This is a genomic window from Bacteroidota bacterium, from assembly GCA_016711505.1.
Taxonomy (GTDB): domain Bacteria; phylum Bacteroidota; class Bacteroidia; order AKYH767-A; family 2013-40CM-41-45; genus JADKIH01.
This window is the reverse complement of record JADJSV010000003.1, coordinates 173,015-230,685: the sequence shown is the minus strand read 5'-3', so window position 1 is coordinate 230,685 and position 57,671 is coordinate 173,015. Positions and strand designations below refer to the sequence as shown.

Sequence of the window (57,671 nt, the reverse complement as noted above, 5' to 3'; positions counted from 1 at the left end):
CATGGATAAAAGATAATGGCTACGAAGGATTCCGTGTAGCATTTTTTCCATTGTTTCCATTTTTCTGGAAATTATTGAATGTCAGTCCGCCTTTAATTTCAATCATAAACGCATCGATCTTTTTTATTTCATTTTATATTCTTGCCAAGCAATTCAAACCAAGCGTTCCGGAATTAATTTTACTCCTAAGTATTCCGGGATGTATGTTTTTCTATCTACCCTATACTGAATCCATCTTCTTTGCTTGTTCAACTTTAATTCTGGTTGGCGTGAAACAACAAAAACTCGGATATATCCTAACGGGTTTGTTTTTCTGTACGCTTGCCCGGCCTGCATTTACAGTCTTTATCCCGGCATTGATCATTGTTGAATGTTTTAGTAATGGCTCAATGAAACAGATTCTTCAAAGAACAGGAATTTACTTATTGGTGTGTGGTGCAGGGATAGTAGTAGTAGGATTTGTTCAATTCAATGACACCGGAGAATGGTTTAAGTTCTTTGCTGCACAGAAAATGTGGGGCAATGAACTTCAGCTTCCTAAATTGCCTTTCACTTCCTGGGCCGGTGGATTAATTGTGCGTTTAGATGGTACTGCCATGTTAGTCGGATTAATTTCAGGTATATTACTATTGTTTTTTATGATCAGAAAAAGAGCCTCCGCAATAAAATTCTTTCCTCCGGAATTAATATTTTCTCTGGCCTATTTGTCAGGAATCACATTGTCTGTCATATTGTTCAGAGGGGGCAGTTTATTTAGTCTGAACAGATTTGTCCTGGCATCTGCTTTTATTTTTGTAGCAGTAGATTATTATCTGAAACAAGATTTTAAATTCAGCGTCAAACAAATTCTGATCTGTCTGCTGATCCTGATGATCTATTGGCTAAGTTTTGGGTCATATGTACATATACTGGCGCTTCTGAAATTTGCTTTGATTTCAATTTACCTGATGTTATTCATTTGTATAAAATCAGATAATAAATGGGCAAGCAACTATTCTTTGTTGCTTTTTTCTGCTATAAACTTCACTTTCCAGGGAATTTTCTTTTTTAGATTTCTGAATGGTGAATGGGTGGGCTAATACTTATAACGATTCATTATTGGTCATAAAAACCAAGGCAGGCTTACAAACAAAATTATTTTAAACTTTAAATTAATTTTCTATTTTTAACTTGGCTAAAAGATAATGATTGTGCATTTTAGTTTGATCATATTCAAAATTCTGTTCCATGAAAAAATATCTCCTTTTATTCTCGCTCTTACTATCGTGTTTTTACCTACAAGCTCAGATTCCGGCCTTTCAGTGGGCAAAGAGAGCCGGTAGCCTTGGACATGATTATCCAAGTTCAGTTACGACCGACAATGATGGGAATATATATGTCACCGGAAATTTTCAGGGCACTGTTGATTTTGATCCCAATGCAGGAGTCTACAATTTGACAGCGCCGGGAATTCCAGCTGACATTTTTGTTTTGAAACTAAATCCAAATGGAAATTTAGTTTGGGCAAGAAATATGGGCGGGATTGGCAATGACAATGGTAATTTTATTGCTGTAGATGCTAATCAAAATGTATATATCACAGGTGAATTTCAGGATATCGCAGACTTTGATCCTGATTCTGCAAACACGTATAATTTAACTTCAGCGAATGGAAGTCATGATGCTTTCGTTTGCAAATTGAATGCACAGGGAAATTTAAGTTGGGCAATTGCTTTAGGAAATACTTCCGACGATGTTGGCTATGGTATTGATCTGGATAAGGTCGGCAATGTATATACTACAGGTTTTTTCGAAGGCACTGTAGATTTTGATCAGGGACCGAATTCTTTTCCATTAACATCAGGAATTTTTGCTGATGCTTTCATTCTGAAAATGGATTCAGCAGGAAATTTTATCTGGGCAAAAAGTGTTGGTGGACTAGCTCTTGAAAGAGGGCGTTCAATCTCATTAAAAGAAGATGGATTTGTAAATGTGATGGGAGTTTTTCAAAACGATGGCGACTTTGATCCGGGACCGAATATTTATACAATGACTTCATTTGGTGTTTATGATATTTTCATGTTAAAGCTTGATACAGCAGGAAATTATATCTGGGCAAAACAGATTGGCGGACCGGACTATGAGGAAGCACACGAGATGGTTGCCGATTCATCAGGCAACACATACATAACAGGAACTTTTCAGGGAACATCTGATTTCGATCCGGGTACTGCAACATATAATCTCAGCGCCTATCAAAACACGGAAGACTTTTTTATAACCAAATTAAATTCAACCGGCGATTTGAATTGGGTAAAAGTGATTGGCGGAAGTGGTTCCGATCATGGTTATGGAATTGCTCTTGATCGTTACGGATATGTGTATTCAACCGGATATTCATTCGATACAACAGATTTCGATCCCGGTCCGAACGTTTACAATTTATTTCCTATCAGTAGTTGCACCTATATTAACATTCTCGATTCAGCAGGCAGCTTTGTATGGAGTGGAATGACAGATGGACAATATGCAGATATCGGTTATGATATTGCACTTGATCCCGGTTCAAATATATTTACGGTTGGAACATTCATGGACACATCTGATTTTGATCCGGGTGCAGGAGTTTTTAATATGGTAGCAAATGGGAATACTCACTTTGACATTTTTATCCAAAAAATGAAATCAATAGGCACAGGAATGAATAATGTCCAGACACATGACGGCATTTCAATTTTTCCAAATCCAAGTACGGGGAATTTAACTGTTGAAATGCCATCAAATCATTCTGAACAATATTCAATCATTGATTTATTGGGACAATGTGTTTTAAAAGGCAATACAACCGGCAAAATTCTAAATTTAAATTTAGAGTTTTTAAATGATGGAATTTACATCCTCCAAATCAGTAATCAATCTTATAAAATTGTAAAAAATTAATTCTTGGATTAAATAATCTATGAGATTAAAAAACACATTTTCATGTAGGTTGAATTATGATGTGTATTTCTAAAAATTCTAATTTTAGTTTATACTTGCAAAAACAATTGTACACCACACAAAAACAAAATTAAAATGAAAATTCTAAAGAAAATATTAATTGTAATAGCAATCATCATTGCAATACCATTAGTTGTTGCATTATTTGTCAAGAAAGATTATGCCGTTGAAAGAGAAATTGTGATAAACAAACCGAAGCAAGATGTATGGGAATATGTAAAGTATATTAAGAATCAGGATTACTACAGTAAATGGAATATGGCTGATCCCAATATGAAAAATCATATTCAGGAACAGACGGTACAGTTGGATTTATTTCTTCATGGGAAAGTACCGATGAAAATGTTGGAGTTGGAGAACAGGAAATATTAAAGATCACAGAAGGAGAGAGAATGGATGTTAAACTTCGCTTTAAAGTTCCATTTGAGGCTGAAGATGACGCCTACATGATCACTGAAAATGTTGACGGTTCTTCTACTAAAGTTAAATGGGGATTCTACGGCGCCTTTCCTTACCCAATGAATATTTTTAATCTGATAATGGATATGGACAAACAAATCGGCGGGGACCTGGAAATGGGGCTTAGGAATTTGAAGACGGTGATGGAGAAACCTTGATAAATAATAATTAGTGTCCGATAAAACATTTTCAATTGAAACTGAGTACTAACTTGAGGCCCATTACTTTCAATTTTTCTTTTTTTGTTTGGCCAAAAAAAGAAACAAAAAAAGGCCACCACGCGCACCAAATCATTTGAAATCTTCGATTATTGGTTACATCCCTGATTCAACTTTTCAAATGATTTCGCGCAGCGCGTGGACTCCTCGCACAAGAACTGCTTTATCTCTGATTCAAAAAGATGTATGTCAACAAAATGTGGGGGCTTGATAGAAATTTATTCTCCGAACAGTTGATTTAATATATAATTCTCAACTAATACTAACATATCAAGAAAGGTCATGGAGTACTTTGTGACCTTCTTTTTTTTGTTTGATTTTGAAGATTCTATTCCGGTCAAAATTCAATTTTCCTGTTTCATCATTGATTTTTCCCTGTTCATCAAGTTTCCTGAATATTCAATAAATGGAAATAGATATATCCTTAACTTGCATACGCAAAATTCAAATACATGAAAAACACTCTACTTTTTCTCTTCTTTGTTGTGACAGCAACATTTACAAAAAGTTCAGATGCTCAAAATTTCGACTGGGCATATACGACGGCTAAGCCATCGCTTACGCAAGCTATATCTATCCGGAAAGATCAGGCCAATAATTTCTATCTGGCGAGTCAAAGGGATTCTTCCGTTAATCACCTCTCTTCTGAAATTGAAAAAAGAGATGACGCTCAGACGCTTTTATGGAACAAAGTTTTTCCCGGCGATGTTATCATATCCGATCTTGAGTTATCGTCAACTGATCATGCTGTAATCATTGGATATTATATGGACAGTTTAGAAATTGACGGTACAACGATCCATTCAGGAATTTTTTCTTACAGTGGTTTCATTTGTGAATTTGATCAAGCCGGAACTTTACTCTGGCTTAATGATGTCAATCCTGTCCAAGACGATTTCCGTCCTTACGATCTTTACATTACACAAAACGGAAACATGTATATCACTTCTGAAATGAATGGAGCAGTAAATGATTTTACATCATTTCATCAACTAGACGCACAAGGTAATATAATCAAGAGTGAATTCAACAACAATACAGAAGCGAGAACAAATACAAACATCATTGCCGATGATGATGGAAATGTTTATTTAAGTGGCACATGCGGCAATTTTGCTGTGTTTGATTCCATACAGGCTAATCTCAATTTTTCATATCAGAATTTCGTAATGAAATACGACAGTACTTTTAAAGCATTGTGGTTTCATTCGAGAAACTATATAACGTTTGATCATAACAACAGTCTTCAACTAAACGGAAACTATGTGTATTGGGCCTTTGATGATTTTACAGATAATAGCGATACAGTCAAGATCATCAAAATTGACCTGAATGGAAATATAGACAGAGAGATAGTTGGTCCGATTGCTCAATCATTCTTCCCTTCCATTCAATTCAACATGGATCCTCAGGGGAACAGTGTAATGGCATTTGAAATTTATTCAAGACTTATTCTATTCAGATACGATCCATCCTTTAATATTACTTCGCAAGACACTATTTTAACAGGTGCTGCAAGTTTCCGGAATAGTTCCGATATAAAATGCTACGATTCGACGATGTACATAGCAGGATTATATTATTCTGACACCATGCAAATTGGAGCTTTCACATTGATCAATGCAAATCAAACAGCAAACTGGCCGACGGATATGTTTGTTTGTAAGTGGAGTCAGTCAGCGATTACATCGGTATCCGATTTAGAGAAATCAGAAAGCTTAGTGACAATTTATCCAAACCCGGCTACAGATAAAATTTCATTTAATTTTGATTTGAAAGAAAGTGAAGATTACAGAGTGAGGATCTTTGACAACCTGGGTAAGAATCTCATCGAGACAAAAGCAACTTCAAAAAGTATTGATGTGAGTTCGCTTTCGAATGGATTGTATTATATAGAATTGATTAGTGGAAAGCAGATGGTTAGAAATAGATTTATTAAACAATAGTAAATGTTGAATGATTACGCTTAAATATTTCCCGCAGATTTCCGCGGAAAAGGCGCAGATAAATTCGCAGATCTATTCGTTTCAATTTTTATGAAAAGTTCATACTCAAAATATAGTGATTCACGCGACAAATAATGTATTTAACCATTTGTTTGATTTCAGATAAAGGATAAAGTGCATCTTTACTTTCTATGAAAAGACATGTACGACTCCTGACAATTTTACTTCTATTATTAATCAACTTTAAAAAGTCTAATGCCGATACTTATGGAGCGTATGGAAATCTTGTTTATCGTGCGGACACTGTGGGAAATACAGTTTGGGTAAAGAACTTTAATGGGGAGATAATACAAACAACACCTACATATGGAAATGCAGTCTATGGATGTGTTTTTGATGGCCATTTTGTTTATGTTCTGAATATTCAACAAACGATACAATCTAGCCCTACACCGAGTTATTATGTGAGTATTGTGGTGTTAGACACAAACGGAAACACAATTACAACGCAAACCAGAATTGAATCTTCTGCAAATGGATATACATTAGGAAAAATGTTACCTTCATTTACGAGTGGGGCTTGGTACTATCAACGTCATGGTCCAGGTTTTACTCATATCCCATCTATTGTTAAGGTAGATAGTCTAGGGCGGGATGTTACTGTTGTAAGTGCATGGTTTACATCTGCGGCTGAAATTAAATGTTTTTTACCTCTAAAAGACTCAACATATTTAGTTGCTGTTAACGGCTATTCTACAAGTGGCCCTTCAACACAAACTGCTGCTTTTATAAAATTTGATGACAATGGAAATATTATCTGGGCATATTGTTACAATATTCCAAGTTTGAGCACCTTGGAATTTAAGTCATGTGTTAGTGATGAAGATGGGAATATTTATGCAATAGGAAAATATTGGGTATCAACTTCCAACTATCCAACTTTTGGATTAAAAGTAAATTCTAGTGGTGTTCCTATAATATTCAACACATGGACTTCAATAAACGGATCCATGGATCACACACTCAATTATCGAAACCGCGAGATCATTGATTTATATTTAGGAACAGAAATACATTTCGACACATTATTTGAAGACTCGTGTTTAATTTCAACACCACTTCAATGTACTTTTTCGGTAACCGCCACTTCGCCTTTATCTACAGGTGGATCTAATATCTCGTCCTTTTTTCCGTCAGATTCTTCATTTTTTTTGAATACAGTTACCTATCCTGAATATTGCTCTACGCTTTTAAATACTAATGAAATTGAACGCGACGAAATTTCTATTTTTCCAAATCCATCATCAGATAGAATTCAAATATTAAATAAAAGCAATAATACTCCACTAAAAGAAATAAAAGTATTTGATACAACAGGAAGGGAAGTTTATAGTAATTTTATATTTAAGGGGGAAACAATTGACATTTCAAAATTCAGCAATGGAATGTACTATCTGATTATGAAACGTGACAATAAATTGAAAACCATTAAATTCATAAAACAATAAATTTACATCGAAGCCTAAAAAATTTCCCGCAGATTTACGCAGATAAGGCGCAGATAAATTCGCAGATTTTTCGTTTCAAATTTCAATTAAATTTTAATATCAAAAAAAAATACAAGCAAAAATTCAACTTCGATCAAGCACAATACTCAACAGTAAGATCTGCGAATTTATCTGCGCCTTATCTGCGTAAATCTGCGGGAAATAAGAATACAAAAAAAAGGCAACCAACTCCCGTTGATTGCCTTTTGTATTTTAAGTCAGAGACTGATTACTCAGCTACAACTTCGAAGTTTACTTTTGCTTTCACATCTTTGTGAAGGTTCACCATTGCAGTGTACACTCCAAGTGTTTTGATGTGATCTGAGTCAAGGTGGATCTTTTACGATCTACTTCTACCCAAGTTTTGAAAGAGCATCAGCTAATTGAAGAGCGTTTACTGATCCGTAGATCTTTCCGCTTTCACCAACTTTAGCACCGATCTTAATGACCATAGCTTCAAGTTTCTTAGCTTGTTCTTCAGCGCCACCTTTGATTTTCTGTGCTTTGTGAGCACGTTGTTTCATAGTTTCAGCTAAAACTTTACGATTTTCTTCGTTAGCGATAATTGCAAGTCCATTTGGGATAAGGAAGTTACGAGCGTAACCCGGGCGCACCTTTACGATTTCGTCAGCATAGCCGAGGTTATCGAGATCTTGTTTTAAGATAATGTCCATGGTTCGTTCTCCTTATTTTAATAGATCAGATACATACGGCATCAAAGCAATGTGACGCGCGCGTTTAATAGCTTGTCCAACCTTACGCTGATATTTCAATGAAGTTCCTGTAAGGCGACGAGGTAAAACTTTACCTTGCTCGTTTACAAAACGTAACAAGAAGTTACCGTCTTTGTAATCGATGTATTTAATGCCGTTCTTTTTGAATCGGCAGTATTTCTTTTTTGACGTGTCAACCGCTGGCGGATTGAGGTAACGTACTTCGTTTGGTGCTGCCATCGTTTTTTCGTTTAAGCGACTTTTTCTTCTTCTTTTTTCAACGCAGCGTTCTTACGCTTTTTCTCGTTGTACGCAATTGCGTGTTTGTCCAACTTAACGGTGAGGAAGCGCATGATGCGTTCATCTCTCCGGAATTCTGTCTCAACTTTGTTGATCAGATCACCTTCAGATTTGAACTCTATCAGATAATAAAATCCCGTGTTTTTTTTCTGGATCGGGTAAGCCAGTTTGCGCAATCCCCAGTTGTTTTCATAAACAATTTCGGAACCGTTGTCGGTGAGGATTTTCTTGAATTTAGTCACAGTATCCATCATCTGTTCCTCCGAAAGAACAGGAGTCATGATAAACACTGTCTCGTACTGATTTGACATGTTTGTTTTTTTTACGGAGTTTTTATTTTGGGCTGCAAATGTAGATAATTTTCAGTCAAATACAAGATTTAAAACGAAAATCGATCAACTATTTTCTGTCAATACAAAATGGCAGATTTTTTCTCTAAGAAAGTGATAATTAATAGGGTAAATAACTTGACTTCAACCGACTTTGGCGTATCTTTACAGTCTCAATTTCCTTCCACATTTATGAACGGTCTTCTTCAGTTAAGTAATTGATTTTGAATAAAAGACCACAAAATCCCCGGAAAACCGCATGGTTAGCCGGATTGGGCCAATAGGCCCTAAACTTTTGTAAAAAACTATGGCTGTAAAGCTTAAAAATTATACTCTCGGACAATGGGTCGAAGGCGAAGGTCTTGGTACTCCTCTGTTTAATGCCATTACCGGCGAAGAACTTTTTACTTCGACCAGCAATGGACTGGACTTCGAAGCCATGCTTGAATATGGCCGAAAAGAAGCCGGCTACAAATTGCGTAAAATGACTTTTCATGAGCGTGCAAGAATGATCAAAGCACTTGCAATGCACTTAAATGAGAAGAAAAAGAACTTTTACGCTCTTTCGGGTGCTACGGGAGCAACAAAAGCTGATTCCTGGGTCGATATCGACGGCGGAATCGGAAATCTTTTTGTCATGGCTAGTAAAGGACGTCGTGAATTACCGGACGAATCTTTCTACGTCGACGGCAACATGGAAATGATTTCTAAGACAGGTTCATTTGTCGGTCATCATATATGCGTACCTTTAGAAGGAGTTGCAGTTCACATCAATGCCTTCAACTTTCCGGTTTGGGGAATGTTGGAGAAAATTGCAGTCAACCTTTTAGCTGGAGTACCGGCAATTGTTAAACCGGCAACTTCTACTTCTTACCTGACTGAATTAGTTGTAAAAGAAATTATCGATTCAAAAATACTTCCCGAAGGTTCACTACAGTTGATCTGTGGTAGCGTTGGGGATCTGTTCAAACATCTGACTTGTCAGGATGTAGTGACCTTCACAGGTTCTGCTAAGACAGGAAGAATGTTAAAGAGTTCACCGGAGATCATCAATAATTCGATCCGGTTCAACATGGAAGCAGATTCATTGAACTGTTCTATTCTTGGACCCGATGCAACTCCGGACACTGAAGAGTTCAAGTTGTTCATCAAAGAGGTAACTCGTGAGATGACTTCGAAAGCCGGACAAAAATGTACTGCAATCCGCAGAACAATTGTTCCGGAAAATATGACTGAAGCTGTTATAAAAGCTTTGTCAGAACGATTGAAAGGAAATGTAATTGGCGATCCTGCTGTTGAAGGTGTACGTATGGGACCATTGGCAAGTAAAGATCAGGTCAAAGACGTGAAAGAAAATGTTCGCCGCTTATTAAATGCCTGTGAAATGGTATACGGTGATTTAGATAAAGTAGATGTTGTAGGCGCAGATTCTGAAAGAGGTTCATTCATTTCATCGATGTTGCTTTATTGCAAAGATCCGATGAAACATTCTGAACCGCATTCAATAGAAGCGTTTGGTCCGGTGAATACTGTTATGCCTTACAGGTCTACTGAGGAAGCGATTGAGCTTGCAAGGATGGGCAAAGGAAGTCTGGTAGGATCGATTGTGACCGGTGATAACAATTTTGCCAAACAAGTCGTACTAGGCTCTGCTTCTATGCATGGGCGGATGGTCATCATCAATCAGGAATGTGCAGCAGAGTCGACCGGACATGGTTCACCACTTGCGCATTTGGTACATGGTGGTCCGGGACGTGCAGGTGGCGGCGAAGAGATGGGTGGAATTCGTGGTGTGCATCATTATATGCAGAGAACAGCTTTGCAGGGCTCCCCTACTACACTCACAAAGATTTTGAATACGTATCTGCCCGGAGCAGCGATGAAAGAAGATGTCATTCATCCGTTCCGCAAATACTTTGAAGAGATACAAGTTGGAGATACATTGATCACGCATAAAAGAACAGTAGGTGAAGCTGACATTGTCAACTTCGCAGGAATAAGTGGAGATTTCTTTTATGCACATATGGATGAAACTTCTCTTGAAGGTTCGATCTTCGAAAAACGTGTTGCTCACGGATACTTTGTGATCTCTGCAGCAGCGGGTTTATTTGTTGATCCGAAAAAAGGTCCGGTATTGGCAAATTACGGATTAGACAACTTACGATTTATACAACCGGTTTACATCGGCGATACTATACAGGTAAAACTGACTTGTCAGAGAAAGACAAAGAAAGACAAACGTGAAGGTCAACTTGATCAGGGCGTAGTTGAATGGTATGTGCAGGTAGTAAATCAAAAACAGGAAATTGTTGCATTGGAAACAGTGCTCACTCTTGTTGCATGCAAAGAACAACAAGCTTAGAAAATATTCAGTATCACAGTACAAAAAAAAATGTCCATGTTACTTTATGACACTCTTGACAGATTCGAAAAGAAATTCGGATACCTGAAGAAAAAAGGCCTTCGCATCAATGGATTGAAAATGATCGATCCAAAGAGAAAGAAGCATGTTATTGATGTAAGCCGTCCGCTTATATTCGATAACCGTTTACTACCGAAATCCTTTGAAGGATTAGAGGTGAAAGCCATTATTCACGGAGATCTGCCTACGGAATTCAAGATCGACAGAACGATTCCTGACTGGCAGAAAAAAGTTTACATCTGGGCACCGGAGCGCTTCGAAACTTTCGTTGATCGTTGTAGTGTTGAGATCAAAAAACAACTCGGTAATGTAAACATGTCGCGTGATGAAATGTTGTCTGCTCTTTGCTTCGGTGATTATGGAGCTCACAAAGAAAAAACGGATACGTTGATCGCTGAGGGGAAATTACCATCGTATACCTCTAATTAAACCTGGATTAAAGGATTAATTTGATTTCTCAGATCGTTGCTTAATAACAACGTAATTCTTTAGTTGAGAATTCCAAAAAAATAAAAAAGCCATCGCCTGATAAGGGGATGGCTTTTTTTGTGACCGCTATAATAAATTTTAAAGTTGAAAAAGCAGATTCTGATTTCGGAGAAAAACCTTTACTTAGCGGCAATAAGACTGGACAAAATTTTCTCATGACCGGATTCAACAGAGTTTATTTTATTGCATGCATACTTTTGCTTCTTCCGCTGCTTTATATAAATGTAAAGCCGTATCACGACTGGGGTGATGATTATGCTCAGTACATTTTGCAGGCAAGGAATATAGTAGAACAAAGACCACAGATCGACAACGGATTGGTTTTCGATAAGGTCGATGGAGATTTTGCTTTGCATGCATATCCGGCAGGATTTCCACTGATAATTTCTCCGGTATATTATTTTTTCAAATTATCAGTCAAGCCTTACCTGATTCTGATCTCCATATTCATGATCGGTCTTGGATTACTGATATTTAATTATTTTAAGAAATATTTTAGTCCGTTTATCTCTCTTACGTTAGTGATTTTCATTTTATATAATCACTATCTCCTTTTACTGAAAGACAGCATTCTCACCGATATTCCCTTCGTATTTTTTCTGTTTCTTCTGATTCAAATTGTCGAGCGAAAAAACAGGTCGGTTTTATTTTATGTTGTTTGTGGGTTACTGGCATCCTGGCTTACTTCTATCCGGTTTGTGGGAATTGCATCCCTAGCTGCACTGATTGCTGACATACTATTACATGGTCCGGATGGAGAACGCAAAGTGAGTTTTACTGTTTTTGAAAGGAAGCGGATCAAATCCGCAGCAATAGTAGTTTTGAGTGCCGGACTTTTCTTTTTTCTTTTCAACACGATTATTTTTCATGTTGAAATGAAATATTTCCTGGGCTTTTACTCTAATTCATTTGGCAAAGAATCGTCCGGCTTATTTATAAATGCAAAATATTATTATGATGTACTGGGCACAGCATTTTTCTTTCCGGGAAACTGGGACACGATGCCTTCGTGGTGGGTATTTTTAGCACTGGCTGGATGGGTTGTAAATCTGAGAAAAAAAGCAGGATTTACTGAATGGTTTTTCCTTTTCTACCTTCTAATGATTCTACTCTTCAACAGAAGCACAGGCGGTTTCAGATTTATTTTCCCGGTGTTTCCATTACTGATAAAATACACATTCGACATTATATTGCTACTTACAAGGTCATACAAAAGAATTTACAGTGATTCAATAACCCTTTCTGTTATTTTTATAACGATGACAGGTTATATTTTGCCATTCAATAGAACACTTGAAAAACAGAATGACATTCCTGACGGGCCATATAGGCCAACGTCACAGGAAATGCTGAATGTTGTAAAAGACAAAATTCCGGAAAACGAAGTCGTTGGTTTTATAAAAGCAATTGCACTCTCTTTGTACACAGATCATCCTGCTACCTATCTCATGACTGGACAATCGCCTGAACAAGTTGAAGCAATGTTTTTAAGGCTGCAAGTGAACTATCTGATTGGAACAAAGATCAAGAGTTATGATACTGATATTTTTGATCCTCGCTTAGATGTTTATCTTGAAAAGTATAGAAATAGTTACAATTTATTCTGGGAAAACGATGAATTTTTTATTCTGCAGAGATCAATCAAATAAAACCCGAATCTATCAGGAAGAAAATTAATTTTCGATTTTAATAAATTTAGCATTTGAAATTACTATTCCCTCTTTTTTGAATTGCAAAAAATATAATCCGGTCTTTAAATCCGATACATCAATCTCGCTCTCAGGATTCAAAATAAATTTTTTCAATGATTTCCCTGTTACATCGCACAAATCAACCCGGCAACCTGCTAAATTCTTATTGCTTAACTTCATGTAATTGGATACAGGATTTGGGTAAATCACTATTACTTCAAGAGGAATCTCATCCTGAGAATTAGTAAGGGAACTAAGTTGAATAATGTTTAACTGTGCTTCTTCCTGAAGGATGAATGCATCATCAAAATCATTTGCATAAAGCAAATTCAAATTATTGCCTGCATCAAAAAATTGTGCTACTGCAAAATCCGGAGTATTTCGAACATCGTCATAAATCAGTGAATCAATTGTATTTCCTGAATTTCTGTCAAGCCTTCTGCAGATAAGATCTTCATTTAAAATTGTATTGTTTAAATAGGAATTAAACAAAATAGGGTTTTCATTCTGATCAAATAAAACCGGAGATTGATTATAAATACCAACTGTTGACTGTCCCAATACTCTAACATATTCAAAAGAATAGTCAGTGCCGAATTGAAATAACTCCTCTTCTGTTTCAACATAATACTTATCTAAGGTGGGAGATTTACATAAATTTCTATAAAAGTAACCAGTCACAACTTCACCTGTGTAGATCAAATCGGAATACTCAAAAGAATTCATGTCAACAGACATAAAAGTTAAATCAGGCCATGGAAGCAGAGGCGTAAAAACTACTATTAAAGAATCGTCTTTCTGCAAACACTCATGAGAATATCCTAGTGATAGTGTACTATCCTTTGACTGTAGTAAATTTCCATTCAGCACTTCAATTCTTTTAAACACCAAAGATGAATGCGACCCATCCGGTTCGAAACCGACAACTGTCAGGTCACCCGAAGAATTAAAAAAGAGGTTTCTGTAAAGTCGATCCATCCGATCCTTGCCATAGCTAAAAACCCTTGCACTATAATCAGTTGTATTAAAATTAAATATCCTTAATGAATCTGAAAGTTGAGCAACATAATATGAAGTATCAGAACCGGGATAATTAAATAATCCCGTCATCTTATTTTGTAAATATGCTGTACCCAGGCGTGTTGAATTAATAAGATTGAAGTTATGATCAATGACATTGAAGATCAAAAATGAAGATCCATTTGCATCTGTAGTTGAAGTAACACTTACATACCCTTCCCTGCATTTTACAAAACTCCCGCCATAGTAAACGGGAGAAAAAACAGTATCGTTGGTAAAATCAAAATTGCTCAGGTCGGCACCTGTATTAGAACTGATGATCTTTACTTTCATTGAATCATCTTCAAAATAACCAACAATTATAGAATCATTTTCAACTACAACTCCCAATGGATATGAAAATGAATGCGGCCCAACTGAATCAAAACAACAAAAGTGGTTGATCCATGAAGGGCTCATTTGACCTGATACAGAAACCGAAAAAAGGAAGAAAAAGAAAAAGATGTTTTTTTTCATAACAGTAATTTTACTCCACAAGTTAAAAATAATTTCCTTTACTTCGCATAAGCAAAATCAAATTATGAGTTCAGGACAAGTAAACACGATAGTTAACGGCAAAATTGCCGAGATCACTTTTCATCATCCTCAAAGCAATTCCCTACCAGGAATGCTATTGATGCAGCTTGCCAGTGAAATTGAAAAAGCAGGCAATGATGAAAATACAACAGTCATCTTATTGAAAAGCGAAGGCGAGAAAACTTTCTGTGCGGGAGCTTCATTTGACGAGTTAGTTGCGATTGAAAATCTTGAACAAGGAAAAAAATTCTTCTCCGGTTTCGCTGCCGTCATTAATGCAATCAGAAAAGCTCCGAAGTTTGTAATAGCAAGAGTACAAGGCAAAGCTGTCGGCGGTGGTGTGGGAATTGCCTGTGCTGCTGATTACACTTTTGCGACAATGGCTGCATCAGTTAAATTAAGTGAGCTTGCAGTCGGTATCGGACCATTTGTGGTGGGTCCTGCAGTAGAAAGAAAGATCGGAAATTCAGCATTTAGTTCAATGTCTATAAATGCAACTGAATGGCAGGACGCTTCGTGGGCGAAAGAAAAAGGAATGTATGCTGAGGTCCATGAATCAATTGAAGGAATGGATCAATCAATTTCAAACCTGACAACAAAATTATCAAACAGCAATCCCGAAGCAATGAAAGAACTTAAAAAAGTTTTCTGGGAAGGCACGGAGAATTGGGATACATTACTTGTTGAACGAGCAGAGATCAGCGGAAAACTTGTATTGTCGGATTTTACCAGACAGTCGATTGCGAAGTTTAAACAGGGAGCGCGGTAGTTCAAGGTTCAAAGTTCAAAGTTCAAAGTTCAAAGTTAGCTTCGTAGCTGACTACGAAGCCAACTTTGAACTTTGAACTTTGAACCTTGAACTAAAAGGAATAAGTAATCCCCGCCAGCATATTAAACCTCTCTGACGGATAATCGTTCCAGTAATAATATCTGGCGAAACCAAGGTTATTGAAGTTAGCAAAGACAGATAATATCTTGGAATAACGATACTCGAGACCAAGATTTCCATCAACATACCCTTTTATACTTTTTTCACTGAAGCCATTTAATTCTTGAATTCTTACGTAGTAACTTCCCCGACCGAATAAAGCGCCATCGATATAGAGCTTGTCCCGAAGATTATACTTTGCACTGAATTTAACTTCAGTATTCGGATGATGCCATGCTTTCTGTGAAAAGTCAAGTGAATATTTATACTGATCAATATGAACAGATGCTTCAAACTTCTCACCGGCACGATAAGTTAATTCACCATGAATGTTTAACACTTTTCCATTTGTATAAAGTGTATTAAATTTATTTGAAGAAATGGAATCGTTGTAATATAATTGAAGTCTGTCAAACGAAGAATACTTTACAAATGCAAGAAACGACACACGCGAAGAGAAACTTCCATTCATCCCACCCTTTAGTTCGATCTTGTTAATTGTATTCATTGGCTGAACTGTTGAATTCACAAAAGGATTTTCCAGCGCCATCGTCAGGAAATTATTCTTAACCACTCCTCCACTTACATTTGCAAAGAGGTAGAAAATATTCTCAGCTATAGGCAAAGAGAAGTCAACTTTAGGAAAAAGATGAATCTCTGATTCCAGATTTTTCTCCAGTGCAAGATCAACTCCAAGATTCAGGCGGGCTTTCTCATTCTTCAACTGGATCATTGGAACAACATTTATGATGTGACGACTCAGATCAGTATTGCTGCTAAACAATTCATAATTTGCGCGTGATTTTTTGAAATAATCGAACGACAAGTCTGTCTTCAGATAGAAGCTTTCCATATCTTTTCCAACAAACCCATGAACCCTCACATCACTTTCATTCACTTCGTATTTATCATTTACCGAATTCCAGTCAATGCCTGCTGAATAATCTATTTTATCCCGTTTCAGGTAATTAGTTGCAAAATTTAATTTCAATCCGAAAATATTGAATCGCTGTGCGATCTGACTTTTATCGAGAATAGAGTCTTCACTATTGTAACCATAATAATGAACTGCATTCCGGTCGAAATTAAATTCGCCGGCGAATGTTTTATTATCCAGCATATACTTTCCATAAACACCACCATGATTCTTGCTGTAAGCAGCAGGACCTACACCTTTGAGCCCCGGTGAACCGGAATGATGTCCCAAAGCAAGTCCTAACGAACCTGTTTTAGATCGCAATGCATTCACATATAATTCACCATTATAGATCGAATAATTTCCAAGACCTAATTTGATATACGAACGATATAGTTTAGTCAGTGGTTCATCCTTGATCTTTACAGCTTTGATCGTACTCGTTTCATAGGATGTTTCAGCTTTCTGAGAACGAATTGAATATTTCATTTCCGGTGGGTTCGTAGAACTTGTATCACCTTCGGGAGAATCAGAGATCTTGGCAGATTCAGCTAAGATTGGACGGTAATCTTTAACAATGATATAAGTTTCATCACCAAGATCTTCTTTTGCATCTGAGGGCTTCTTCGGCTCGTCTGTACTTTGAGAAAACATACTGAAAGGCGAAACACAGAGTGCAGCTATCAAAAAATATTTATTCAATTTTTTCATCTTTATCGTATTACCTTTCATTATTTCTTATTATCAATTTCAGTTGAGTCTTCTACTGATTCATCATCGCGTAGTTTCTGATCCATTTCTTTACTCTTTTCCGGAACTGAAATAGCAGCAAGCTTTTCAGTAGCAATTGCCTTCAGATCGTCAGGATCATTTGCGTCCTTTTCGTAGTTGGCAATTATACTTTTGTAAGTTTCCTTTGCCTGGAAAGTATCGTTCTGTGCAACGTAATTGTCACCTAAAAGGATGAATCCTTTTGCAATCCAATAGTCATACGACGGAACCTGTTTCTGAATTTCAAAAATAAGTTTAGTAGATTCCTTGTAGTTTGCAGTATTGTATTCAATGGCTGCCAGCAGATACTTGCTTTCAGCGGTCATTTCACTGTTTGTACGTTTTGCTACAATTGATAATTCTGTTTTTGCAGAACCAAAATCCTTTTTCTCAAAATAAGAACGACCCATTACAAGATGCGCTTCATTGATGAGGTCTTTATCTGTGGTAGTTGAGTTTAGAATCTTTTGAGCAGCAGACGTTGCTTTTGCATTGTCAAACATCTTAGAAGCAGAACGCATCTGACCTGAATAAGACGCAAGAATATTTTCTTTGACTTCAGCAATTCCTTCCAGGGCTTCAAACTGAACAAAAGACCTTTCATAATTCTTAAGGCGATAGTTGATCACTGCAGCATTCAGCAACGACTTCTCTGTAATATTTGTCTTCGGCTGATCGACTACATATTCAAATCCCGGAAGTGCTTCCTGATATTTTTTTGCTTTGTAAAGGCAATCAGATTTATAATAGCTGGCATTTACTTTGAAAATTGCATTAGGGAATTTGGTCATGTACTTATCAAATTCACGGATGGCGATTTCGCAGTTTCCTTGTGTGTAAACCAATTCAGCAGCTTCATAAGTCAAAGAATCCTCTGCTGCTTCCGATACATCAGCATTCGGAACATTTTTTACATAGTTCAGGTAATCATCAACTTTGTTTTGCGACACGCTGATATTTTTGATCTGAACCAAAGCTTCGTGCGACTCAGAAGTATTTGGATACTTCTGTACGATGCGTTTATATGCAGCCATCGCTTTATCATCCTGTTTAGTGTTGTAATAAACCAATGCAGCACCAAGTTCAGCTTTTCTGAAATAGATTCCGTTTGGATATTCATTTATCACCCGGTTAAAATATTTCAGTGACAATTCAAAATTTCCTTGTGCCATACAAGCTTGTCCTGCTTCATACAATCCATCATCATAGTAAACTGACTTTGGATATTTTTCAAATAATTTCTGAAGTGTGTTTACCTTATCTGCGAACTTTCCCTGTATGCCTTGTATAGCAGCTTTCTGATACAAAGCATAATCGCTGGACTTTGCATTTGCAGCAATTGCCTGATTGTAGTAGTCCATTGCACTTGCCTGATCTTTTTGAATAAAGTAGCAATCCGCAAGACGCAAAGTTGCATCATTAAAACGGGAAACATCAGTACGCATTTTATCCTTCACATATTTCCTGAACGAATTCAATGCTTCAGGAAAGTTTTCCATTTTGTAATATGAGTATCCGATATTATAATTCGCAAGATTGTAGCGCTCGCTTTTCAATGCAGCAGGAGTAAGTAAGAACGCATTGTAAGCTTTGATTGCATCTTCGTAATCTTCCAGCTTATACTGAGCTTCTCCTGTCCAGTAATTCGCTTCAGCGACCAGGTTCTGGTCGTTAGGATATTGTTGAGATGCTTTGAAAAGCTGAATCGCTTCTTTCGTATTATTATCCATGAACAATTCAACTCCGCGATAGTAGCTTACTTTTTGATATGCCGTTTTTATATTCTGTGTTTTGTTTTTCACTCCATCCAGCGCGGTAATTGCATCTTTATAATTTCTGGTATTCATGTAGATCGTAATGAGCATTTCATTTGCCTGATCATTATATGCACTTTGCGGAAAATCTTTCATGAAATTTCTGAATGAGGCTAAAGCTACATCCTGAAAAGACAGTTCGTATGACAGTTTCGCAAAGTTGAATGCCGATTCTTCCTTGATAGCCATATCGAAATTCATTTTGGAAGCTGATTGAAAAGCAGTTCTTGCAGAACGTTTATTGTTCAGCTCCAACTGACAATCGGCAAGATGGTAATATGCATTCTGAGAAAGCGTATCATCAACACCAATCGCTTTCTGGAAATACGTTACTGCTTTTGTAAAGTCTTTAGTGCGATAGTAAGAAAATGCAAGAGCATAATAATCGCTGCGATTTACATTAGAGGAGTTTTTTTCCTAGACCAGTAAATAAGGAATGGCTTCTTTGTAACTTTCTTTCCTGTAGTAAGACTCTCCAACCATCCGGCCGATCTCAATTCCATTTTTTGTTGCAGAAGTATCCAGTACTGAAGGTGCATACTTTACAACTTCATCATATTTTTTCTGACGATAATAGATCTGTGTGATGTAATAAGGAGCAACAGGAGCAAAAGCTTCTGAGTCTTTCAGTTTAAGAAAGCTTTGCAAAGCGGTTTCGTAATTTTCACTCACAAAAGCAATGTGTGCATAGTAATACTGGGCAGCGCTGGCATATTTCGAGTTCCCGTCTTTCATCAGAAAAAAAGCTTTTGATGCTTTATCATATTCTGATGTCATGTAGTATGAATAACCGATCTTAAAATTTACCTCATCTTTTTTCTCTGCAGAAAGATCAGATTGATCAACCTTTGCCAGAAATTCAATTGCATTTTTATAACGCTTTAGCCGGTAGTAATAAATACCAAGATCATAAACTGCAGGCTGATAATTTGAACTTGCCGGATATTTTTCAATAAAGTCAAGCAACAGATACTCTGCATCTTTATTAAAAAGTTCAGAAGCACATTTTGCAGCGTAATAAGCGGAATTTGAAATAACGTCGTACGATAAATGTTCTTTCGACTGAAGTACATTCATGAAGAGCTTTTGTGCAGCGCCATATTTCTGTTTTTCTAACAGATCTAGTCCTTGCCGGTATTCTCTTTCTGGATCCTGATATATGGCTGTTTGCTGAGAAAACGCCTGAAGGGAAAGAAGTGTCAGCAGAACTAAAAAAATTCTTGTCATTGGTTGGAGGTAAATTTCGGTGTAAACGGTAATTCTTTCAAAATTATTGCAAACACCCGTCTACACTGGTTTTTCCATAGTGTAGTTACGAACATAGTTTTAAACACGAGCAACAATTTTAAAAAAGCAAAGTATAAGGTTGCTAACGTCAAATATTCCGAAAGAAACGATCAAATAAATCAAGTGTAGAATTTTCAACTCAAGTACAACGTTGTTCATCAACTACATACTTCATCATGAAAATTAAACTGAAATCCACTTTCAGGAGCAGATGATTACTACTCAGCATCGGACTTTCACAAAAAAACCAAAAAAATGAGACCAGGATTTAGAAACTTCGTACTTGTGATCAGCTTTTTAAGTTTGATCAGCTTCAGTTGTAAGAAGGAAAAAGAACAGGAAGTATTAGAATTTGACACTCAATCGGCACAGGACAATGCTCTGGCAGAAGGTGTTTTCAATGATGTGAACAATATCGCAAACCAGGCGATCAAGAATGGTTCAGGGGGCTTAACAACCTACCGTTTCACTGATCAGTCAGCTACATTTCTCAGTACCTGTGCAACAGTGACGATAACACAAGATTCAACCGTAACAGGTGGCCTGGCAAATGTGGACTTTGGAAGTACAAACTGCCTTTGTCTTGATGGACATTATCGTCGCGGTGTGATCAATTTCACATATACAGGTCAATATGGTGATTCAGGAACTGTCATTACGACCACTTTCGATAATTATTTTGTCGGAAAGGATACAACTCTGATGTTTGAAGTTACAGGATCAAAAACTGTAACTAATTTCGGAACAAACAATGCCGGTCATATCTATTTCGGAATTGATGTAGATGGACATATCATCGATTCACAGGGAAGAACGATGGACTGGACCTCTTCCCGTTTTCGCGAATGGATTGCAGGGGAATCAACATTGACATGGCTCGATGATGAATACCTGATTACAGGAAGTGCCAACGGAACTAATTTCGAAGGAAATTCATATACAATGAATATTACACATGCACTTGACATTGATTTTAGTTGTTACTGGATCAAGGAAGGTACATTTGACCTCACACCAAGTGGGAAAGCAACCAGAACATTTGACTACGGTTCGGGAGTTTGCGATAACCAGGCATCGGTTGCTGTAAACGGACAAACATTTCCGGTAACACTACGTTAATAAAACGGTTAAAGAAATTATGAAAAGGCCTTTCGGAATGCTTCGAAAGGCCTTTTCATTTTGTACTTTTGTGACATGTATATTTTAAAAGTAAAAGGTACAGCGAAAATTCCTGATTATGTTCAACTGCGGGATGACAATTTTACATTGTTAGCTTATTTCCGTGTCGACAGGCCGGAAAAAGCACTGGTAAAAGCAGGGCTTGGTGATCATGAAAAAGAAATCATTGAATTCATAGGAGAACTGCCTTTTGGCAAGATTCAAAAACTTCCATTTTAAAAAAGACAGATGCAGACTGATACAATTCTTGATATTGCAAATGCCAATATTTTTCAATCCAACAATCTTGTTCTTTCGAATGTACAGTTGAAGATAGACAAAGGAGAATTTGTTTATCTGATAGGAAAGACCGGAAGTGGAAAAAGTAGTTTATTGAAAATGATCTATGGTGATGTTGAACTTTTACAAGGTACTGCGGGCGTTGCAGGTTTTCAGTTGAACCATATTAAATCAAGTCAGGTACCTTACTTGCGTCGTAAACTCGGAATAGTATTCCAGGATTTTCAATTGTTGACTGACCGTTCAGTAAATTCAAATTTACTTTTTGTTCTGCAAGCCACTGGCTGGAAAGATAAATTGAAAATGAAAGACCGCATCAACGAAGTTTTGGAAAAAGTAGGTTTGTCTACGAAAGGTTTTAAAATGCCGCATGAGCTTTCAGGAGGTGAACAACAGCGGGTTGTTATTGCAAGAGCGCTTTTGAATCATCCTGAAATGATCCTTGCTGACGAACCTACAGGTAATTTAGATCCTGAAACATCAGAAGGAATTATGAAACTTTTAATTGATATCGGAAAAACCGGTTGTTCTGTTTTAATGGCTACCCACAATTACACATTGATCGAAAAATTTCCGGCGCGGATAATTAAGTGTGAGAATGGAAGATTGTTTGATTCGAAGGGTTGATTAAAAAAAGGTAATCCGGATAGCTATCGCACAGGTGTCAATTTAATTGTTTTTTTTACCTAATTAAAATTAAGTGTAATGCCGTCAACTTTATTGCCGGCAACATTAGTTCATTGTCATCTAGTTAAACTCAAATATTCATAATAAGTATATGGATATAGAAGCTACAGGCCCGTTAGGGCCATACTTTCGGTAACACTAGACTACACGAGACAGTCAAACCCCTTTAGGGGCGCACTCTTTAAACACAATGTGTGTGCCCCTTAATTTAACGGCATAAAAGTTCCAGCATATATTGGTTGCATTCGGCTTATTACTGATGTATAATCGTGCTTTCGGTGCCGAAAAAAGCTGTGTGTTTAAAGAGTGCTTAGCGTTCTAGTGTGGTCTAGTATTACCAAAAGTATGGCCCTAACGGGCCTAATAATATAGAAATTAACAACGAATACATTATTCGCTTTAACCAAATGACATTAAGTTTTAACTGACGGCTATAAAATATAATTTGCTGAAAAAATCTATAAATAACCTCATATCAACAGAACGAAATACAATTCATTTGTTTTTTATCTTAAGTTCTCGCCTATACGATGGCTATCGGGATAAAAATCAAAATTTAGGAGGTACACTCATCAGGAAATAAACCACCGGAAAAAGAACAATTATAATTGAAAGCCACCTTAGAATTATTACCTGCGTTTGGTTTGAAATTTTTCCTTTTTGTGAACAGTAGATAACAAGGTTCAGAACAAATGAAAATATTAAATTCGCACTTAAAATATAGATAAGGCAAGGAAGAATTAACAATTTCCATTCTACAGAAGGATAAATTAATTTCAAAAAAAGGGAAATTAAAACTAATCCGATCAACAAAGAAACGTTTAATCTAAGAAAGTAATGCGTGTTGATTCTGAAATCCATTCTTATAAATAATAAAGCAATTTAATAAAATTTATTTAACAAAAATTGCGCTTATTAATTTCTTCGCACCACTTTGATTGGAGAAATTTTGTTCCAGGATTTTTTTACGTTGCGCTATCAATTCTTCAGGAAAATTTTTCTGCTTATATATCTCAGAAATTCTCTTTTTCATTTCAATGGCAGTATCAGCGATCTCACAAAGGGATTCTAAACCTGTATTTACGACCATAGGTGTATTTACCAAACAAAATTTGCCAAGAAAAAGTGCGGCAAGTAACTTCAGTTTTATTCCTGTTGACTGGAAAGTCGGAAGGATATTGCATTTGGCATTTGCAATCAGTTCATAGATCTTCTCAGGCGAACAATTTTGTATTAACTCCACATTCTTACTTTCAGAAACGGCATTCTGTAATTCAGCAGAAGGCTTACTTCCGGCTATGATGAGTTTATATGGAATATCGTTAAAGACTTCTTTTATCAGGAATTGTGCTGCTTCATTGTTTTCTCCAACGGAAAGATTTCCGTGATAGAGAAAAAAATCTTCATTCCCTTCTTTTACCGAAACGGAATTGAATGGATGGAAAGCAGGAAGGTATTGCACCTTTTTCGAAAGCAATTTGAAATGCTCTTTGTCTGAAGGGGAAATAGCAAATACTCCGGCTGCTTTTTTTAAAATACTCTCATATTTTAATAATTTACCTGCTTCATTATAGAAATAATATCTTTTAAAAATATTTCGTTCAACTTTTGCAAGATTGGTGTAATAATCATGCTCAACATTATGTGTCCGTACAAAAAAATGTTTGTCAGCAAGGTCTTTGTCATTCATTAAAAAAGTTGAATGCAATCCTTCCATTAGGATTGGCGAGTTGTCTTTCAGTAATCTTTTTTTCAGCTGATCTGAACTTCTTGTAAGAACAATATAAGGGAGTGTATTGAAAAGCAATGACCGTGAATTCTTCCTCGGGTAATAGTAAACCTTTTTACAATATTTCTCCAGTTCCTTCTGTTCAGTCCTGCCGTATTCAAAGCAATGTAAAGTGATCTTGATACCGGCTTCATGCAATGCTTTCAATTTAAAAAACATCGATAACTCCACCATAATCTGCCGGATAGGGTACATCAAATGAAATGATATGTAAATGGTCAGATGACATCTTTAAAAATATCGAACAATTTTTTCTCTTCGTTTTCCCAGCATAATTCTGATGCTGCAAATTTCAGATTTTCTTTCCATAAAGCCAACTGGGTATCATCCGAAACCATTGATTTCATTGACTTTCTAAGGTCATCAATTGAATGTGACGGAGTTATTTTACCAATACCATAATGCTCTACAATTTTCCGCACTTCCGGAAGATTAGATGCAAGAACGGGCAATTGCGCCTGGATATAATCGAAGAGTTTATTTGGAAGTGAATATTTATAATTCAAATTAGAATCCTTATCGAGAGAAAGACCGAAATCAGCAAGTGATGTATACTGATAAAGAACTTCCATAGGCTGTTTTGGAAGAAAGAAAACTTTTTGTTGCAGATTCAATAATTCAACATTTCGTTTCATGTCATCAAGCACATCACCGCCACCAATAAAAAGCAAGACAGCACTATCAACTCCGGAAATTGCTTCGATTGCTTCTTCCGCGCCTCTGTCAACATTAATTCCTGCGCCTTGAAATAAAAAAATCTTTTTATCAGTTGGCAATCCAAGTTGTGCTCGTGTAATTGGAGATGTTTTCATATGTGAGCGAAAAGGCATATTCCGGATTACTTTTACATCCACATTGTATTTGGAATTGTAAATTGAAGCAATCGAATCATTGACAGTAAAGACATTCTTCAATTTCGGGAAAATATATTTTTCAATTGCCAGCCAGAAACTTTGAATCCGAGGTCTGTTGACCAACTCCGGAACTTCGGTGAAATATTCATGACTATCGTAAAAAAGCACGGAACTTTTCAGCGTAGAAACAATGTAATTCGGCAACAAAGTATCAAGATCATTTGTTACCAATACATCTGCTTTATTGAATAAAAGGTAAAAGAAGAGCCGGATATTATAGAGTGCGTAGAAAAGTGGGCCGGTTTCAATACCTAAATTAAACCGTTTAATTTCATAAGGACGGTCGGGCATTTTCAGAGATTTTCGCATTCTGCGCCCTACAAGCGTGACCTTCAATCCTTTAGCGTGTAGAGCCAAAGCTGTCCGGTGAACTCTTTGGTCGGTGACCAGATCACTGACAACAGAAATTATTACTCTACGAGGCACAGACATTTGAGAAGCAAGTAAATCAAAAAAACGGACTTTTCCATTTTGCAGAAAAACGCAAAAAGAGTAGCTTTGTTTACCTACAATTGATCATGAAAAAACAGTCATATTCAAACCACAGAAAGTTCAACTTCCTGTTTCATGGAATCCTCTTTTTGTTTGTTTTCCTTGTTTTTATTGGTTCTTTGATCAATTTAATAGACAATCTGGATGAAGCAGAAAAGGTTTTACCATCACTTTTAATACTCGGTATTTCCACATCTCTGATAATGATTACCTATTTCCTGCGTTTGTTTGCGGTGAGGTTACAAGACCGGATTATCAGAACGGAAGAAAATCTGCGCCATTTTCAATTAACAGGAAGTCCGCTTGACAGCCGTTTGAACATGAAACAAATCATTGCCCTGCGCTTTTCACCGGACAGTGAATTTGTAGAAATGTGCAAAGAGGCCGTTGAAAAACATTTAACATCAACAGAAATAAAAAAATCCGTTTCCAGATGGAAAGGTGATTATCACCGGATCTGATGACAATGATCATTTCAAGATTGAAGTGATTAATTTAATTTTAAAAAATAAAATATATGCAAATAAAGTCACAGGAAGAATTGGAGCAAAAATTTCAGGAGCGAATTGATCGCGGTGAAATAATCGAGCCGAAAGACTGGATGCCGGAACGTTACAGAAAGCAGTTGATCCGAATGATGAGTCAGCATGCACATTCGGAAGTTGTTGGAATGCTCCCTGAAGGAAACTGGATCACACGTGCACCGAGTTTAAGACGGAAAGCAGTTCTACTTGCAAAAGTTCAGGATGAAGCCGGACATGGTTTATATATCTACAGCGGAACAGAAACGTTAGGAATAAGTCGTGACGAAGTGATGGCGGATTTTCTAACAGGCAAAGCAAAATATTCCAGCATCTTCAACTACCCTACTCTTACATGGGCAGACATTGGTGCTATTGGCTGGCTTGTTGACGGAGCTGCAATTGTAAATCAGACAGCATTGGCAAAAGGTTCTTACGGTCCTTATGCACGAGCGATGGTGAGAATTTGTAAGGAAGAAAATTTTCATCATAAGCAGGGTTATGAAATTCTTGCAACATTGATGAATGGTTCACAGGAACAAAAAGATATGGCGCAAGATGCAATGAATCGTTTCTGGTGGCCGTCGTTAATGATGTTTGGTCCATCAGACAATAATTCTCCAAACAGTGCTGAATTGATTCGTTGGAAAGTAAAAAAATACAGTAACGATGAATTGCGTCAGCGGTTTATCGACAGAACAGTTCCTCAGGCCGAGAATATTGGTCTTGTTGTACCCGACAAAGATCTTAAGTGGGATGAAGAGACTCGTCATTATTCACACGGAGAAATAAACTGGGAAGAATTCTACAATGTAATCAACGGTCGTGGGATTTGTAATAAAGAAAGAATGAAAGCTCGTCGTGAGGCGCATAACAATGGCTCATGGGTTCGTGAAGCAGCAAGTGCATACGCAAGAAAAAAGGCAGCAAAAACGATTGCAGCATAATTAAAAAATAAAAATTATATGAGTACATCAGAATGGCCATTATGGGAAGTCTTCACTCAAAAGCGCGCAGGTTTACCGTTTGAACATGCAGGAAGCGTACACGCTCCTGATAAAGAATTAGCATTGCAGAATGCACGTGATGTCTATTCGCGAAGAGGTGAAGCAACTTGTTTGTGGGTTGTACCTGCAGAAGATATTGTCAGTTCTACTCCTGAAGATGTCGGATCATTTTTTGAACCAAGTAATGATAAGATCTACCGTCACCCGAATTTCTACAAAACTCCGGGTGCCAGTTTCGAATAAAAATCAGAATCAATTTCCACCACTATGTCTGAATTAAATAAAAACATTGCCGAATACTCATTAAGAATTGGAGATACCAGTTTGATACTTGGTCAGCGTCTTGCTGAATGGTGTGGACATGGGCCAATACTGGAGGAAGATATTGCACTTACGAATGTTTCATTAGATCTGATCGGACAAGCACGCGCATTTCTGACTTATGCAGGCGAGAATGAAGGTTTGAATCGTAGCGAAGATGATCTTGCTTTTTTACGTGAAGCGCGCGAATACAAAAATAGATTAATGGCAGAGCAGCCTAACGGCGATTATGCACAAACGATGATCCGCCAGTTTTTCCTGAGCGTATATCAATATTATTTCTTTACTGAACTCATGAAAAGCAAAGATGCTACTTTAGCTGCTCTTGCTGAAAAATCACTGAAGGAAGTTACTTATCATGTCAGACATAGTAGCGAATGGGTTATTCGTTTTGGTGATGGCACTGAAGAAAGTCACGTCAGAACACTTGAAGCTATTGATACGCTCTGGAAATATACAGGTGATCTTTTTGAAACGGATCAGGTAGATATCGATCTTGTCAAAGCAGGTATTGCAGTTGACATGAATGTAGTTCGTGGTAATTGGGATAAAAAAATAAACGAAGTCTTTGAAAAAGCTACATTGACTGTTCCTGAAGATAGCTTTATGATTGGTGGAAGCATCAAAGGATTACACAGTGAACATTTAGGACATTTATTGTCTGAAATGCAGGTATTACCAAGGTCCTTCCCGGGCGTAGAATGGTGATCAGGAAACAAAAATGTTAAGTACAAAATTTTCCGAAAAAGAAATTTACGATCTGATAGCAGGTATTCCGGATCCTGAAATTCCTGTGATCACAATTGAAGATCTCGGAATTTTACGTGAAGTAAAAATCGAAGATGGAAAAGTAAAAGTATTTATCACTCCGACATATAGTGGTTGTCCTGCGATGAAAGCAATCGAGAACGACATTGCAGACATTTTAAGAAAAAATGAAATCAATTCTTTTGAAGTAAAAACTGTTTTCGCTCCTGTATGGACAACCGATTGGATCTCTGACGAAGCGAAAGAAAAACTTCGCAAGTATGGCATTTCACCTCCTGAAAAAAGTTCTTCCGATAAAAATATTTTATTGAACAAACATGTGCGTTGTCCGCAATGTAATAGTGAGAATACTGTTCTGATCAGTCAGTTTGGATCAACCGCTTGTAAAGCACTTTATAAATGCCAGGATTGTCTGGAGCCGTTTGATCATTTTAAGTGTCATTGAATGGTTGGATTTGGGTGGAACTGCTTAGGTCAAAGGTCAAAGGTCAAAGGTCAAAATCAAAGGTCAAAGGTATCTGGATACTACTTACAAGTTTCAGCAGTATTACATTTTATTTTTTAAACACAAGTTCACTAAAAATTTGTCACAAGAACACTGTGGGATCATTCAATGTATCAATGTGTTCTTGTGCTAAATTTTTAGTGATCTAAGTGTTAAATTTTTCACCCAAATTTCTTTCACTTACCTTTAAACACCGCTTTCCGCTTTTCCAGAAACGCTTTCACTCCTTCATTGTAATCATGAGTTTGCCCGGCTTCGGCTTGGGTGATTTGTTCTTGTTGCAATTGGTTTTCGAAAGTATTACTGAATGATTTATTTAATAAGCGTTTAGTAAGTCCTAAACCTTTGGTTGGCATTTCAGAAAGCGTCTTTGCTGTTTGAAAAGCGACAGTTTGCAATTCTGCATCATCAACTGCTTTAAAGATCATTCCCATTTTCTCTGCATCTTCTGCAAGAACTTTATCGCCAAGCATCATTAATGCGGTTGCTTTCTGGAAACCGATCAATCGTGGTAAAGTATATGTTCCGCCGCTATCAGGCACTAAACCAATTTTACTGAATGCCTGAATGAAACTTGCAGATTTTCCTGCATACGTAATATCACATGCAAAAGCAATGTTTGCTCCTGCTCCTGCTGCTACTCCATTCACCGCACAGATGATTGGCTTTTCAATCATGCGCAGAAGAATAACAATTGGATTGTAGTGCTCTGCTACAATTTTTTCAATTCCCGGTCCACTAGGATCCATTGCTTCAGTGAGATCTTGTCCTGCACAAAACGCTTTTCCTTCAGCAGTAATATAAATGGCACGGACGTTCTCATCTTTCTGTGCATTTTTCAGTGCACCTTGAAGTTCAAGAGCCATTTCACGGTTGAAACTATTAAATTTGTCGGGACGGTTAAGAGTGATGCGGGCAACACTGCCATCAATTGTGTAGTTAATTAACATAAGACAAAACTATAAATTATTTCGATATTCCATTTTGAAATTCGAAATTTACCAAGATCCGGGATTGAAGTACAGGCAACTATTTATAATCATTCCGTAATATTATAAAGCTAACTATAATTAATTTGTAAAAATCATAACCTGTCCTGTTCTCTCACTTACTCTTAAGATATATAACTTTAAAAAAAATATAAATGAATTCATATTCCTTCTCTGTGCGCCTGTTGACCATAATTATATTCCTGTTTATTACCAACAATTCTTTAGCACAACAGCTATGTGTAAAGTGTTATCGACAGAACACATCAATTGAAGCAGGTACAATAAATCTTATTCAGAACGGTAGTTTTGAAAATACAACATGCTCACCGGGAAGCTTTCAAAGTTTCTGTAATGCGTCTGTAAATTCTAATTGTTCTGTTAGCAACTGGACCTGCACTGGTGGTGGAACTTTAACTTACAGTTCGATCGTTGACAGTAATGAGGCAACAATTAGTGACGGTAATTTTGCGGCATACTTCGGTAACATGTGGGCATATGTGTGTTCATCTACTCAATGGGACACTACTTGCCTGAATTCGCTTTCCTGCGAATACACTGGAATTTCATCCGGCTATCCATACAGTGAAGCCTTATATGGAAATGATACAGGCGTTTCTCTTGAACAAACAGTTTATGGAATAATTCCCGGCAATAGATATATTCTTGAATTCTGGGCAGGCGGAGAAATTGATATTGGTCAATTTACTGATCCTGGAATTTTTGCTGTTGATGTCGGATATGGAAAACACTATCTAAACTGTACGCCCACCTTTGGTGCCGATACAGGTACAGTTTATCTGATTGAATTTATAGCCAGTGCTCCATCACATACAATTAAATTCACCAACTGGGGACATATGTGTTACAATTGCACCGAACTTGTACTTGATAATGTAAAACTCTATCCTGCAGAATATCTTCCTAAAAATATCCCTGGTTGTTTGATTGGCATAGAGGATTACGGAAGAAATATTATTGCAGAAATATATCCATCTCCATTTCAGAATGTACTATCAGTTAATGTAGATATTTCCAAAGAAATTAATTTATTTTTATATGATGTTACAGGAAGATTGGTAATATATAACAGATTTATTTATTCAACAGAAATTAATACTACACAACTTTCATCAGGTATTTACTTTATATAAATAAGAGAAGGCGAAAATTCACTTTTAAGAAGAAAATTGATAAAAGTATAACCGATTCTAGAAATGCAAATACTCTTAAGTTGCAGGTGCTTAGAATTATGAATCCCATAAAAATGTAAAGACATAAAAAAACCCGCTCACATGTAGCGGGTCTTTTTATCTTTTTGAAAAAGCATTATTTCACCTTTGCAGATAATTCAGCTCCGGCTTTGAATTTAGCCACACGTTTAGCAGCGATCTTGATCGGCTTGCCAGTTTGTGGGTTACGACCATTGCGGGCAGAACGTTTAGCAACTGTGAAAGTTCCGAAGCCGATAAGAGCTACGCGCTCTCCTTTTTTCAATGTTTTAGAAGTAACATTCATAAACGCTTCTAAAGCACGAGATGCATCAGCTTTGGTAATTTTTGCTTCAGATGCCATGGCATCCACCAATTCAGCTTTGTTCATTTTACGCTAGTTTTTTTAGTGATTAATTATTCAATTAGTGATTGATGAGTTAAAAGTATGTCGCACAGGAGGTTTCTACAATATTTTGAGGCATAAATGTTAATAAAAAGTGGGTATTGTTGAAAACTAGTTGGTCTTTTGTTTTTTGTCTTTCGTTTTTCGTCTTTTGGATACGCAAATGAAGGCGGTGCATTCAAATTATTTCGGATGTGGTTTTAACCTGAAGTATTTCACTTTATTGAACATATAAAACGAAAGACAAAAGACGAAAAACGAAAAACAAATCACAGATTTCACTATCTTAGCATCCCTCATAAAACGAGCGTTTACCCAATGGAAAAATTTGTTGTCAGTGCAAGAAAATATCGTCCGATCACATTCAGCACTGTTGTCGGGCAACCGAACATTACCAATACGCTAAAGAATGCAATTCGAAACAATCACCTTGCACAGGCTTTTTTGTTTACCGGACCACGTGGTGTTGGTAAGACAACTACTGCAAGGATCCTTGCTAAAACGATCAATTGTGTAAATGTTACTCCTGAAGTTGAAGCGTGTAATACATGCGAGATGTGTGTAGCTTTCAATGAAGGACAATCACTGAATATTTATGAATTAGATGCTGCGAGTAATAACTCAGTAGATGATATCAGGGCTTTGGTCGATCAGGTTCGGTATGCACCGCAGATGGGGAAATACAAAGTGTATATCATCGATGAGGTTCACATGCTTTCTGTTCAAGCCTTCAATGCATTTTTGAAAACACTCGAAGAGCCGCCATCATATGCAATTTTCATTCTTGCAACAACGGAAAAACATAAGATCATACCTACGATCTTGTCGCGTTGTCAGATCTTTGATTTCAGCAGAATCTCAGTAGAAAATATTGTAAGTCATCTTCAACACGTAGCTCAAAGCGAAGGTGTCACTGCTGAGATTGATGCACTTCACATCATTGCACAAAAAGCAGAAGGCGCTTTGCGGGATTCATTGAGTATTTTTGATCAGCTGGTTTCTTTTGCGGGAAATAACCTTACCTACAAAGATGTTATTCAGAATCTCAATATTCTTGATTACGATTATTATTTCCGGATAACAGACGATTTACTTACAGGAAAAATTCCGGAAGTCCTGATGGCATTTAATGAGATCCTGAATCATGGATTCGATGCGCACAATTTTATAACCGGGCTTGCATCACATTTCCGTGATCTTTTGGTATGTAAAGATGAGATCACACTTTCACTTCTTGAAGTGAGTCCTTCTGTCAAAGAGAAATACCGGGTTCAGGCCATTTCATGTACTGCAAACTGGTTACTTTATCAACTTGATCTTGCAAGTAAAGCAGATTATCAATATCGCTCAGCAAAAAATCAACGGCTACACATTGAACTCACACTGATGAAAATGTGTACTAGTCAACAAATCATTTCAGCACCTGCAGAGGGTGCTAAAAAAAAAATTGAGTTAGCGATAAACAGTGTTGCTGCATCGCCTGCTGTTACACAACCCGTTTCAAGTCCTGTCTCAGTACCCGTTGCAGCTGCTGCAGTAGTTACTCCTCAAATCAATCCTGCTGTAATTTCTGAACCGGTAGCAAAACCGATTGTTGCAGAAACAAAAAAAGCCGAGAATCCTGTCTCAACTCCATCTCGTCCTTCTGCTCCATCCTACAAAAAATCAATTTCTATTAAAGAAGATCGTGTTGTAGAAAAGAAAGCCGTTGTAAATACCGAAGAAGTATTACCGGATCTATCAGCACCTTTCGATCAACCGATGCTTGAAGGATTGTGGAGAATTTATTCAGAGAAACTGGAAAAACATGGTCGTATGACTTTGTCTGCAGCAATGAAAAAAAGAAATCCGACCGTAGGAAAAAACTTTGAATTGAATTTTATCGTTGATAGTGCTGCAGCAGAAAAAGATCTGAACGAAGAAAAACTTGAATTACTTATTTACCTGCGAAAAGAGCTTTCAAATTATAAGATCAGTCTGACGGTCATAGTAAATGTAAATGAAACATCTGATGGCCCCGCTTACACTCCATCAGAAAAATTCAAAAGATTAGCAGAGATAAATCCGGCGATGAATGAATTGAAGAAGTCGTTTGATCTGGAGATTGAATATTAAATTGAAAATAATTCATTCATTTTAAATGTGTTCTTGCTGATAAAATTATAATTTGACAGTGCATTACGTAATCATGTGCGACCTCTTCGAGGTCGGGGTTCGTTGGATTTGTTTTTTTTCTACAAATGTGTGACCCTTTCAGGGTCAGTTGTCGAAATAGATTAGCGACGATCATTCAATTCTAAATTTCCACTTTTTGATCAGGTGCAAATTTTTAGTTGAAGTAACACTCCAACTTTAAACATTAAACAATTTTTGCAAGTAACATACAACATCCAATTAATAGCACTTTATTAAGCTGCACTCTATGGTTCTGATTTTTTGACTTTTGCCTTGCTTATATTGACCTTTGACCCTTGACCTTTGACCTTCATTTTATCAACATTTCCCTCTGAAAAAAGCAGTAAAATATCCTCAAAAAAGTAGCAATTTCTCTTGTTAAATTGAGGTGATTTTTGTAGATTTACAATCCATGGAAAAGGCGCAAAAACATTGAGTTTTAGCCTAAAAAGTTCCATTATTTTTCAAAATTATCCGGGGGATTTTAAGGGGGGAAAAGAGTACTAAAAATGGGTGAATTGATAAACGACCAAGTGAAACCAACCGACGGCGTCGGTGACGGCAAAGAAGTGAAAAAAAACAACCAAAGTTATTCGGCAGATTCCATCCAGGTATTGGAAGGACTTGAAGCAGTCCGGAAGCGTCCTTCAATGTACATTGGGGATACCGGAATGAAAGGACTGCATCATTTGGTTTATGAAGTGGTAGATAACTCTATCGATGAGGCTCTTGCGGGTTATTGCAAGAACATTGATGTGTCTATCCTTCCGGGTAACATAATTCGTGTTACAGACGATGGACGGGGAATTCCGACCGATTATCATGCGAAAGAGAAAAAAAGCGCTCTGGAGGTCGTTATGACTGTTCTACACGCCGGGGGTAAATTTGATAAGGACTCTTATAAAGTTTCCGGTGGATTGCATGGTGTGGGTGTATCATGTGTAAATGCTCTTTCATCACATTTAAAAACAGAAGTTCATCGCGAAGGAAAAATTTTCGTTCAGGAATATTCTTGCGGTAAACCGCTTTATGATGTTAAGGTTGTTGGCGAAACAAATCGTACAGGTACAACACAAACATTCACTCCGGATTCCACAATTTTCAATACAACAGATTATCATTATGATATTCTTGCAACACGTTTGCGTGAATTGTCATTTTTAAATAAAGGTATCACATTAAGGATCGAAGATCTTCGTACTCCTGATGCCGATGGAAATCATGCGAAAGATTCTTATCTGAGTTTAGGTGGACTACGTGAATTCGTAGAATACCTCGATGAGAACAGAGAGAAACTGACACCGGAGCCAATCTATATGGAAGGTGAACGTGCAGGAATTCCTGTTGAAGTTGCCATGCAGTACAATACTACATTCACAGAGAATATTTATTCGTATGTGAACAACATCAATACGCATGAAGGTGGAACACATCTTTCCGGTTTCAGAAGAGCGTTGACGCGTACTTTGAAATCGTATGCAGATAAATCAGGATATTTTGACAAACTGAAATTTGAGATCAATGGTGATGACTTCCGTGAAGGACTTACTGCAATTGTTTCTGTAAAAGTTCAGGAGCCGCAATTTGAAGGACAGACAAAGACAAAACTTGGTAATAACGAAGTGATGGGCGCTGTTGATCAGGCTGTGAGTGATATGTTAAGTGCATATCTTGAAGAACATCCGCGTGAAGCAAGAACGATTGTCGACAAAGTTATACTCGCTGCTACTGCACGTCATGCTGCCCGCAAGGCGCGTGAAATGGTTCAGCGTAAAAATGTACTTCAGGGAACAGGATTACCGGGAAAACTTTCAGATTGCAGTGATAGTGATCCATCTATTTGTGAATTGTACTTAGTCGAGGGAGATTCTGCCGGCGGTACTGCAAAGCAAGGTCGTAACCGTGCATATCAGGCTATTTTACCTTTGAGAGGTAAAATTCTGAACGTTGAAAAAGCGATGGAATACCGTATCTATGAAAACGAAGAGATCCGGAATATTTTTACTGCACTCGGAGTATTCCGTGACGACAGTAAAGAAGGCCGTCCGCTGAACATGGATAAACTGCGTTACCACAAAGTTGTGATCATGACCGATGCCGACGTTGATGGATCTCACATTACAACATTGATCTTAACATTCTTCTTCCGTCACATGCGTGAATTGGTAGAACATGGATATTTATACATTGCTACTCCTCCACTTTACTTAGTGAAAAAAGGAAAAGAGCAAACTTACGCATGGACTGACGAGCAACGACTTGCGGCTATAAAAATTTTAGCCGGTGATGGTAAAGAAGAGAATGTAAACACTCAACGATACAAGGGTCTTGGAGAGATGAATGCAGAGCAACTTTGGGAAACAACTATGAATCCGGAAACTCGCACTCTGCGTCAGGTTACAATTGACAGTGTTGTTGAAGCTGATCGCGTATTCTCAATGTTGATGGGCGATGATGTTCCACCACGCAGAGAATTTATAGAGAAAAATGCGAAGTATGCGAAGATTGATGCTTAAGAGAAATTAAAAAGTAATAAGAAAATAGAAAAGGAAAGCTCATTAGAGAGCGGCTTTCCTTTTTCCCTATATGCTTTGTTTTTATTTTCGATGAAGGCAGCCAGTTCCCTAATTGCCATATACGCCATCAACCCTGCTCCTGTTTCCAAAGCAGTTTCATCAATATCAAAAGTACTAGTATGAACCGATGAAGTAATCCCTCGTTCTTCATTACGAACACCAAGCCGATAAAAACATGCTGAAGCTTGCTGAGAATAAAATGCAAAATCTTCCGCAGCCATCCAGATTTCAAGGTCTTCAATGTTTTCAGTGCCTACATATTCTGTTGCAAACTTACGTGCTCGATCAGTCAGTTCTTCATCGTTGATTAAAAATGGATATCCTTTTACAATATTGAATTCAACTTTTCCGCCCATACTTTCTACAAGTCCTTCGGCCATTTTTTTCATACGCATATGTGCTTCTGCGCGCCATTCTTCGTTAAGAGTTCTGAAAGTTCCTTCAAGATACACTTCATCCGGAATTACATTCGTAGCGCCGTTAGCGATAACTTTTCCAAATGTCAGCACTGATGGGACCGATGGTTTTGCATTCCTGCTGACAATCTGTTGCAAGGCAACGATCATGTGAGAAGTGATCAGTACAGGATCAATTGTCAAATGCGGCATTGCGCCATGTCCACCTTTACCTTTTACTTTTACATAGATCTCATCGGTGCTTGCCATATAAAGACCTTTTCTGAAACCGATCTTTCCGGCTTTTATCTGAGGCATTACGTGCTGACCAATAACAGAATTCGGTTTCGGATTTTCCAAAACACCTTCTTTGATCATCATCGATGCACCGCCCGGCAATTTTTCTTCACCGGGCTGAAAAATAAATTTTACTGTTCCTTCAAATTCATTTTTTAATTCATTCAAAATTCTCACAACGCCAAGTAGAGAAGATGTATGTACATCATGTCCGCAGGCATGCATAACTCCTGTATTTTTTGATTTATAATCGACGTTATTTGTTTCAACGATTGGTAATGCATCCATATCTGCACGCAATGCCACTACTTTCTTTCCCGGATTTTTACCTTCGATCAATGCAACAACACCGGTATTTGCTAACCGATGCTGATTCGTAATTCCATACTCTTTCAACTTTTCCTCAACAAACTTCTGAGTATTGAATTCCTGAAAAGACAACTCCGGATTCATATGCAGATGACGACGACAAGCGACGATGTCGGGGTGGAATTTGGATGCGAGGGACTTTATTTTATCTTTAAGCATGGGCCTAAGGTAAGAAAAGCAGTAAACGAATCGAAAAATTTTATAATTTAGGAAATTGGCCCACAGGAAGCATTCCGATTACTTCGGTCAAAAAGGACCAGTAACATTTTCTGCAATTAATTTGCATTTTCATTTTTTTAGCTTAATTTCAATAAATTGTGATCGCTTAAATCAAATCATATGAAAAACATACTTCCGATTCTATTTTTATTTATTTCCCTTTTTTCTCATGCACAACAGTTTGAAACGGCCATCGATTGTGGACAAAACTATATTACATTTAAATCCCTCTGTAAAACGAATGACAGAACAATCATTACTTCTACTTCAGGCATTATTAATCTGGATTCATCCGGTAATGTGATGTGGATAAAAGAAGCCGAAATAAGTTGCGGAACAAGAATTGGTGCTGAGAATTATGCTTGTTACAGTAATCACGATTCAATTACAATCTGGCCCGGTTATACTGTAAGATCTGATTTTTCTGTAATCGACAAGAATGGAATAGTTTTAAATACGACTACCATCCCTGAATCTCTAATCGTAGACATTATTCATCCGACAATGGATGGGGGCACTATGTCGATCGCTGAAAATCAGGATTTAGGGAGTTCATCAATGATTCTTAAATCAGACTCCTTAGGCAATTTTGAATGGATAAAATTTATCGATTCAACAAATAGTCAGTTAGTTTTGAATGACATCATCCAGACAAATGACGGCGGATATTTTGGAATAGCTGACTGTTGGATTCCAAATTCAGTACCTGTTTCTTTTTTTAATTTATTGATCCGTCTTAATAGTTCCGGCGATACGATCTGGACAAAATCTTTCGAACAATTCTGTTCCTATAATTCAAAAGTAATTAAAGCTCCTGACAATGGATTTTTGGTTTTAACATTTGATCGATTTGTTCTTCTGGATTCAAATGCAAATATTAAATGGAGCAAACAATTCGATGTATTTTCAATGTTGATTTCAGATTGTGTTGTCACATCTGATAGCAATTTTGTCTTTTCCGGATCACAATGGAATTCTCCTTTATCTCAGCCTTTTTTAATGAAATTTGATACTGCCGGAACATTTCAATGGATGCGAAAATATCCTTCACCATTTACCGGGCATAATTCCAATTTATTGATTAGAACAAACGATGGAGGATTTTGTTGACAGGCAATACTGATACTTTAAATACAAACACAAAATTTTTATCACTTATTAAAACTGATTCCGCAGGTTTTTCTATTTGTGACTCAGCAGGTTCAAGTCCTGCTTTTATTTCAGATACAATAGAAACTTCTCCATACAATCATCCGATCCACGTAATGGACTTTATGGAAAGTCCGTATTTTTATGATACACTCAGATTGTTTGACACACCTTTCAGACAAACTAATTATTGTATTTCAACAAATGATCCGGAAATCACCAAAGACGAATCAGAGATACAAATCTATCCTAATCCTTCCAATGGCACATTTTCAATTAATGGTTTTCAGTTGGGTTCAAAGATCAATATTGAAATTTTAAATTCCGTAGGCCAAAGTATTTCACAATCGAAAAGTATAAATAGCCATGAAAATCTGAACTGCCAATTTCACCCGGGACTTTATTATATAAAAATAAGCGACGAAAAAAATAATTATGTAAAGAAGCTTATAATTGAATAGAAGGAATATCTTTTTTTATTTTTCCGTTCGGGTGCGTTTTAATAATAATTAAAAATCCAGCCCAAACGAAAAATAAAATTTATACGGCTGCAGATCTCTGTTTTCAATTCCCCAGGCCCAGTCGGCACGTATAAAGTAGCCTAGAAGTCTTGTCCGTAATCCAAATCCATATCCGCCAACGATAGGTTCATTCTGCTTAACAACTGTTACAACAAATGGAGTATTAGAAATTACAGTACGATTAAAGACATTGGTTGAATCATATGGTGAAAGCCCATTCCATGCAGTTCCGATATCGCCAAAACCGATGATCTGAAAGTTTCTTACGAAGTCAGATTTAATTGGTCGATTGAGCAAATATTTAAAAACGGGCCAACGGATTTCACTGTTGATCAATGCAAATGTATTTCCGTTTCTGATATTCTGGTCAAAGCCTCTTAAGTTGGAAGCCAGAGCCTGGAAATAATAATTTTGTGAATAGTCTATCTGAGTTTCATAATTGAATCCCGGTGAGATCCAGTTATCTGTACCGCCCAGATAATAGATCAGTTTTTCCTTTCCGAAAGATGTACTTGTTGCTATACGATTTGCCCAGATCAATTCACGGTGAATTTTCAGATAATGTCTGAAGTCTGCACCTACGATGACCATTCCTGATTCTTTTCTGTCAACCTGTTTATAATACTCACCAAAGATCTTGAAGCGTGTACCATTATAAAGGTTCAATCCCATGTTAATGGTATTATCCAAAACATATTCCAGGCGAGCTGTTGCCCAATGCAAAAGAACATCCGGCGATTCTAAAGATGGTTGATTCAATGAAAGAGTTACGATCTTATCATTTCTGTATGCGATAGAACCACGGAGAGACGACACATCACTAAAAGGATATTTGCTTGCATATCTTAACTCATGCGAGAATTGCTTTGCACCATATTCAGGAAGTAATGTTGCCTGTCTGTAGAATGTAAGTTGTCTGTCCATTCTTTTCTTCAGATACTCATAGCTCAGAAAATATTCATTGCTATTGAGATCAGCAGCAAGTTTGAATCCGCCTGTGATCCGGTAATCTTCAAGAAGATCACTTATTCCAAGTTTAAAGAAACCATTCAGTCCCGGATTATAATAGATTGCACTTCCACCATTAAAGATCTGATAACTTTGATTAAGCAATGAATTATCAAGCTGACTTACAAAGTATGTAGATGAAAATGCTGTTTCATAATTTCTTTGTTTTGGCAACTGAAAACCTAGTGAGTCCTTCTTTGCTTCTTCAATTTTTATAACCACTGAATCCTGCGGGACAATAAATGATGATTGAGGTGGTGAATCTTTTTTCTTGTCCTTCTTTTTCGATTTTGGAAAATCAGACTGGAAAACATAATTATCAATATTTACAACATTTGAATCTGCAGGGATAACAGTGGTGTTTCCATTATTATCTGTTATTTCAATTGTCGTAACATTAGGTTTAGTCGGAGCAGGCGGCGGTGCATTCAGAGCACGTTCCTGTTCATTCTTGAACAATGTTTTAGGAAGTGGATTGTCGGTATGAAGATTTGTTTTTGGCTGGCCAACATACAATTGATATTTTCCATTTCTAAAAACAATTTCACTTACGCGATCATAATTATGGTTGACGTTATATGAAATGATATTTCTAGCATAGTTAGTCAAAGGTGCATTATCAACTATCATCCGGTAATGCTCAGTTGTATCAACATAACTCAAAGCACTGTCAAGATGCGCAATGTACCTGTTCACTATTCCGTTTTCATCACTCAGATAACTTATTGCAGATGAATCAAACTGCATTGGCTGCAATTCATTTGAATGCATTGTGCTTGTAATCCTGCGAAGAATTGCCGACTGGCCTCTGTAATCGTAATAGAAAATGTCATAATTCGAATTCTCCGGCATAAGTGTACTCTTATCTACTCCAAGAGTATCATTTACACGGTTAGAAGAAAATACAATTGCACGAGACTTATCTATGAAATGCGGATCAAGATCATCGAAGAAATCTTTGGTGATCTGTTCAGCTACGCGTGTGCGAAGATTATAAACGAAGATATCGCTTTGTCCTTTCTGTATTGCAGACATTACAATCGACTGACCATCGTCAGCATAACTGAAATTCAGTACTTTTTCAAAATTAAATAATGGGCTTTCGACATACTCTTTATTTGACAAGGTATAAGTGCCCATTACCAACTTACCTTTTCTTTCACGAATGATTGCAAATAGTTGTCCGGTTGGATGCCATGCGAGCACAGGAAACGAAATATCAGTTTCGTGTGCATAGCTTCGGTAACCACTTTTCTGAATCCGTTTACGGCTTTTCTTTTCGTGATCGTAGAGATAGACCTTATACTTTCCAAGATTATTTGCAACATAAATACTGTAACGTCCGTCAGCACTCGTTTTCAATTGCGAATAAAGTGTTTCCGGTTTTGAACGCTTCAGGATGTTTTTACTTTCGATTGAATCACGCTTAGAATCAGAATTAAGATATCTTGACTTCATTGATTCGCGCCAGTTGAAAGACAACTCCTTTATATTCTGACCGAGCACATACATCAGTCCGCTTTCAATGTTCCGGTTTACGCGGGTCATATAAAGCAGATTTGCAACCGATGATTCACTGTATGTATCGATGATAAATTTCCAGATAGAATGTCCGGCATAAACAGCATCGATACCTGTAAGGTGATTGAACTTCAAATATTTTTTTGAATTAACTCCATCACGAACACGATTATCAATTTCTGTATTCCACGGCGAAGAGACATAAGATACCAGACCGTTGATATACCAGTCAGGCAAAGAGAGTAAAGCAGAATTCTGCAACCTGTCTTTTATATCACCACCATACATTATCTGATCGATAAGTACCCGCGCAATTCCACCACGGATCTGTTTATGGAATGCAATGTGATCACCTGTAAAATATAAAAAAACCTTATTGCCAACAATACGTGTAATTCCTCCGGTATTGTTAGAACCAATTTCTTCCGTTTCTAATCCAATGTTCGATTGCTTAGCATCGCCAAGTTTATTATAAATTACAAACTGAATTCTTCCATCGAGTTTGTAATCAAACAGTTTTTCGATTTCTTCAAGATCCTTCTGTGCAGTTCTTCCGGTAAAAGTAGCAAGTTCCAATCCACCGAGATAGTAATACGTATCATAATTTTTAAAACGCATGAATGACCAGAAGCGTTCTTCATATTGAACACGATTCTTTCCGAATTGCATAGAATATCCATTGTAAAACTGTGCAACAATCCTTTCAGGCAAAATGCTTGTAAGAATAAAAAGTATAATAAGAATGCAAAATTGTTTTTTCATAAAAATCGATTCCCTGGGAGAAGAAATGGTTTTCAATTCAGAACAGGAAGGTACGGAAAGAAAACTCCTGATACAATCTCCGACTACATGTTCACATACTGCGAATGTAGCTAAATTTGCCCAATAAATAGTCCCCGGAAAACCGTTTCTTTGCACTTCCATGACCAAAAAAGACAACTTTAACAATGCTTAAAATAAACAGCTTTACTTTCAATCCTTTTCAGGAAAATACATATGTCCTGAGCGACGAAACAAACCAATGCGTGATCGTAGATCCCGGTTGTTATACTCCGGAAGAAAAATCAGAATTAGCCAACTTTATTGAATCTAACAAACTGAAACCGGTAAAGATCTTACTTACACATGCGCATATTGACCACGTTTTGGGTATCAATTTTTTAGCAGGAAAATATAATTTACCAATAGTAATGAATGCAATTGAAATTGAATTGCTGAAATCAGCCGGTGTTTATGGACAAATGTGGGGCGTGCAGGTAGAGCCTTCACCAGACCCTACAGAATTTTTAGAAGATGGCGACGTATTCAAATTCGGAAGCATAGAACTGGAAGTCTTGTTTACTCCTGGTCATAGTCCAGGAAGTCTATCTTATTTTCACCGCTCATCCGGACAATTACTAGCTGGAGATGTCCTTTTTAATGGAAGTATAGGGCGAACAGATCTACCCGGAGGTAATTTTGAAATACTTGAGAAAAGTATCCGGACAAAATTATATACACTCCCCGACAATGTAATTGTTTTTTCCGGCCATGGACCTACAACGACGATTGGCAGGGAGAAAAGAGGGAATCCTTTTGTTAGCGAATAGTGAAAAATGAAGGGAATGAAGGGGAATGAAGTAGAATGAAATGGAAAGAAGTAGAATGAAGTAGAATGAAGTGGAATGAAGTGGAATGAAGTGGAATGAAGTGAAATAAAGTGAAATAAATTATTCGTTATTTTATGCTTCCGACAAGGAACTTCTTGCAAAATTTATAAACCAACCACGTCGCCGGAAGTGCCGCTATAACATCAACTGTATAATGAACGTGTTGCACCAATAACAATACACACATTGCAACAACACAAACAAAGAGAACTGATTTTGTTTTTGGTAAATGTGTGCCCAGGTAAACAGAAAGCACAGTAGAAACGTGTCCGGAAAAGAAAAGATCTTTGGATATTATTTTACCGCCGTTTGTAAAAAACTGTACTACCGGTTCTCTTAATGGTAAATATCCAACAGGAGGTTCCAATGGGAGCAATGTGATCGTCACCATTCTAACGAATGTGACAATTATATAGGTTTGTAAAATTATCAGGACTGTTTTGGGATGTGCACGATGCGTGTACATACCTATAACAATTGCAGAATAGAGAATAAAGAATACACCCCAGGAAACATTGTAAGCAGGAATATTGTCAAGTAAAAAATCTCCCAGCTGGGTGCCTGTACGACTTTCGATGTAGTCGAAGAAGTGTTTAAAAATAAAAGTAAACGTAGAAAGCACAAGCAATGTAATAATGAACTGCCATCTGAACTGCCGATTGTTCATTGCACCTTTCCATGCCTGTGTAGCTGTAGGTTGTTGAGCTGAAATATTCACAAATAAATTTTCTGGTTATGAATTTATAGCTCCAAGGATCATTGTCTCAACTTCTGAACTATCCCATTTTTCTTCAATACCTGAAAGATTCATCACCTTACGCATAATCTCATCCTGCTTTTTTCCATTTGCAAGAGCAACAGAATATGGTATGTCACTGAATGTTACCTGCGAATAAAGTGGCAGCCATTTATCCGGAAATTTATCATGGATCCTTGCTTCTATTTTCTTGCGAAGCAAAAATTCTTTGCTTCCTACAAGATCTCTCATTTCAACAAAGTTCATTACCGCCAATTCTGCTATTGCATCTGAATTAGGTTTTCTTGATTCCTGAAATTCATTCAATATTTTTTCCCAGTTATCACCATGCTTTTCCATCAGTTGATCAAGCACAGTACAATCCTCAAAGCCACAATTCATCCCTTGTCCATAAAACGGAACGATAGCATGAGCTGCATCACCGATCAGACAAAGTTTATCTTTCACAGTCCAGGGAAAACATTTTACTGTAACAAGTGAACCGGTAGGATTATGAAAAAATTGTTTAGCAACATCAGGCATTAATTTAATGGCATCAGGAAAGACCCGGTTGAAGAATTCTTCACAGTCACTTTCACTTTTTATTGAAGCAAAGGAATCCGTTCCTTCAAATGGGAAGAACAATGTACATGTAAAACTTCCATCCAGATTTGGCAAGGCAATCAACATATAACCTCCGCGAGGCCAGATGTGCAAAGCATTTTTTTCCATGAGAAATTTCTCTCCATCACCTGCGGGAATCAGTAATTCTTTATAGCCGTGCTTAAGATAATTCTGAGAATATTCAAAACGATCGGTGCTTAACTGCATTTGCAAACGACCTGCAGAAAAGGCTCCGTCAGCACTGAATATCAGTCGACTTTTTACTTCAACTTCAACTCCATTATAATCGAACTTTGAAATATTATTTTCAATATCTATACCTGTACACCGATGATTGAAATGGATCTTCACGCCGCTTTTTTCAGCTTCATCCATCATCACACAATTCAAAACACCTCTTGATGTTGCATAGATAGATTGTCCGCTTTCACCGTATTGTTGTGATGTCAATTCGCCTTTCACATTATGCATGATACGGCGATCCATTGGAATAGCAACCTTACGGATTGCTTCTTCAATTCCTACACCTTTTAACCCACGCCAGCCTCTGTCTGATAAGGCAAGATTGATCGATCTTCCCGCCACAATAGTTGCTTTGCGCATATCAACTCTTCTTTCATAGATAGAAACGTTATATCCACGGCGAGACAAGTAAATTGAAAGGAGAGAGCCAACTAAACCTGCTCCAAGAATTGTAATATTTTTATTTTCTGTACTCATTGATTAAAATATAAGTGTGCGAAATTATTGCAATGCATCGGCAAGTTGTTTTCCAAACTCAAACACATCACTGAAAGAATTGTAAAGAGGAACAGGTGCCGCTCTGATCACATCCGGCTCACGCCAGTCGACGATCACTCCATTATCTGTTAATTTCCTGTGAACTTCTTTTCCATTTTCATTAATAATAATTGAGATCTGGCAACCTCTTTCTTCCGGAGAAGATGGAGTAATTATTTTCAATGCATCCTTACCGGAAGCCGATTTGTAATTTTTGTTTACTTCTTCCAGAACAAATTGAAGATAAGATGTAAGTTGAACACTCTTCTTTCTTAATTCATCGAAGCCGGCATCTTCGAAAATGTCGAGTGAGGCTTTGAGGGCAGCCATAGGAAGTACGGGTGCATTTGATAATTGCCAGCTTCTTGCACCGCGTGCAGGAACAAATGTTCTTGGAATGGTGAAGCGCGTTTCAGGATCATTTCCCCACCAGCCTGCAAACCGGGGAATAGTTTTATCATCAGCAAATTTCTCGTGAATAAAAATACCTGATACACCTCCGGGTCCGGCATTAAGATACTTGTAGCTGCAGAAACATGCATAGTCAACATCCCAATCGTGAAGTTTCAGCATTACATTTCCGGTAGCATGTGCAAGATTAAAACCGACAGTCGCACCAACTTTGTGTGCAGCATCGGCAATCCGTTTAAGATCCAGAAATTGTCCGGTATAATAATTAACGGCGCCCAACATCACAGTTGCAAGTGATGCACCTTCTTTTTCAATAGCAGAAATAATATCTTCTGTTCGCAATAAATATTCGCCTTCACGAGCTTTAAGCATGACAACTGTTTTGTCAGGATCAAATCCATGGTACGCGGCTTGCGACTGAACAGCATATAAGTCGGAAGGAAAAGCATCATATTCACAAATGATCTTATTACGTGAAGCAGTTGGCCGGTAAAAAGAGACCATCAGCAAATGCAAATTCGTTGTCAGTGAATTCATGGCAACAACTTCAACGGGCAATGCACCTAATAAGGTAGCCAACTGATCTGTCAGAATTTCCTGATAAGAATACCATGGATTTCTTCCATGGAAATGTCCTTCAACTCCGAATGTTGCCCAGTCTTCCAATTCTGATAGCACATAATCCTGCGTAGATTTAGGTTGTAAGCCTAGTGAATTCCCCGTCAGATAGATAACTTTCTTTCCATCCATGATTGGAAAATAGAATTCATCAGCAAAAGAAATCAATGGGTCATTTTTATCCATTGATGCTGCAAATTCAGCGGTGTTTTTAAATTCAAACATGGGTGCAAATATGCTATAAAAAGTTCAGATTTCTGATTAAATTCGTGCCATAAAACAGATGAACTTATGAAACGCGAAAAATCAGAATCCCTCTTCGAAAAGGCTAAACAATATTTTCCCGGCGGAGTAAATTCACCTGTCAGAGCATTTAGATCTGTTGGCGGCACACCTCTGTTTATTGAAAAGGGTGATGGATGTCATATCTGGGATGCTGATGGTAATAAGTTCATTGATTTTTGCGGATCATGGGGCCCGTTGATCAACGGTCATAACAACTCCGCTGTACGAGAGGCAATAATTGATGCAGTAAGTTCAGGAACAACATTCGGCGCTCCGACCAGAAAAGAAAATGAACTTGCGGAATTGATCCTTTCTAATAACCGGTTCATTGAAAAGATTCGTTTCGTATCGTCAGGAACAGAAGCTGTAATGTCTGCATTAAGATTAGCGCGTGGTGTAACAGGTAAATCGGTGATAATAAAATTTGATGGCTGTTATCATGGCCATGTTGATTCACTTTTGGTGAATGCCGGCAGCGGACTTTCTACTTTTGGAATTTCATCTTCGGCCGGAGTAACGGAAGCTGTTTCTAAAGACACTATGGTTTTGCCTTTGAACGATCGCAGAGCAGTGGAGATTGCAATTTCAGATTACAAAGAAGATATAGCAGCTATTATTATTGAACCAATACCTGCTAACAATGGATTGATCTTACAGGACAAAGAATATCTTCAATTCCTCAGAGACATTACAAAGAAAAATGATATTCTTCTGATCTTTGACGAAGTGATCTCCGGATTCAGAGTTGGTTTTGAAGGTGCTGCGGGTTATTATGGAATTCAGCCTGACATTATCACCTATGGAAAAATCATTGGCGGCGGTATGCCTGTTGGTGCTTATGGTGCAAGTAAAGAAATCATGTCACATATTTCTCCCGATGGGAATGTATATCAGGCAGGAACACTTTCAGGAAATCCTGTTGCAATGAATGCTGGTATAGCTCAGTTGAAAATCTGTCTTCAACCGGATTTCTACAAAAACCTGAATTCAAAAACAGAAAAATTTGTTCAATCTATCAATGATTTTGCAAGTAAAAATAATTACTTGTTTAAGATCTTCAGGATTGGTTCAATTTTCTGGTTTGCATTTACAGACAAAGAATTTGTACGGACTTCCACAGATATTGAAAGTGAGAGCATGAAATTTTTCCGTGAAATGCACAGTGACCTTCTTGAAAGCGGAGTTTATCTGGGGCCATCAGGCTATGAAGTCGGATTCGTTTCCTCCGCACATAGCGAAGAGATTTTAGATGCTGCAGCAAAAAAGATCTGTAATTCACTTACAAAGATCTTTACAACATCAACGGAACGGGTTTCCTAAATTGAACAGAGTACTCCAGATTCCTTTCTTTTCCTTCTTTGCTTCTTTGTCAAAAATTTCTTTTGCAAGTAGAAGCCAGCCTTTATGATCAGTCTTTGAAAGATATGCGATTGCAGATTGATTGCCATCGCATGCAGATATAAAAGCAGCAAGTTCTCTGTTACCACTTTTTATCAGGAAAAGTTTTGCTTTATCATTTCCATTATATGCATCTACTGTTGCAGCAAGTTGTCTGAAATCATTTTTCAACAACCATTTAAAAGAATTTTCCATTCCATCAATTGCATCCCAGAATTCTACTAATTCCCGATGGTCATTATTTAACAACCATTCACGATCCATATCGTCATCCTTTCTGACGAGAAGAACCAAATGCTCAAATGTTTCGTGGCTATAATTTTTCATATCATTGAATAAGCAAAATAAAGAAAAATAAAGCGTAATATCATAGTACCGTCTACAAATAATTTGTAGAAATAACTTTCTCTGTCCTGCACTCTGACAAAAATATATGCAAGAGCAATAAGCGAAGACAGATCTAAGGCATAGATGGCAAGAGTACTGACAGGCATTAAATGGTGAATTATAATTTCGAGAGCGACCAGAAGTGCTCCTGATATTTTTGTTTTTCCAACACCAAAAACGGATGGAATTGTTTTAATATTTTCACTTTTATCAATTTCCATATCTCTTATTTCAAAGGGAATATATAAGATAAAGACAAAAATAAAACGACAGACCGTTTGTTGAATTACAAACGGAGATGCAGGGTCAATATTCTGGTCAACCAGCGGAATAATGACAGTAGTTACCGACCAGACCGCTGCAAGCAAAGGCATTTTAACAAAAAGAGATTCTCTTATCCTGAATTTTCTTTTGATTCCCCACAACGGAATTGAAAATAAAAGTGACAGTACTCCAAAAGGAAATAGCCATAGAACGACTTTCTCAGAAAGAAAGAAAACATTGACAATAGCAATGATTGTTATAAGGGTAAATAAAATTTGTTCCGAAATAGAAATCTTCAATTTCAGATATGAATGATAGAGATTTCCAAAATTAGAATAGTCAAGTTTGAATGAGTAAGTGTGGAAATTGTACAACAAAAAAGTAGTACATGTTATGAAAATATTGTAGTGTGTAAATCGGACCGGACTATTATTCAGAACATCCGTTGCAAATATCATTGCAGATGCACAAATAGCAATAAAATAATTCCGGAAAACCAGTATCTGAAGAAATCGTTTAAATATTTCTTTCACCTGTGTAAACTCAATTATTGAATATCACCGTCAGTGTAATTCCGCCAACAACATATCCGATCAATCCCCCGATGAGGGCGTTACGGATCTTGTAATCTCTCGAACGTTTTTCAAATCCTTCACGATAAATTTCATCATCAAGGTTTCTGTCATCACTTGAACGGAAAAGCTTCAGTTGATTATTCTGATTTATGGCATGAACACGATGTTTTTTGAAATCAGAATTTATCATTGATACTGCAGAATCGAGTGTAGTATTTTCAGCGAAAATAAATTTCTTTCTTTCAATTTTGAGTTCTGAATTTTTTTCAAAAACAGGATTCTGAACATTTCCCGTAGAACTATTAAGAATTTTCCTGAAGATAATCCTGCTTTTTCAAGAGCATTTCCGCTTAGATCAAAGCTTAGTCGCTTTTTCAGATTTGGCGAATATCCACCAATCACAGTTGCATATAACAATGGACCCGGTAAGCCATAGATTGCACCAAGAGAAGAAACTCCTCCGACCAATAAACTGGTATAACGCACAGTATTGTTTCTGTAAAATTCGCGTGCATCTTGTTCTCCTTTGATAAACCGGCGCATTTCATCTTCACTAAAATCAATCGGGTCAAGAGAGTCTGTTTGGAAAATTACTCTCTCAGCACCATTTGCATATTTAATGGAGAAGACCCGGGCAGGATCTATCGTTTTTAATTTAGTACCGTCTATGGTTCTATAGGTAATAGTATAATCGCTTAAGTCGACAGATTTCACAGGAATGATCTTTCCCGTGATCAATACCAGAGTATCCTGAGCGTTACAAAATGTTGAAATAAGGAGAAAGAAAACTATACTGAATCTGAACATTAGCATTTTTATTAGTTTCAAAAATACAATAAAAGTCTTAATTACTTTCGATTTTTTGGCAAAGGAAGTAGGTGAAGACTCAAGTTATTGCATCTGAATGACAAGTAACAAATCTGCTCAACAAGATTGATGAATTGGCAAGGCCTTCGGTTTTTTTTTCAACAGCAAACATTCGTCGTTTTTTTTATGTTAAATCATCGTACCTTTGCGCCTCAAACATAATTACCCCAAACTATGTCAAATTCAGAGTTTTCTAATCGTCATATCGGTCCCAATGGTGATGATACAATTCAGATGTTGAAAGACATCGGTGTGAACAATCTTGATGAACTGATTTCGCAGACTGTTCCACAAAGTATTCGCCTGAAAAACAATTTAAATCTGCCGGAAGGACAGGAAGAATACCGTTTTTTAAAAGAATTGAGAAATGTAGCTTCTAAAAATCAAGTGTTTGGCTCACACATTGGTTTGGGTTATTATAATACTATCACTCCGGGAGTTGTTTTAAGAAACGTTTTTGAAAATCCGGGATGGTATACTGCCTATACACCTTATCAGGCAGAGATCTCTCAGGGCCGGTTAGAAGCATTGTTGAATTATCAGACAATGGTTCTTGACCTTACCGGAATGGAAATTACAAATGCATCACTACTTGATGAAGCAACTGCAGCTGCTGAGGCCATGCACATGTTTTATGCAGGACGAACAAAAGAACAGGTTCAAAGCGGAGCAAACAAACTGTTTGTATCAGCGAATTGTTTTCCGCAGACAATTGATGTACTCAAGACCCGCTCTGCTCCATTGGGAATTGAGCTGGTCATTGCTAAAAGTGATACAATAAATTCAGATAGTGGATTCTTTGGTGCAATCATTCAATATCCGGATGCAGAAGGAAACATTACTGATTACAAAGAATGGACAGCTAAGGCAAAATCATATGGAATCCAGATTGCAGTGGCTTCTGATCTGATGGCTTTAACATTATTAACACCTCCGGGTGAATGGGGAGCTGATGTTGTATTTGGAAATTCACAAAGATTCGGAGTTCCACTTGGATTTGGCGGCCCACATGCGGCATTTTTTGCAGCCAAGGATTCGTATAAAAGAGAAATGCCAGGAAGGATCATTGGTGTTTCTATCGATGCACAGGGAAATCGTGCTTTGAGAATGGCTTTACAAACCCGCGAACAACATATTCGTCGTGATAAAGCAACATCAAATATCTGTACAGCCCAGGTATTGTTAGCTGTAATGGCCAGTATGTATGCTGTATATCATGGCCCGCAAGGATTGAAATCAATTGCAGAAAGTATTCATTCCAATGCAAGCAGATTAGCAGAGAGTGCTATGAAAGCCGGCTATACTTTATCACACAAAACTTTTTTCGATACAATTGTTTTGAATGCCGGATCAGACCTTGAGAAAGTAAGAACAAATGCAATTGCTGCGAAGATCAATTTCAGATACATTGACAACACTACTTTTTCAATCAGCATTGATGAAACTACAGGCGATGAAGAATTGAACACAATTTTTTCAGTACTGACAAAATCAAAGAATAGTAATGAAAAACTTGTAAGCAATTCATCATCTCATATTCCGGCTTCACTTCAACGAGCAAGTTCTTATCTGACACATCCGGTTTTTAATACGCATCATTCTGAAACAGAAATGTTACGTTATATAACTTCATTGGAGAATAAAGATCTTTCATTGAATCATTCGATGATTGCACTTGGAAGTTGCACAATGAAATTAAATGCAACGAGTGAAATGATTCCTGTCAGCTGGCCGGAATGGAATTCCATTCATCCCTTTGCACCGGAAGATCAGACTGCCGGTTATAAAGAAATCATAACTACACTTGAAAATTATCTTTGCGAGATCACAGGATTTGCTGCAATGTCTTTGCAGCCAAATTCAGGAGCACAGGGAGAATATGCAGGATTGATGGTGATCAGAGCGTATCATCAGAGTCGTGGCGATCATCACCGGAACATTTCATTGATCCCTCAATCGGCTCACGGAACAAATCCTGCGAGTGCAGTCATGGCAGGAATGAAAGTGATCGTTGTAAAAACGGATGATCATGGAAATATAGACTTGCTTGATCTCAGACAAAAAGCTGAAGCAAATAAAGCAAATCTATCTTGTCTGATGGTTACCTATCCATCGACTCATGGAGTATTTGAAGAAGGCATTAAAGAGATCACAAAGATCATTCATGATAATGGCGGACAGGTTTACATGGATGGTGCAAATATGAATGCACAGGTTGGATTGACTAATCCGGCGACAATTGGTGCCGATGTTTGTCATTTGAATTTACATAAGACATTTGCTATTCCACACGGCGGCGGCGGTCCGGGAATGGGCCCGATCGGAGTTGCGAAACATTTGATCCCTTTCCTTCCTTCGCATCCATTAGTTAAAATGGGTGGAAGTACGCATGCTGTTTCTGCAGCACCATGGGGAAGTGCGAGTATATTGTTGATCTCCTACGCTTACATTAAAATGCTGGGCGGAAAAGGTGTTACAGATGCAACAAAATATGCCATTCTGAATGCGAATTATATTAAAGCAAAATTAGAACCCTACTACCCTGTTCTATATGTAGGTTCAGCGAATCGGATTGCACATGAAATGATCATTGACTGCAGACCATTCAAATTATCTGCAGGAATTGAAGTGGAAGATATCGCCAAAAGGCTGATGGATTACGGCTTCCATGCTCCTACTATGTCCTTCCCTGTTCCCGGAACGATCATGATAGAACCAACCGAAAGTGAACCAAAAAGTGAGTTGGATCGTTTTTGTGAGGCCATGATTCAGATCCGAACAGAAATTGAAGAGATAGAAAAAGGCATATCAGATAAGAAAGACAATGTATTGAAAAATGCACCGCATACGATGCATGTGATCTGTTCAGACGCCTGGAACCACGCTTATTCACGCAAAAAAGCAGCTTTTCCATTGCCTTACGTGGGTCATCACAAATTCTGGCCAACAGTTGGCAGAGCTGATAATGCCTACGGCGACCGTAATCTGGTGTGCGCTTGTCCACCAATTGAATCATACTTAGAAGAGGCTATATAAGCCTCTTTTTTTTTAACCATATGAATCTTTGAGAAATATAGATTTAATCATACATTTGAGTCCCTAAAACCAAATAAACAAACAAATAAGAAGCATGAAAAACTATACTCGTATTGCTTTACTTTCATTGATACTTTGTTCGTTCTCAGTATTTGCTACCACAAACAATGGCAAAAGACATGTGAATAAAACGACGAAAGCTGTTCAAAAAGTAGCAAATCAAAATCAAACACAAGCGATAACACCTTTCTTCTATGAAGATTTCGCTTCAGGACTTCCTTCAGGATGGCAAGCTCTTGATAATGCCGGTAATGGCGTAAACTGGAGTTACACAACAACCGGAATTGCAAATCAAGGAAGTTATCCGGGATTTGATTCATTAAGCCACACAAATACATCAGCAGCAAATGGCTACATGATTTATGATAGTGATGCTTCTAATGGCAGTGTTGGTGGTGAAGATGCGGATCTGATCACAGATGCAATTGATTGTTCAGCTCACAGCAACGTACATTTATTCTTCAATGAATTATTCGCGCATTACGCTGAAACAGCAACTGTATCAGTAAGTACAGATGGTTCAACCTGGACTCAGGTATTTGATGCAGCAGCAGGAATGGCACAAAATGATGTTACTCCAAATCCGACAGCAATTGATATCGATATCACTGCACTTGCGGCTAACCAGGTAACTGTTTACATTAAATTCAACTTTACCGGTGATTATGATTACTACTGGATGGTTGATGACATTACACTTTATGAGCAAGAAGGAACAGATGCTTTCTTAACGAGCATTACTTCTCCTTCAAACAGTTGTTCACTATTATCAACTACAGAACCGATCGAAATTTCTATCTATAACAATGGTGGAACAGACATTACTCAATTCGACATTTCGTTTATCGCTGATAACGGCGCTCCGCAATTAGAAACAGTTACAACAACAATTCTACCGGGAGCAACTCTATCGTATTTGTTCTCAGCAACAGCTGATTTTTCAGCTCCGGGAGCTCACACGATTCAGGCTTTCATTACTGTATTAGGTGATACAACACAATCTAATGACACTATCAATGGAGCATTCTTTACAGGTCCACACAGCGTTCCTGGAACTCCTGGATATTCAAATGGATTTGAATTGTCTGATGACCTGTCAGGTTTCTTTATTGAAGATTTCAACAATGATTCTATCTCATGGGATCTTTCAAATGTTTTACCACATGCAGGCGACCTTTGTGCAAGAATTTCTGCTCCTGTTGCAGATGATTATCTTTTCACAACTTGTTTCGAATTGATCGATACAATGGTTTACGATCTGACATATTTCTACCGTGCTACAAGTACATCTACTCCGACTAACATGCGTGTAGTATTAGCAACGGCTCAGAATAGCTCAGCGATTTCTCAGGTTATATCTCCTGCGGTTCTGGTTTCTAATCTAGCATATTTACCGGGAACAGCTCAGATCACAGTTCCAACTTCAGGTACATACTATTTCGGTTTCCATGCTTACAATAGTGATTCACTTGTTGGATTGAGAATTGATGACATTAACATTACAGGAGCATCAGGTGTTGGTATCAATAACATTCTTGCAGGCAAAACAGTTATTTATCCAAATCCATCAACAGGATTGATCTATTTAAATAGCACTGTTAATTCAGCTACTTTCAGTGTTGAAGTTATCAATGCACTTGGACAGACAGTTTTCGCTAAGAAATTCGGTCAACTATCTGCTGAAATGATTGATCTAAGCAATCAAGCAGCAGGACAGTATGTTGTTAAAGTGATCAACGATAAAGGTGTTAACACTCAAATCGTGAATCTCACAAAATAATTTTATAGTAAGATTTTAAAAAGGCCACCTGAATCAGGTGGCCTTTTTTTGTGGATTAAGTTGACGCCAATGCGCTAGTTACCGGGACACAAGTAATGCTTTTTTCATTAGTGCACTTGTGACAAATTTTAGTGGACTTGTGTTTAATTATTCAATCAATACAATTGATTCACTTACAGTAGTTGAAGCTGATTGAACTTTCACTAAATAGATTCCTGCAGGATGGCCGGAGAGGTCGATAGTTTCATCACTTAGTGATTCGAAATTTTTAACAATAACAACTGATCCTATCGAATTGATTACAGAAACTGTGAAGTTCTTGTAATCCGTATTCTTATTCTGAATGTTCACTTTACCATTGGTTGGATTGGGATAAACACTTATCAAAGGAGCAGCGATATTTTCGTTGATTCTATTGTTGAAGTCAATACTGATATCATCTATAAATAATGAACTTGTTCCGGCAGTACTATAGAAGTGAAAACCGATTGTATAAGTTCCGGGAGGAACAGAAATCACACTGGAAGATTGCTGATAACCAGTATCAACCGGAAGAGGATCCTGAACGATTAATGTTGTCATGTCAGCAACAGAATTAGAAGCGCCGATGTATGTTTCAAGCCTGCACATATCCGTAAGATCAAAGTTCTTGTAGTAATAAGTCAGAGTATGAGTTCCACCGCTAAGAATGTCAACACACTGAGTAAATACCCATTTATCGTCAGGAACAATTGTTTCTACTTTACGAAGACAAGCAGAACCTGAATGCGTGTAAAAGGGAGAGATGTCGAAAGTTCCTGAATTACCATCCGGATATGCAATTGTGTAAGCAGTAAAGTCTTCAGAACTTTCAAAACCCATTGTATAAGGACCTGAAGTAAGATCTATACTATTATAAGAAATTGAAGCATTGGATAGTGTATCGTTCGTAAGATCAGCATCACCTGCAATCCCTATATATGCATCAATCTGATGGTAACCTGCAGTAGAAAAATCTGCATTTGAAGTAAAGGTATAAAGAGCAGATTCGTAAAAGTTGATCGTACCTGAGAAAATCTCAGTAACCGGAATCCCGCCATCAGCTATATAAGTTATATCGAAATTTGTCATAGGAGTTGAACCCAGGTTTTTAATTTCAACTGTAACAGGATACGTTGCGCTTAACGAACAACCTGTAAATTCAAAGGGAATATTTACGATTGAAGCATTAACACTCGGAGGCTCAGAAAGAGTAAGATCATCGATCATCCAATAGAATTCCCAGTTACCGGTATATTCAAAACGTATATAAACAGTAGCTTGATTTCCTGCAACTGCAGAGATGTCGAAATCTATTGCATTGGGGTTATCTGTTGCCTCATTATTAAGTAAACCGGCCTCAGCATGATAAATTTCAGTCCAGTTTGTACTATCGTTACTTACAGAAATTACTCCTGTGCTAGATGCATATTGAAAGAAATACTCATTCAACCCAAGTACAATAAATGGTTTTCCGGAACAATCAATTGCAGAAGAAGTGAGAACACCATTTGAGGGACCGGCTCCAGAGCCGGCTCCATCGGAATCAAATATAATGTAACCATTAGCTGCACTGGTACCTAATGTAGAAAGAGTGTCTGTATTTGCAGCACCAGTGGTGGTTGCTGTCCATATTACCCCGTTACCCGCAACGTCAACATTAGACCAGGCAGAAGGAATTCCTCCTGAAAAATCTTCGGTATAGAATGCAATGTTCGTCTGATTTGTCTGAAGTCCCATTCTTGCAGAAATTTCGGGAATCTGTCGGGAATTCGTTTTGCCAATAGTCTTGATTTCAGACTTACTATCAAATCCTGAAATAAGTGTTGTTTGTCCTCCTTTTGCAATTGCAAAAGCTAATGACAACAATATAAAAACTGATAACGTAATTTTTTTCAATTTGATTAATTTTAGTTTAGCAATAATAAATCAGACGAACCAGAACGAAACAAATATACCTTTAAAGTTTTCGAAATATGATACATGACGAAAATCTTACCAAAAATATTAACTTTGTAAGTAGTAAATTCTAACCTTAGGAAAATGAAGAAATTATATACTATCGCTATTCTGACATTTTTAATTAATGTTACTGCATTTGGACAATTCCAGATGAGGAATAAACAAGGGAAAACTTTAGGTAGTAGATTAAAAACAACTCAAAAGTCACACCTGACACATTCAACTGCATCTACAAATGCAATTTTATGGTCCGATGATTTTTCATCATCTGCAAACTGGGTATTGACTCATGAGCCGGGTACCGATGGTGACTGGGTAATCGGACTTACCGGTCCGGCCGGTGCAGCAGCGATAAATATTATCCAGTCAGCAACAGCAGGAAATGGTTTTGCAAAATTCGATTCTGATTCTATTTGTTCAGGAAATCAAATTGGTAATCTGACAAATGCCAATCCGATTGATCTGAGCGGTAACCCAAGTGTCAAACTTGAATTCTCGCAATACTATGCACGTTATTA

Annotated in this window: 46 protein-coding genes and 3 pseudogenes (2 of these 49 running past the window's edge); 27 read left to right on the top strand and 22 right to left on the bottom strand. The window is 37.4% G+C overall.

The features are described from left to right. From IPL24_06875 to IPL24_06855, 5 genes and pseudogenes are all read left to right on the top strand, one after another. Positions 1-1,079, top strand: the 3' portion of a protein-coding gene (locus tag IPL24_06875) for a hypothetical protein (GenBank protein MBK8363407.1). Its footprint begins 55 nt before the window's first position; the window shows 1,079 of its 1,134 coding nt (coding positions 56-1,134); the start codon falls outside the window, past its left edge; its stop codon occupies positions 1,077-1,079. 148 nt (positions 1,080-1,227) lie between these two features. Beyond that, positions 1,228-2,919, top strand: a complete 1,692-nt coding sequence (locus tag IPL24_06870) for an SBBP repeat-containing protein (protein ID MBK8363406.1) — start codon at positions 1,228-1,230, stop codon at positions 2,917-2,919. A 135-nt stretch (positions 2,920-3,054) separates the two neighbouring features. After that, a pseudogene (locus IPL24_06865) lies at positions 3,055-3,596 on the top strand (SRPBCC family protein). Positions 3,597-4,108: 512 nt separating this feature from the next. Then, positions 4,109-5,602 (top strand): T9SS type A sorting domain-containing protein, encoded by a 1,494-nt coding sequence (locus IPL24_06860; protein MBK8363405.1) that lies wholly within the window; start codon positions 4,109-4,111, stop codon positions 5,600-5,602. Between the two features lie 191 nt (positions 5,603-5,793). Next, positions 5,794-7,110 (top strand): T9SS type A sorting domain-containing protein, encoded by a 1,317-nt coding sequence (locus IPL24_06855; protein MBK8363404.1) that lies wholly within the window; start codon positions 5,794-5,796, stop codon positions 7,108-7,110. A 268-nt stretch (positions 7,111-7,378) separates the two neighbouring features. On the opposite strand, the pseudogene IPL24_06850 reads toward IPL24_06855, so the two are convergent. From IPL24_06850 to IPL24_06840, 3 genes and pseudogenes are all read right to left on the bottom strand, one after another. Continuing rightward, positions 7,379-7,823: pseudogene (locus IPL24_06850) on the bottom strand (50S ribosomal protein L9). 12 nt (positions 7,824-7,835) lie between these two features. After that, positions 7,836-8,102 carry a 30S ribosomal protein S18 gene (locus IPL24_06845; GenBank protein MBK8363403.1) on the bottom strand — a complete coding sequence of 89 codons (267 nt, stop codon included), beginning with the start codon at positions 8,100-8,102 and terminating at the stop codon, positions 7,836-7,838. A gap of 11 nt (positions 8,103-8,113) precedes the next feature. After that, complete coding sequence (locus IPL24_06840; protein MBK8363402.1) at positions 8,114-8,473, bottom strand: 30S ribosomal protein S6; 360 nt, start codon at positions 8,471-8,473, stop codon at positions 8,114-8,116. Positions 8,474-8,798: 325 nt separating this feature from the next. Between IPL24_06840 and paaZ the strand changes: the two genes are divergently transcribed. The 3 genes from paaZ to IPL24_06825 all read left to right on the top strand — a co-directional run bounded on the left by paaZ (position 8,799) and on the right by IPL24_06825 (position 13,051). After that, positions 8,799-10,853, top strand: a complete 2,055-nt coding sequence (gene paaZ / locus IPL24_06835) for a phenylacetic acid degradation bifunctional protein PaaZ (protein ID MBK8363401.1) — start codon at positions 8,799-8,801, stop codon at positions 10,851-10,853. Positions 10,854-10,883: 30 nt separating this feature from the next. Then, positions 10,884-11,342, top strand: coding sequence for a hypothetical protein (locus IPL24_06830; protein MBK8363400.1), 459 nt, complete (start codon positions 10,884-10,886; stop codon positions 11,340-11,342). A gap of 215 nt (positions 11,343-11,557) precedes the next feature. After that, positions 11,558-13,051 (top strand): hypothetical protein, encoded by a 1,494-nt coding sequence (locus tag IPL24_06825; GenBank protein MBK8363399.1) that lies wholly within the window; start codon positions 11,558-11,560, stop codon positions 13,049-13,051. Between the two features lie 24 nt (positions 13,052-13,075). Here IPL24_06825 and IPL24_06820 read toward each other — a convergent pair whose 3' ends face one another. Beyond that, positions 13,076-14,629, bottom strand: a complete 1,554-nt coding sequence (locus IPL24_06820) for a T9SS type A sorting domain-containing protein (GenBank protein MBK8363398.1) — start codon at positions 14,627-14,629, stop codon at positions 13,076-13,078. A 64-nt stretch (positions 14,630-14,693) separates the two neighbouring features. Between IPL24_06820 and IPL24_06815 the strand changes: the two genes are divergently transcribed. Then, complete coding sequence (locus IPL24_06815; GenBank protein ID MBK8363397.1) at positions 14,694-15,458, top strand: enoyl-CoA hydratase/isomerase family protein; 765 nt, start codon at positions 14,694-14,696, stop codon at positions 15,456-15,458. Between the two features lie 91 nt (positions 15,459-15,549). On the opposite strand, the gene IPL24_06810 is transcribed toward IPL24_06815, so the two are convergent. The 4 genes and pseudogenes from IPL24_06810 to IPL24_06795 all read right to left on the bottom strand — a co-directional run bounded on the left by IPL24_06810 (position 15,550) and on the right by IPL24_06795 (position 20,345). Next, positions 15,550-17,235 (bottom strand): TonB-dependent receptor, encoded by a 1,686-nt coding sequence (locus tag IPL24_06810; GenBank protein MBK8363396.1) that lies wholly within the window; start codon positions 17,233-17,235, stop codon positions 15,550-15,552. 29 nt (positions 17,236-17,264) lie between these two features. After that, complete coding sequence (locus IPL24_06805; protein MBK8363395.1) at positions 17,265-19,319, bottom strand: tetratricopeptide repeat protein; 2,055 nt, start codon at positions 19,317-19,319, stop codon at positions 17,265-17,267. Positions 19,320-19,325: 6 nt separating this feature from the next. Next, positions 19,326-19,514 (bottom strand): annotated as a pseudogene (locus tag IPL24_06800) (tetratricopeptide repeat protein). Between the two features lie 21 nt (positions 19,515-19,535). Next, the gene (locus IPL24_06795) at positions 19,536-20,345 is read right to left on the bottom strand and encodes a hypothetical protein (protein MBK8363394.1); all 810 of its coding nucleotides are present in this window, start codon (positions 20,343-20,345) and stop codon (positions 19,536-19,538) included. 315 nt (positions 20,346-20,660) lie between these two features. Here IPL24_06795 and IPL24_06790 point away from each other — a divergent pair, with 315 nt between their 5' ends. The 3 genes from IPL24_06790 (at position 20,661) to IPL24_06780 (ending at position 22,490) form a co-directional block, all read left to right on the top strand. Then, positions 20,661-21,524, top strand: a complete 864-nt coding sequence (locus IPL24_06790) for a hypothetical protein (GenBank protein ID MBK8363393.1) — start codon at positions 20,661-20,663, stop codon at positions 21,522-21,524. 75 nt (positions 21,525-21,599) lie between these two features. Further along, on the top strand, positions 21,600-21,803 hold the full coding sequence (locus tag IPL24_06785) for a fructose-6-phosphate aldolase (protein ID MBK8363392.1): 204 nt from the start codon (positions 21,600-21,602) through the stop codon (positions 21,801-21,803). 9 nt (positions 21,804-21,812) lie between these two features. Beyond that, complete coding sequence (locus tag IPL24_06780; GenBank protein MBK8363391.1) at positions 21,813-22,490, top strand: ATP-binding cassette domain-containing protein; 678 nt, start codon at positions 21,813-21,815, stop codon at positions 22,488-22,490. 952 nt (positions 22,491-23,442) lie between these two features. Here the strand turns inward: IPL24_06780 and IPL24_06775 are convergent. Both IPL24_06775 and IPL24_06770 read right to left on the bottom strand, forming a co-directional pair. Then, a complete protein-coding gene (locus IPL24_06775; GenBank protein ID MBK8363390.1) occupies positions 23,443-24,486 on the bottom strand; it encodes a glycosyltransferase in 1,044 nt (347 codons plus the stop codon). A 71-nt stretch (positions 24,487-24,557) separates the two neighbouring features. Then, positions 24,558-25,679 carry a glycosyltransferase gene (locus IPL24_06770; GenBank protein MBK8363389.1) on the bottom strand — a complete coding sequence of 374 codons (1,122 nt, stop codon included), beginning with the start codon at positions 25,677-25,679 and terminating at the stop codon, positions 24,558-24,560. A gap of 92 nt (positions 25,680-25,771) precedes the next feature. Here IPL24_06770 and IPL24_06765 point away from each other — a divergent pair, with 92 nt between their 5' ends. The 5 genes from IPL24_06765 to paaJ are packed head-to-tail and all read left to right on the top strand — an operon-like array spanning position 25,772 to position 28,807. Beyond that, the gene (locus IPL24_06765) at positions 25,772-26,206 is read left to right on the top strand and encodes a hypothetical protein (protein ID MBK8363388.1); all 435 of its coding nucleotides are present in this window, start codon (positions 25,772-25,774) and stop codon (positions 26,204-26,206) included. Positions 26,207-26,262: 56 nt separating this feature from the next. Continuing rightward, positions 26,263-27,213 carry a 1,2-phenylacetyl-CoA epoxidase subunit A gene (gene paaA / locus IPL24_06760; GenBank protein ID MBK8363387.1) on the top strand — a complete coding sequence of 317 codons (951 nt, stop codon included), beginning with the start codon at positions 26,263-26,265 and terminating at the stop codon, positions 27,211-27,213. A gap of 18 nt (positions 27,214-27,231) precedes the next feature. Further along, positions 27,232-27,516 carry a 1,2-phenylacetyl-CoA epoxidase subunit B gene (gene paaB, locus IPL24_06755; GenBank protein MBK8363386.1) on the top strand — a complete coding sequence of 95 codons (285 nt, stop codon included), beginning with the start codon at positions 27,232-27,234 and terminating at the stop codon, positions 27,514-27,516. A 24-nt stretch (positions 27,517-27,540) separates the two neighbouring features. Then, positions 27,541-28,302 carry a phenylacetate-CoA oxygenase subunit PaaC gene (gene paaC / locus IPL24_06750; GenBank protein ID MBK8363385.1) on the top strand — a complete coding sequence of 254 codons (762 nt, stop codon included), beginning with the start codon at positions 27,541-27,543 and terminating at the stop codon, positions 28,300-28,302. 13 nt (positions 28,303-28,315) lie between these two features. Then, a complete protein-coding gene (gene paaJ / locus IPL24_06745; protein MBK8363384.1) occupies positions 28,316-28,807 on the top strand; it encodes a phenylacetate-CoA oxygenase subunit PaaJ in 492 nt (163 codons plus the stop codon). A 236-nt stretch (positions 28,808-29,043) separates the two neighbouring features. Here paaJ and IPL24_06740 read toward each other — a convergent pair whose 3' ends face one another. Continuing rightward, entirely contained in the window at positions 29,044-29,817 is a 774-nt protein-coding gene (locus tag IPL24_06740) for an enoyl-CoA hydratase/isomerase family protein (GenBank protein ID MBK8363383.1), read from the bottom strand. Positions 29,818-30,011: 194 nt separating this feature from the next. On the opposite strand from IPL24_06740, the gene IPL24_06735 reads away from it, so the two are divergent. After that, the gene (locus IPL24_06735; GenBank protein ID MBK8363382.1) at positions 30,012-31,010 is read left to right on the top strand and encodes a T9SS type A sorting domain-containing protein; all 999 of its coding nucleotides are present in this window, start codon (positions 30,012-30,014) and stop codon (positions 31,008-31,010) included. A gap of 175 nt (positions 31,011-31,185) precedes the next feature. Here the strand turns inward: IPL24_06735 and IPL24_06730 are convergent, their stop codons facing one another. Continuing rightward, complete coding sequence (locus IPL24_06730) at positions 31,186-31,458, bottom strand: HU family DNA-binding protein (GenBank protein ID MBK8363381.1); 273 nt, start codon at positions 31,456-31,458, stop codon at positions 31,186-31,188. A gap of 333 nt (positions 31,459-31,791) precedes the next feature. Between IPL24_06730 and IPL24_06725 the strand changes: the two genes are divergently transcribed. Together IPL24_06725 and gyrB are read left to right on the top strand one after the other, a co-directional pair. Next, positions 31,792-33,588 carry a DNA polymerase III subunit gamma/tau gene (locus IPL24_06725; GenBank protein MBK8363380.1) on the top strand — a complete coding sequence of 599 codons (1,797 nt, stop codon included), beginning with the start codon at positions 31,792-31,794 and terminating at the stop codon, positions 33,586-33,588. Positions 33,589-34,157: 569 nt separating this feature from the next. Then, positions 34,158-36,164 carry a DNA topoisomerase (ATP-hydrolyzing) subunit B gene (gene gyrB, locus IPL24_06720; GenBank protein MBK8363379.1) on the top strand — a complete coding sequence of 669 codons (2,007 nt, stop codon included), beginning with the start codon at positions 34,158-34,160 and terminating at the stop codon, positions 36,162-36,164. Here the strand turns inward: gyrB and IPL24_06715 are convergent. After that, positions 36,161-37,444 carry an amidohydrolase gene (locus tag IPL24_06715; GenBank protein MBK8363378.1) on the bottom strand — a complete coding sequence of 428 codons (1,284 nt, stop codon included), beginning with the start codon at positions 37,442-37,444 and terminating at the stop codon, positions 36,161-36,163. The genes gyrB and IPL24_06715 overlap by 4 nt on opposite strands. 180 nt (positions 37,445-37,624) lie before the next feature. Between IPL24_06715 and IPL24_06710 the strand changes: the two genes are divergently transcribed. After that, entirely contained in the window at positions 37,625-38,614 is a 990-nt protein-coding gene (locus tag IPL24_06710) for a hypothetical protein (GenBank protein MBK8363377.1), read from the top strand. Next, positions 38,611-39,114: a T9SS type A sorting domain-containing protein gene (locus tag IPL24_06705; protein ID MBK8363376.1), complete on the top strand. Its 504-nt coding sequence runs from the start codon at positions 38,611-38,613 to the stop codon at positions 39,112-39,114. The genes IPL24_06710 and IPL24_06705 overlap by 4 nt, the downstream gene beginning before the upstream one ends. A 48-nt stretch (positions 39,115-39,162) precedes the next feature. On the opposite strand, the gene IPL24_06700 is transcribed toward IPL24_06705, so the two are convergent. Further along, positions 39,163-42,465, bottom strand: a complete 3,303-nt coding sequence (locus IPL24_06700) for a hypothetical protein (protein ID MBK8363375.1) — start codon at positions 42,463-42,465, stop codon at positions 39,163-39,165. A gap of 185 nt (positions 42,466-42,650) precedes the next feature. On the opposite strand from IPL24_06700, the gene IPL24_06695 reads away from it, so the two are divergent. Then, positions 42,651-43,292 carry an MBL fold metallo-hydrolase gene (locus tag IPL24_06695; protein MBK8363374.1) on the top strand — a complete coding sequence of 214 codons (642 nt, stop codon included), beginning with the start codon at positions 42,651-42,653 and terminating at the stop codon, positions 43,290-43,292. 127 nt (positions 43,293-43,419) lie between these two features. Here IPL24_06695 and IPL24_06690 read toward each other — a convergent pair whose 3' ends face one another. The 3 genes from IPL24_06690 to kynU are packed head-to-tail and all read right to left on the bottom strand — an operon-like array spanning position 43,420 to position 46,746. Then, positions 43,420-44,070 (bottom strand): hypothetical protein, encoded by a 651-nt coding sequence (locus IPL24_06690; GenBank protein MBK8363373.1) that lies wholly within the window; start codon positions 44,068-44,070, stop codon positions 43,420-43,422. 15 nt (positions 44,071-44,085) lie between these two features. After that, positions 44,086-45,432 (bottom strand): FAD-dependent monooxygenase, encoded by a 1,347-nt coding sequence (locus tag IPL24_06685; GenBank protein MBK8363372.1) that lies wholly within the window; start codon positions 45,430-45,432, stop codon positions 44,086-44,088. Between the two features lie 24 nt (positions 45,433-45,456). Further along, entirely contained in the window at positions 45,457-46,746 is a 1,290-nt protein-coding gene (gene kynU, locus IPL24_06680) for a kynureninase (GenBank protein ID MBK8363371.1), read from the bottom strand. Positions 46,747-46,812: 66 nt separating this feature from the next. Here kynU and hemL point away from each other — a divergent pair, with 66 nt between their 5' ends. Beyond that, positions 46,813-48,126: a glutamate-1-semialdehyde 2,1-aminomutase gene (gene hemL, locus IPL24_06675; protein MBK8363370.1), complete on the top strand. Its 1,314-nt coding sequence runs from the start codon at positions 46,813-46,815 to the stop codon at positions 48,124-48,126. Here the strand turns inward: hemL and IPL24_06670 are convergent. From IPL24_06670 to IPL24_06655, 4 genes are read right to left on the bottom strand one after another with little or no spacing between them, the layout of a single operon-like run. Then, positions 48,106-48,531 (bottom strand): hypothetical protein, encoded by a 426-nt coding sequence (locus IPL24_06670; protein MBK8363369.1) that lies wholly within the window; start codon positions 48,529-48,531, stop codon positions 48,106-48,108. The two genes, hemL and IPL24_06670, sit on opposite strands and share 21 nt — an antisense overlap. Continuing rightward, a complete protein-coding gene (locus IPL24_06665) occupies positions 48,528-49,388 on the bottom strand; it encodes a hypothetical protein (protein MBK8363368.1) in 861 nt (286 codons plus the stop codon). The genes IPL24_06670 and IPL24_06665 overlap by 4 nt, the downstream gene beginning before the upstream one ends. Before the next feature lie 10 nt (positions 49,389-49,398). Beyond that, positions 49,399-49,620, bottom strand: a complete 222-nt coding sequence (locus tag IPL24_06660; protein ID MBK8363367.1) for a hypothetical protein — start codon at positions 49,618-49,620, stop codon at positions 49,399-49,401. Next, positions 49,617-50,237 carry a hypothetical protein gene (locus IPL24_06655; GenBank protein MBK8363366.1) on the bottom strand — a complete coding sequence of 207 codons (621 nt, stop codon included), beginning with the start codon at positions 50,235-50,237 and terminating at the stop codon, positions 49,617-49,619. Before IPL24_06655 ends, IPL24_06660 begins: the two co-directional genes overlap by 4 nt. 234 nt (positions 50,238-50,471) lie before the next feature. Between IPL24_06655 and gcvP the strand changes: the two genes are divergently transcribed. Further along, complete coding sequence (gene gcvP / locus IPL24_06650; protein ID MBK8363365.1) at positions 50,472-53,333, top strand: aminomethyl-transferring glycine dehydrogenase; 2,862 nt, start codon at positions 50,472-50,474, stop codon at positions 53,331-53,333. Between the two features lie 94 nt (positions 53,334-53,427). Beyond that, positions 53,428-55,173 carry a T9SS type A sorting domain-containing protein gene (locus IPL24_06645; GenBank protein ID MBK8363364.1) on the top strand — a complete coding sequence of 582 codons (1,746 nt, stop codon included), beginning with the start codon at positions 53,428-53,430 and terminating at the stop codon, positions 55,171-55,173. A gap of 147 nt (positions 55,174-55,320) precedes the next feature. Here IPL24_06645 and IPL24_06640 read toward each other — a convergent pair whose 3' ends face one another. Beyond that, the gene (locus tag IPL24_06640) at positions 55,321-57,090 is read right to left on the bottom strand and encodes a T9SS type A sorting domain-containing protein (GenBank protein MBK8363363.1); all 1,770 of its coding nucleotides are present in this window, start codon (positions 57,088-57,090) and stop codon (positions 55,321-55,323) included. Between the two features lie 144 nt (positions 57,091-57,234). Between IPL24_06640 and IPL24_06635 the strand changes: the two genes are divergently transcribed. Beyond that, a protein-coding gene (locus IPL24_06635; GenBank protein ID MBK8363362.1) for a T9SS type A sorting domain-containing protein crosses the window boundary here: on the top strand, positions 57,235-57,671 show its beginning. Its footprint extends 1,384 nt past the window's final position; 437 of the gene's 1,821 nt are visible here — the first part of the coding sequence; it begins with the start codon at positions 57,235-57,237; its stop codon lies beyond the right edge, outside the window.

What these genes read in the sequence shown, in the direction of transcription:
- IPL24_06685 (MBK8363372.1), bottom strand. Translation starts at nt 45,432, where the DNA reads ATGAGTACAGAAAATAAAAATATTACAATTCTTGGAGCAGGTTTAGTT.
- IPL24_06725 (MBK8363380.1), top strand. Translation starts at nt 31,792, where the DNA reads ATGGAAAAATTTGTTGTCAGTGCAAGAAAATATCGTCCGATCACATTC.
- gyrB (MBK8363379.1), top strand. Translation starts at nt 34,158, where the DNA reads ATGGGTGAATTGATAAACGACCAAGTGAAACCAACCGACGGCGTCGGT.
- IPL24_06700 (MBK8363375.1), bottom strand. Translation starts at nt 42,465, where the DNA reads ATGAAAAAACAATTTTGCATTCTTATTATACTTTTTATTCTTACAAGC.
- IPL24_06815 (MBK8363397.1), top strand. Translation starts at nt 14,694, where the DNA reads ATGAGTTCAGGACAAGTAAACACGATAGTTAACGGCAAAATTGCCGAG.
- paaB (MBK8363386.1), top strand. Translation starts at nt 27,232, where the DNA reads ATGAGTACATCAGAATGGCCATTATGGGAAGTCTTCACTCAAAAGCGC.
- paaZ (MBK8363401.1), top strand. Translation starts at nt 8,799, where the DNA reads ATGGCTGTAAAGCTTAAAAATTATACTCTCGGACAATGGGTCGAAGGC.
- kynU (MBK8363371.1), bottom strand. Translation starts at nt 46,746, where the DNA reads ATGTTTGAATTTAAAAACACCGCTGAATTTGCAGCATCAATGGATAAA.
- IPL24_06825 (MBK8363399.1), top strand. Translation starts at nt 11,558, where the DNA reads ATGACCGGATTCAACAGAGTTTATTTTATTGCATGCATACTTTTGCTT.
- IPL24_06805 (MBK8363395.1), bottom strand. Translation starts at nt 19,319, where the DNA reads ATGAATTTCGATATGGCTATCAAGGAAGAATCGGCATTCAACTTTGCG.
- hemL (MBK8363370.1), top strand. Translation starts at nt 46,813, where the DNA reads ATGAAACGCGAAAAATCAGAATCCCTCTTCGAAAAGGCTAAACAATAT.
- IPL24_06780 (MBK8363391.1), top strand. Translation starts at nt 21,813, where the DNA reads ATGCAGACTGATACAATTCTTGATATTGCAAATGCCAATATTTTTCAA.
- IPL24_06715 (MBK8363378.1), bottom strand. Translation starts at nt 37,444, where the DNA reads ATGCTTAAAGATAAAATAAAGTCCCTCGCATCCAAATTCCACCCCGAC.
- IPL24_06840 (MBK8363402.1), bottom strand. Translation starts at nt 8,473, where the DNA reads ATGTCAAATCAGTACGAGACAGTGTTTATCATGACTCCTGTTCTTTCG.
- IPL24_06710 (MBK8363377.1), top strand. Translation starts at nt 37,625, where the DNA reads ATGAAAAACATACTTCCGATTCTATTTTTATTTATTTCCCTTTTTTCT.
- IPL24_06855 (MBK8363404.1), top strand. Translation starts at nt 5,794, where the DNA reads ATGAAAAGACATGTACGACTCCTGACAATTTTACTTCTATTATTAATC.
- IPL24_06645 (MBK8363364.1), top strand. Translation starts at nt 53,428, where the DNA reads ATGAAAAACTATACTCGTATTGCTTTACTTTCATTGATACTTTGTTCG.
- IPL24_06830 (MBK8363400.1), top strand. Translation starts at nt 10,884, where the DNA reads ATGTCCATGTTACTTTATGACACTCTTGACAGATTCGAAAAGAAATTC.
- IPL24_06735 (MBK8363382.1), top strand. Translation starts at nt 30,012, where the DNA reads ATGAATTCATATTCCTTCTCTGTGCGCCTGTTGACCATAATTATATTC.
- IPL24_06795 (MBK8363394.1), bottom strand. Translation starts at nt 20,345, where the DNA reads ATGACAAGAATTTTTTTAGTTCTGCTGACACTTCTTTCCCTTCAGGCG.
- paaJ (MBK8363384.1), top strand. Translation starts at nt 28,316, where the DNA reads ATGTTAAGTACAAAATTTTCCGAAAAAGAAATTTACGATCTGATAGCA.
- IPL24_06730 (MBK8363381.1), bottom strand. Translation starts at nt 31,458, where the DNA reads ATGAACAAAGCTGAATTGGTGGATGCCATGGCATCTGAAGCAAAAATT.
- IPL24_06740 (MBK8363383.1), bottom strand. Translation starts at nt 29,817, where the DNA reads ATGTTAATTAACTACACAATTGATGGCAGTGTTGCCCGCATCACTCTT.
- paaA (MBK8363387.1), top strand. Translation starts at nt 26,263, where the DNA reads ATGCAAATAAAGTCACAGGAAGAATTGGAGCAAAAATTTCAGGAGCGA.
- IPL24_06655 (MBK8363366.1), bottom strand. Translation starts at nt 50,237, where the DNA reads ATGTTCAGATTCAGTATAGTTTTCTTTCTCCTTATTTCAACATTTTGT.
- IPL24_06785 (MBK8363392.1), top strand. Translation starts at nt 21,600, where the DNA reads ATGTATATTTTAAAAGTAAAAGGTACAGCGAAAATTCCTGATTATGTT.
- IPL24_06860 (MBK8363405.1), top strand. Translation starts at nt 4,109, where the DNA reads ATGAAAAACACTCTACTTTTTCTCTTCTTTGTTGTGACAGCAACATTT.
- IPL24_06765 (MBK8363388.1), top strand. Translation starts at nt 25,772, where the DNA reads ATGAAAAAACAGTCATATTCAAACCACAGAAAGTTCAACTTCCTGTTT.
- IPL24_06870 (MBK8363406.1), top strand. Translation starts at nt 1,228, where the DNA reads ATGAAAAAATATCTCCTTTTATTCTCGCTCTTACTATCGTGTTTTTAC.
- paaC (MBK8363385.1), top strand. Translation starts at nt 27,541, where the DNA reads ATGTCTGAATTAAATAAAAACATTGCCGAATACTCATTAAGAATTGGA.
- IPL24_06845 (MBK8363403.1), bottom strand. Translation starts at nt 8,102, where the DNA reads ATGGCAGCACCAAACGAAGTACGTTACCTCAATCCGCCAGCGGTTGAC.
- IPL24_06820 (MBK8363398.1), bottom strand. Translation starts at nt 14,629, where the DNA reads ATGAAAAAAAACATCTTTTTCTTTTTCTTCCTTTTTTCGGTTTCTGTA.
- IPL24_06695 (MBK8363374.1), top strand. Translation starts at nt 42,651, where the DNA reads ATGCTTAAAATAAACAGCTTTACTTTCAATCCTTTTCAGGAAAATACA.
- IPL24_06790 (MBK8363393.1), top strand. Translation starts at nt 20,661, where the DNA reads ATGAGACCAGGATTTAGAAACTTCGTACTTGTGATCAGCTTTTTAAGT.
- IPL24_06660 (MBK8363367.1), bottom strand. Translation starts at nt 49,620, where the DNA reads ATGATAAATTCTGATTTCAAAAAACATCGTGTTCATGCCATAAATCAG.
- gcvP (MBK8363365.1), top strand. Translation starts at nt 50,472, where the DNA reads ATGTCAAATTCAGAGTTTTCTAATCGTCATATCGGTCCCAATGGTGAT.
- IPL24_06670 (MBK8363369.1), bottom strand. Translation starts at nt 48,531, where the DNA reads ATGAAAAATTATAGCCACGAAACATTTGAGCATTTGGTTCTTCTCGTC.